53 protein-coding genes and 1 pseudogene (2 of these 54 running past the window's edge) are annotated in these 57,671 nt (G+C 41.6%); 32 read left to right on the top strand and 22 right to left on the bottom strand.

Annotated elements, in window-relative coordinates:
- From GKR61_RS14245 to GKR61_RS14205, 9 genes are all read right to left on the bottom strand, one after another.
- A protein-coding gene (locus GKR61_RS14245; RefSeq protein WP_036954067.1) for a helix-turn-helix domain-containing protein crosses the window boundary here: on the bottom strand, nucleotides 1-288 show its 5' portion. 51 nt of this gene lie to the left of the window's left edge; 288 of the gene's 339 nt are visible here — the first part of the coding sequence; it begins with the start codon at nucleotides 286-288; the stop codon falls past the left edge of the window.
- A gap of 73 nt (nucleotides 289-361) precedes the next feature.
- Nucleotides 362-1,051, bottom strand: a complete 690-nt coding sequence (locus tag GKR61_RS14240; RefSeq protein ID WP_036954065.1) for a fimbria/pilus chaperone family protein — start codon at nucleotides 1,049-1,051, stop codon at nucleotides 362-364.
- A gap of 28 nt (nucleotides 1,052-1,079) precedes the next feature.
- On the bottom strand, nucleotides 1,080-3,494 hold the full coding sequence (locus GKR61_RS14235; protein ID WP_036954063.1) for a fimbria/pilus outer membrane usher protein: 2,415 nt from the start codon (nucleotides 3,492-3,494) through the stop codon (nucleotides 1,080-1,082).
- A 39-nt stretch (nucleotides 3,495-3,533) separates the two neighbouring features.
- Nucleotides 3,534-4,187: a DUF1120 domain-containing protein gene (locus GKR61_RS14230; protein ID WP_036954061.1), complete on the bottom strand. Its 654-nt coding sequence runs from the start codon at nucleotides 4,185-4,187 to the stop codon at nucleotides 3,534-3,536.
- 222 nt (nucleotides 4,188-4,409) lie between these two features.
- Nucleotides 4,410-5,036, bottom strand: coding sequence for a fimbrial protein (locus tag GKR61_RS14225; protein WP_154639852.1), 627 nt, complete (start codon nucleotides 5,034-5,036; stop codon nucleotides 4,410-4,412).
- Nucleotides 5,037-5,857: 821 nt separating this feature from the next.
- Entirely contained in the window at nucleotides 5,858-6,250 is a 393-nt protein-coding gene (locus GKR61_RS17970) for a hypothetical protein (protein ID WP_154600408.1), read from the bottom strand.
- Entirely contained in the window at nucleotides 6,247-6,789 is a 543-nt protein-coding gene (locus GKR61_RS14215; protein WP_036954057.1) for a LemA family protein, read from the bottom strand. Before GKR61_RS14215 ends, GKR61_RS17970 begins: the two co-directional genes overlap by 4 nt.
- 1 nt (nucleotide 6,790) lies before the next feature.
- Nucleotides 6,791-7,834 carry a hypothetical protein gene (locus tag GKR61_RS14210; RefSeq protein WP_036954055.1) on the bottom strand — a complete coding sequence of 348 codons (1,044 nt, stop codon included), beginning with the start codon at nucleotides 7,832-7,834 and terminating at the stop codon, nucleotides 6,791-6,793.
- Between the two features lie 21 nt (nucleotides 7,835-7,855).
- A complete protein-coding gene (locus GKR61_RS14205; RefSeq protein WP_036954053.1) occupies nucleotides 7,856-8,416 on the bottom strand; it encodes a LemA family protein in 561 nt (186 codons plus the stop codon).
- 556 nt (nucleotides 8,417-8,972) lie between these two features.
- Between GKR61_RS14205 and GKR61_RS14200 the strand changes: the two genes are divergently transcribed.
- The 4 genes from GKR61_RS14200 (at nucleotide 8,973) to GKR61_RS14185 (ending at nucleotide 13,718) form a co-directional block, all read left to right on the top strand.
- Nucleotides 8,973-10,046 (top strand): zinc-binding dehydrogenase, encoded by a 1,074-nt coding sequence (locus GKR61_RS14200; protein WP_036954051.1) that lies wholly within the window; start codon nucleotides 8,973-8,975, stop codon nucleotides 10,044-10,046.
- 170 nt (nucleotides 10,047-10,216) lie between these two features.
- Nucleotides 10,217-11,077 (top strand): ABC transporter substrate-binding protein, encoded by an 861-nt coding sequence (locus GKR61_RS14195; protein ID WP_414153954.1) that lies wholly within the window; start codon nucleotides 10,217-10,219, stop codon nucleotides 11,075-11,077.
- 174 nt (nucleotides 11,078-11,251) lie between these two features.
- Nucleotides 11,252-12,736, top strand: coding sequence for a sugar ABC transporter ATP-binding protein (locus GKR61_RS14190; RefSeq protein WP_036954047.1), 1,485 nt, complete (start codon nucleotides 11,252-11,254; stop codon nucleotides 12,734-12,736).
- 10 nt (nucleotides 12,737-12,746) lie between these two features.
- A complete protein-coding gene (locus GKR61_RS14185; RefSeq protein ID WP_036954045.1) occupies nucleotides 12,747-13,718 on the top strand; it encodes an ABC transporter permease in 972 nt (323 codons plus the stop codon).
- Nucleotides 13,719-13,776: 58 nt separating this feature from the next.
- Here GKR61_RS14185 and GKR61_RS14180 read toward each other — a convergent pair whose 3' ends face one another.
- From GKR61_RS14180 to GKR61_RS14155, 6 genes are all read right to left on the bottom strand, one after another.
- On the bottom strand, nucleotides 13,777-14,781 hold the full coding sequence (locus tag GKR61_RS14180; protein ID WP_036954043.1) for a LacI family DNA-binding transcriptional regulator: 1,005 nt from the start codon (nucleotides 14,779-14,781) through the stop codon (nucleotides 13,777-13,779).
- Nucleotides 14,782-15,041: 260 nt separating this feature from the next.
- Nucleotides 15,042-15,857 (bottom strand): sulfite exporter TauE/SafE family protein, encoded by an 816-nt coding sequence (locus GKR61_RS14175; RefSeq protein WP_036954041.1) that lies wholly within the window; start codon nucleotides 15,855-15,857, stop codon nucleotides 15,042-15,044.
- Complete coding sequence (locus GKR61_RS14170) at nucleotides 15,845-16,231, bottom strand: thioredoxin family protein (RefSeq protein ID WP_154639850.1); 387 nt, start codon at nucleotides 16,229-16,231, stop codon at nucleotides 15,845-15,847. The genes GKR61_RS14175 and GKR61_RS14170 overlap by 13 nt, the downstream gene beginning before the upstream one ends.
- Nucleotides 16,232-16,299: 68 nt before the next feature.
- On the bottom strand, nucleotides 16,300-16,965 hold the full coding sequence (ccmB, locus tag GKR61_RS14165) for a heme exporter protein CcmB (protein WP_036954037.1): 666 nt from the start codon (nucleotides 16,963-16,965) through the stop codon (nucleotides 16,300-16,302).
- Nucleotides 16,965-17,582 (bottom strand): cytochrome c biogenesis heme-transporting ATPase CcmA, encoded by a 618-nt coding sequence (gene ccmA, locus GKR61_RS14160; RefSeq protein ID WP_036954035.1) that lies wholly within the window; start codon nucleotides 17,580-17,582, stop codon nucleotides 16,965-16,967. The genes ccmB and ccmA overlap by 1 nt, the downstream gene beginning before the upstream one ends.
- Before the next feature lie 33 nt (nucleotides 17,583-17,615).
- Nucleotides 17,616-18,794, bottom strand: a complete 1,179-nt coding sequence (locus tag GKR61_RS14155) for an ion channel (RefSeq protein ID WP_036954033.1) — start codon at nucleotides 18,792-18,794, stop codon at nucleotides 17,616-17,618.
- A gap of 368 nt (nucleotides 18,795-19,162) precedes the next feature.
- On the opposite strand from GKR61_RS14155, the gene cptA reads away from it, so the two are divergent.
- The 3 genes from cptA to GKR61_RS14140 all read left to right on the top strand — a co-directional run bounded on the left by cptA (nucleotide 19,163) and on the right by GKR61_RS14140 (nucleotide 24,065).
- Nucleotides 19,163-20,872: a phosphoethanolamine transferase CptA gene (cptA, locus tag GKR61_RS14150; RefSeq protein WP_154639849.1), complete on the top strand. Its 1,710-nt coding sequence runs from the start codon at nucleotides 19,163-19,165 to the stop codon at nucleotides 20,870-20,872.
- Nucleotides 20,873-21,077: 205 nt separating this feature from the next.
- A complete protein-coding gene (locus GKR61_RS14145) occupies nucleotides 21,078-21,533 on the top strand; it encodes a hypothetical protein (protein ID WP_036954029.1) in 456 nt (151 codons plus the stop codon).
- A gap of 525 nt (nucleotides 21,534-22,058) precedes the next feature.
- Entirely contained in the window at nucleotides 22,059-24,065 is a 2,007-nt protein-coding gene (locus tag GKR61_RS14140; protein WP_036954027.1) for a BCCT family transporter, read from the top strand.
- Between the two features lie 275 nt (nucleotides 24,066-24,340).
- Here the strand turns inward: GKR61_RS14140 and hpaR are convergent, their stop codons facing one another.
- Complete coding sequence (hpaR, locus tag GKR61_RS14135) at nucleotides 24,341-24,793, bottom strand: homoprotocatechuate degradation operon regulator HpaR (RefSeq protein WP_036954025.1); 453 nt, start codon at nucleotides 24,791-24,793, stop codon at nucleotides 24,341-24,343.
- Nucleotides 24,794-25,254: 461 nt separating this feature from the next.
- Between hpaR and GKR61_RS14130 the strand changes: the two genes are divergently transcribed.
- From GKR61_RS14130 to GKR61_RS14010, 25 genes and pseudogenes are all read left to right on the top strand, one after another.
- Nucleotides 25,255-25,884, top strand: a complete 630-nt coding sequence (locus GKR61_RS14130) for a fumarylacetoacetate hydrolase family protein (RefSeq protein WP_036954023.1) — start codon at nucleotides 25,255-25,257, stop codon at nucleotides 25,882-25,884.
- Nucleotides 25,885-25,886: 2 nt separating this feature from the next.
- Nucleotides 25,887-26,654 (top strand): fumarylacetoacetate hydrolase family protein, encoded by a 768-nt coding sequence (locus GKR61_RS14125; protein WP_108479481.1) that lies wholly within the window; start codon nucleotides 25,887-25,889, stop codon nucleotides 26,652-26,654.
- On the top strand, nucleotides 26,654-28,120 hold the full coding sequence (gene hpaE, locus GKR61_RS14120) for a 5-carboxymethyl-2-hydroxymuconate semialdehyde dehydrogenase (protein WP_006657319.1): 1,467 nt from the start codon (nucleotides 26,654-26,656) through the stop codon (nucleotides 28,118-28,120). Before GKR61_RS14125 ends, hpaE begins: the two co-directional genes overlap by 1 nt.
- Before the next feature lie 234 nt (nucleotides 28,121-28,354).
- Nucleotides 28,355-29,236 (top strand): annotated as a pseudogene (hpaD, locus tag GKR61_RS14115) (3,4-dihydroxyphenylacetate 2,3-dioxygenase).
- A gap of 9 nt (nucleotides 29,237-29,245) precedes the next feature.
- Entirely contained in the window at nucleotides 29,246-29,629 is a 384-nt protein-coding gene (locus GKR61_RS14110; RefSeq protein ID WP_036954018.1) for a 5-carboxymethyl-2-hydroxymuconate Delta-isomerase, read from the top strand.
- Between the two features lie 56 nt (nucleotides 29,630-29,685).
- On the top strand, nucleotides 29,686-30,915 hold the full coding sequence (locus tag GKR61_RS14105) for a Bcr/CflA family multidrug efflux MFS transporter (protein ID WP_187128789.1): 1,230 nt from the start codon (nucleotides 29,686-29,688) through the stop codon (nucleotides 30,913-30,915).
- On the top strand, nucleotides 30,912-32,375 hold the full coding sequence (locus GKR61_RS14100; RefSeq protein ID WP_036954015.1) for an NAD-dependent succinate-semialdehyde dehydrogenase: 1,464 nt from the start codon (nucleotides 30,912-30,914) through the stop codon (nucleotides 32,373-32,375). The genes GKR61_RS14105 and GKR61_RS14100 overlap by 4 nt, the downstream gene beginning before the upstream one ends.
- Before the next feature lie 192 nt (nucleotides 32,376-32,567).
- Complete coding sequence (gene hpaH / locus GKR61_RS14095; protein WP_036954012.1) at nucleotides 32,568-33,371, top strand: 2-oxo-hept-4-ene-1,7-dioate hydratase; 804 nt, start codon at nucleotides 32,568-32,570, stop codon at nucleotides 33,369-33,371.
- 10 nt (nucleotides 33,372-33,381) lie between these two features.
- A complete protein-coding gene (gene hpaI, locus GKR61_RS14090) occupies nucleotides 33,382-34,188 on the top strand; it encodes a 4-hydroxy-2-oxoheptanedioate aldolase (protein WP_272537390.1) in 807 nt (268 codons plus the stop codon).
- A 154-nt stretch (nucleotides 34,189-34,342) separates the two neighbouring features.
- Nucleotides 34,343-35,713 (top strand): 4-hydroxyphenylacetate permease, encoded by a 1,371-nt coding sequence (gene hpaX, locus GKR61_RS14085; RefSeq protein WP_036954007.1) that lies wholly within the window; start codon nucleotides 34,343-34,345, stop codon nucleotides 35,711-35,713.
- 295 nt (nucleotides 35,714-36,008) lie between these two features.
- Nucleotides 36,009-36,896, top strand: a complete 888-nt coding sequence (gene hpaA / locus GKR61_RS14080) for a 4-hydroxyphenylacetate catabolism regulatory protein HpaA (protein ID WP_154600412.1) — start codon at nucleotides 36,009-36,011, stop codon at nucleotides 36,894-36,896.
- Nucleotides 36,897-37,348: 452 nt separating this feature from the next.
- The gene (hpaB, locus tag GKR61_RS14075; RefSeq protein WP_108479482.1) at nucleotides 37,349-38,911 is read left to right on the top strand and encodes a 4-hydroxyphenylacetate 3-monooxygenase, oxygenase component; all 1,563 of its coding nucleotides are present in this window, start codon (nucleotides 37,349-37,351) and stop codon (nucleotides 38,909-38,911) included.
- A 19-nt stretch (nucleotides 38,912-38,930) separates the two neighbouring features.
- On the top strand, nucleotides 38,931-39,449 hold the full coding sequence (gene hpaC / locus GKR61_RS14070; protein WP_036953999.1) for a 4-hydroxyphenylacetate 3-monooxygenase, reductase component: 519 nt from the start codon (nucleotides 38,931-38,933) through the stop codon (nucleotides 39,447-39,449).
- A gap of 198 nt (nucleotides 39,450-39,647) precedes the next feature.
- Nucleotides 39,648-40,466: a winged helix-turn-helix domain-containing protein gene (locus GKR61_RS14065; protein WP_036953996.1), complete on the top strand. Its 819-nt coding sequence runs from the start codon at nucleotides 39,648-39,650 to the stop codon at nucleotides 40,464-40,466.
- Complete coding sequence (locus GKR61_RS14060; protein WP_036953993.1) at nucleotides 40,456-40,938, top strand: FidL-like protein; 483 nt, start codon at nucleotides 40,456-40,458, stop codon at nucleotides 40,936-40,938. The genes GKR61_RS14065 and GKR61_RS14060 overlap by 11 nt, the downstream gene beginning before the upstream one ends.
- A 357-nt stretch (nucleotides 40,939-41,295) precedes the next feature.
- The gene (locus GKR61_RS14055; RefSeq protein ID WP_036953990.1) at nucleotides 41,296-41,847 is read left to right on the top strand and encodes a fimbrial protein; all 552 of its coding nucleotides are present in this window, start codon (nucleotides 41,296-41,298) and stop codon (nucleotides 41,845-41,847) included.
- A gap of 41 nt (nucleotides 41,848-41,888) precedes the next feature.
- Nucleotides 41,889-42,446: a fimbrial protein gene (locus GKR61_RS14050; protein WP_195848390.1), complete on the top strand. Its 558-nt coding sequence runs from the start codon at nucleotides 41,889-41,891 to the stop codon at nucleotides 42,444-42,446.
- Between the two features lie 36 nt (nucleotides 42,447-42,482).
- Entirely contained in the window at nucleotides 42,483-44,972 is a 2,490-nt protein-coding gene (locus GKR61_RS14045; protein WP_036953986.1) for a fimbria/pilus outer membrane usher protein, read from the top strand.
- Nucleotides 44,973-44,984: 12 nt separating this feature from the next.
- The gene (locus GKR61_RS14040; RefSeq protein WP_036953984.1) at nucleotides 44,985-45,713 is read left to right on the top strand and encodes a fimbrial biogenesis chaperone; all 729 of its coding nucleotides are present in this window, start codon (nucleotides 44,985-44,987) and stop codon (nucleotides 45,711-45,713) included.
- Between the two features lie 27 nt (nucleotides 45,714-45,740).
- A complete protein-coding gene (locus GKR61_RS14035) occupies nucleotides 45,741-46,106 on the top strand; it encodes a hypothetical protein (RefSeq protein ID WP_036953982.1) in 366 nt (121 codons plus the stop codon).
- Nucleotides 46,099-46,635 (top strand): fimbrial protein, encoded by a 537-nt coding sequence (locus tag GKR61_RS14030; protein WP_036953980.1) that lies wholly within the window; start codon nucleotides 46,099-46,101, stop codon nucleotides 46,633-46,635. The genes GKR61_RS14035 and GKR61_RS14030 overlap by 8 nt, the downstream gene beginning before the upstream one ends.
- Before the next feature lie 10 nt (nucleotides 46,636-46,645).
- Nucleotides 46,646-47,152 (top strand): fimbrial protein, encoded by a 507-nt coding sequence (locus GKR61_RS14025; RefSeq protein ID WP_036953978.1) that lies wholly within the window; start codon nucleotides 46,646-46,648, stop codon nucleotides 47,150-47,152.
- Nucleotides 47,153-47,167: 15 nt separating this feature from the next.
- Nucleotides 47,168-48,235: a hypothetical protein gene (locus tag GKR61_RS14020; RefSeq protein WP_036953976.1), complete on the top strand. Its 1,068-nt coding sequence runs from the start codon at nucleotides 47,168-47,170 to the stop codon at nucleotides 48,233-48,235.
- A gap of 21 nt (nucleotides 48,236-48,256) precedes the next feature.
- Entirely contained in the window at nucleotides 48,257-49,645 is a 1,389-nt protein-coding gene (locus tag GKR61_RS14015) for an O-antigen ligase domain-containing protein (RefSeq protein WP_154600415.1), read from the top strand.
- Between the two features lie 33 nt (nucleotides 49,646-49,678).
- Entirely contained in the window at nucleotides 49,679-49,936 is a 258-nt protein-coding gene (locus GKR61_RS14010) for a helix-turn-helix domain-containing protein (RefSeq protein ID WP_036953973.1), read from the top strand.
- Nucleotides 49,937-50,137: 201 nt separating this feature from the next.
- On the opposite strand, the gene GKR61_RS14005 is transcribed toward GKR61_RS14010, so the two are convergent.
- The 6 genes from GKR61_RS14005 to GKR61_RS13980 all read right to left on the bottom strand — a co-directional run.
- Nucleotides 50,138-50,416, bottom strand: a complete 279-nt coding sequence (locus GKR61_RS14005; protein WP_036953971.1) for a VF530 family DNA-binding protein — start codon at nucleotides 50,414-50,416, stop codon at nucleotides 50,138-50,140.
- A 172-nt stretch (nucleotides 50,417-50,588) separates the two neighbouring features.
- On the bottom strand, nucleotides 50,589-51,665 hold the full coding sequence (gene fbaA / locus GKR61_RS14000) for a class II fructose-bisphosphate aldolase (RefSeq protein WP_006657248.1): 1,077 nt from the start codon (nucleotides 51,663-51,665) through the stop codon (nucleotides 50,589-50,591).
- 60 nt (nucleotides 51,666-51,725) lie between these two features.
- A complete protein-coding gene (pgk, locus tag GKR61_RS13995) occupies nucleotides 51,726-52,889 on the bottom strand; it encodes a phosphoglycerate kinase (protein ID WP_036953968.1) in 1,164 nt (387 codons plus the stop codon).
- Between the two features lie 103 nt (nucleotides 52,890-52,992).
- Nucleotides 52,993-54,012, bottom strand: coding sequence for an erythrose-4-phosphate dehydrogenase (gene epd / locus GKR61_RS13990; protein WP_036953966.1), 1,020 nt, complete (start codon nucleotides 54,010-54,012; stop codon nucleotides 52,993-52,995).
- A 337-nt stretch (nucleotides 54,013-54,349) separates the two neighbouring features.
- Nucleotides 54,350-56,344 (bottom strand): transketolase, encoded by a 1,995-nt coding sequence (gene tkt / locus GKR61_RS13985; RefSeq protein WP_154600416.1) that lies wholly within the window; start codon nucleotides 56,342-56,344, stop codon nucleotides 54,350-54,352.
- A gap of 481 nt (nucleotides 56,345-56,825) precedes the next feature.
- A protein-coding gene (locus tag GKR61_RS13980; protein WP_154600417.1) for an HlyD family efflux transporter periplasmic adaptor subunit crosses the window boundary here: on the bottom strand, nucleotides 56,826-57,671 show its 3' portion. 390 nt of this gene lie beyond the right edge of the window; 846 of the gene's 1,236 nt are visible here — the last part of the coding sequence; its start codon lies beyond the right edge, outside the window; it ends in the stop codon at nucleotides 56,826-56,828.

The following is a 57,671-nucleotide window of genomic DNA, read 5'->3' as shown; positions in this document are numbered from 1 at the left end:
TTTAACGCCGGAAATTTCATCATGGTAATTTTTTAATTGAAATTTTAACTCATTAAAAAAATCACCGAAGTCAAAATCTAAAACAAAAAGAATATTCAATAATGTGTCTACAGAAATTCGACATTTACCACATTCATATCGAGAGTAATGCTGCTGTGAAATCCCGAGTTGCTTCGCTATATTAGAACCAGACAGCCTTTTATTTTTTCTAATCTCTCTTATTTCTTTACCTATCATGACTGAGTAAATATTGCTTTCCAGTTTACTACCTTCATCTACATTCTTCATATTTCATATATCTCCATATACAGGAACGGTAGAATTAATTATTTAGTTCTCGTTCCTGTTGATAGATAAAAAATCATCCGTTAGGAATCACTTTTATTGTGCTATTATTATCTGAGTTTTTAAATCCGTAACGACTTAATGGTGAAATAACTAACTCTTGAACTTTACCTTTCACATCAATAGTTTTACTTTCTTGTGGTCTTAAATAAAATTGTTCAATTGAGTAACTATCATTACTAGGTAATGCTGTCACTGACTGGGATAAACGAACAACTTGATTACCAGTATTAGTTAACGTCAGCTTGTTATCTTTTTGCTTAACGGTAATATTTTTCCATGGCGTTTGGCTTAATGGCTCATTAGCTGGTGTAATTAACATCGCCACATCCTGGCGAATCGGCATTTTTGCAGAGTTTTGTTTAACAGCTCCCACACCTTGGAAAGAAACACGTAAAATTTCTTCTTGTTTTAAATCCAAACCTTTCTTTAGAACAAAGTTAATTTGCTGGCTTTCATTCGGCTCAATACGCACAATTGGTGGGGATACCATCACCTCTTTAGCCATTGGTTTCGAGCCATCAAGATCAGAAACTTTCGTTGATAACAAGATAGGCTCTTTTGATATATTTTTTACGCTAAATACTTTACGCCCTTCACTTGCATCTAAAATAACGGTCATTGTTTCCAATTGAAAACTTGCTTTTGCAGATATACTCATTAAGCTGACTAAACCTAAAACCATTGTATAAAATAACTTTTTCATTCAAACCTCAAATATGTATTTAATAATATTACTGGCAGATCGCATCTGCCTCTTCATAAAGTAATTCTGTGGAAAATTCTTCCGGTACACTATATTTAATTGTGCAATCATCTGAATTGGGTGAGCGTAAAATAATGTCATCGCCAATTTGTTCATTACTGAGTAATAAATTACCTTCCCCCATGACGACACCCATATAATCCCCTTTTTTATTTAGTACGCTGGCACCAAAAGGAACCATCGAACCATTCTCCATTTTAATATTCAGTAATAATTGCCTCATCGTCGTTGCATTAATACGTTTAGTCACAACAGATCCCCTTGCCGCAGCAACATCAAAGGAAGTGGTATCTAAACGCACATTTACCGGCAATTTATCAGTATTTAATTGCACGGTTGATTTTTGGTTTCTTGGCAACGATGAAATAGCCGCAGTACCAAAATGATTCGTTATCGTGGTGCCACTGCCCATCGTGTTGACTCTAACCCCTGGCGCATCCGGTACATACACGATGCCAAAGGTGTCTCCTAAAGGTACGGATGACGTTGCAAATAGCCCATCGGAATACGCTAGACCACCATATGCTGCAACGGTGATAGAGCGTGTATTATTCTGAGACATGGAACCACTCAACGAAATATTACTATACGCATTAGCATTATTAATACTGCCATTGAAGGTATTAACATCATCATTACGACCAGCGCCGATCGAATATCTTAAATTATCACTAACTTGCTGATTGTAATTCACCATTACCCTGTTTTTATCCTGGTAATGCTGGCTTTGCATGCTGATATTTTTTTTCTTACCTAACGGCATTGATGCATTCATAAAAATTCGGCTATCTTGATCATCGCCTGTTTGGTAATTCACATTTAAAGATACATCAGCTATTTTTCTGCTATAACCGATAGAATAAAAAACCTTATCGGATTTATCACCATAAAAATGGTTATGATTAATGCTCGCGTTAAAGCGCCCCCACAACATATCCCCCCAGCTAACAAATAACGAAGCGGAGGTCTGTAATTCACCACTAAACCACCCATTTGTTTCTTCCCGCAAGTCCTGAACAGAATGGTTTTTTAATAGCGAGTCATCCAATGTCGGGAACTGATTTGTTCGATATAAAATCGAAGCGCCTAATGTCATTTTTTCAAACGCAACACTACTATTAAAATCGATTTGCTCCCCACGCTTTTCTTTATTGCGCGCACTTTGCAAACCAATACCAATCGAAATAGGGGTAACAATATCTAAATATGTGCTAACCCGACCACTAACCGATTGAAATGTATCTGAGTAAAGAATTCCTACCGCATAATTTGATACACCATATTGTTGGCTGACTTCTACACCACTCACAATTGGCGTCTGCGTTTTCTGATCACCCCGACTACGATATCGTCCGGTAAAAAACTGATAACTCATTGGCAAAACTGCACTTTGCTTGGTTGCAGTCACTACCTGAAACTGATGTCGCTCCCCATTATCTTGTATCACGGTGACATCTAAAGGCGAGCTAATCACTACATTATTAATTCGATTTAACTCGAAAGGTCCCGCAGGCACCATCGTGCGATATAACAACCGTCCATTTTGATGTACTTCAACCGTTGATGGTGAACTTGCAACACCAGTCACTGGCACGACTAAAACATTTGAAGATTGCAAAGAGCTATCAGAATAAATTTGCATTCCATTAATAGGGGTACCACCAAAAAATATACCTTGAGTATTAAGCTGTCCAATATCGAATATGGACTTTAAAAACTCAATACCCTTTGATAGCACTGTTTCATTAAATTGATAATATGAGTTTGATTCCCCTACGGAGACACTACTGTTATTTCTCAACACCCAATTCTGCCAATTTATTCCTGTTTTAAACTCTCCTTGGTAAAAACGCTGGCTGTAATTACCGTTAATATGCATGCCATATAATTGATAATTACTTACCACCCCAAATCCACCGTACGTTAACTCACGACCTTGTAACTTTGGGTCAATATTCTCTTCAGCAACCACCATATCTATTCGATACGTGTTAGGATGTAATACAATTTTCGCATCTGGATACACTCGCTCAAAGGTATTACAACCATCTGTTAAATCAATTTTTTTTAACCTTAGTTTGCTCATCAATCCATCAGTAAGGCATAACCTGCCACTTTCATTGATTTCGACATTCGCAGTATATTCATTACTGCCATTTAATTTTATGGTGACATCATGGTGTCCAGGTAAAAATTGGTTACCCTTCATAAAAAATTCTGCAACTTCTGGTCCATACCCTAGTGATTTTAAAGAGTTGATATCAAAATTAATTGATGAGGGTGTTTCGCTCTTTATGATTTCAGATGCAACGGAATTATTTACCTTCAGTACAATAAAAATTAAAAATAGTTGGCAATAAGAAAAATGATTTTTCTTATACATTATTATTTTTATTTCCAATGTAAATTATTAAAATTAAAGCTATATACCAAATGAAAATATAATATTTGCACTACCATCTAATTCCACAGCCTCAACAATTGGACCATTTGTCTCTTTAAGGCTGTTCAGAATAGGTTTCACCGCGATATTTACAGCAAAATGGCTTCCATTGGATATTACGTTTTCATTTGTAACCCATGCATATTGTTTACTTTTTAATACAATACTCTCTTGGGTTGATGGCAGTAGCTCCGTACCATTCACAACTCCCACACCAACAGCCTGACCATCAACTTTGAGTTGACTAAGTATTAATTGATAGTTACCTAATCGCCCTTGGTTATTCACTTTACCTAATCCAAAATAACTATCATTTCCCATCTGCGATGTTTCACTTCGGTTATCCGAAAATTGCACAAGTAGCAACGTAGGTGTATTACATGAAATTTGCCATATTTTCGATAATTCTGGGATTTCCGTCGTTTTATTTAAATCAAACTGGCGAGCATGTAATTGATTAAATCGATACTCCCCACCATTAGGGATAATAACTTCACATGTAGGAGGTGATTTAATCTGCCCAATAAAGTTTTCATTTTGAATAGTCTGCGAATAGGCTATTTTATTGCAAAACAAACACCCTAAGACTAATAACACTATAGCCTTAGTTACTGGGACTATAAGTAAACGCATACATTCCTCTGGTAATGATTTTTATCAGACTTAATTAATCATTAATATTAAATAGCAATATTTAAACTTTTTGATTATAACTCTTAAAGGTTAAATAAATACCTTCTAAAATTAATAGATTAATCAAATAGAACATTAACATTCTCTCCAATATTAATGCTCTAATATTGATAAAAATAATGAATAGATATAGTTTTATATCTATTCATTTTAATCGTGGAATTACAGTGCAAAAGCAAAAGCTAATGTTGCATCACCATCTAAATTAGCATCACCCGTACTGGTTTTTAATTCAGCACTCAACGTCGGTTTTACATCAAGATCAGCTGCAAAAACTTTTCCTGATCTTAATACAGCCGCTGATGTTCCCCAACCTATTTTTTTGGTTTTATCAACCAATATTGATGCCGCAACACCTGATCCATTTATACCACTCACTGTCTGAGGTGTACCATCCGTTTCTTGCTTCACCGCTAGATTCTTCACAAGGATAGTATAAAATCCAACTTTTTTATCGGTATTAAACAGGCCTAAACCAAAGTTATTTACGTGTGCAATTAATACAGAATCAGCTCGGTTATCTGTGGAGGTAAACGTTAAATAGGTTGTCGCATCACAAACTACTTCAATATGATTAGTTTTCTCATCCAAAGTTAAATTTCCTGAAACAGGAAACATAGTCGGAGAAACATCAAATACATATTCTAAATCAATTTTTTCTACACCATTAAAAGTACACGTTGGTGGCGTAATTGAACCTGACACAGCTATATTTGCAACTGGAGGAGCTGCTAATGTAGCACTAGAAACAGCAATTAAAGATAATGCAATTATGGTTCTCTTAAACATGAAATAAATCCTATTGAATAAATAATAATATTATTAAAATAAAAGCCTTTTCCCTTAAGATTTTAAAAATCTCTGCAAGGGAACTTTATATATTTAGTTGGTTTTATTTATTTTTAATATCGATTAATGCTAACAAACCCCATTAGCTTAATTAATTCGATGGACTCATTATAAGCATATATTTTTAGGATTTGAATTACTCCTAATAAGGTAATTTATTTAAATTCACTTTATTACAAAGTATTTCAGTATGTTTCATCATAGAAAACAAATAGCTAAATCGATACAGTCTTTTTTAGACTATCATCAACAAACATATAAACCTAAACCAGTCAAATAAAGAATAAAAATACAGATTTTTATTCTAAAAAAACTTTTTATTCGTTCTTATTAGTGAAAAGTTACAATTTAACACACTTGTGGCGTAAGGATAACTTACAATAAATTGACAAAAAAATAGAAAAATATTTTTATTTTCATAAAAATCAGAGCATTAAGAGCACAATACATAAAGACCAAATTTACACACATATAGTGTAAATTGTGAAAACTATACAATTTGTTTAGATTTGAACAAAATTATATCTAACATATTACTCTTTGTTAGTGTTTTTTTAGTTTTTTTATCTTTATAGTTTATCTCACCCATCATATTAAGAGCATCAAGATACGAAAAAATTAAATGATTGGTATTAATTTATCCCGCAAGCTCTTTTCAATATAGTGAATTATAGTCATGTTTATCCATAGTTTGATAAATCCTTTTTAAACGTAATCCATAAACAGTCATATATAATGTAAGCAATAGTAAAAAACGCCTTTTATTTTTTCCGTTTTTTTCTCGCCGTCACACTCTTTTTCTTTTTATCTTCTCGGCTTGATGACCAAATCTCAATGTAATCCATATTCGTTAAGAAAAAGACAATACAGCTTCCTAGAACCACCATCCAAACTAACATCGCTTTTGGAATATTATCGAAGCGGAAGATTAATAACAGCGGAATAAGCACCATCATGCTGATAAACATCGAGCTCATCATGCCCAATACCACAGGAGCGATAAATTTCTTCATCCCGATCATTCTCATCACTAGCGTGAAAACAATACAGGCAGGGATCATTCCAAACGTAGCAAACATCACGATCAACCCCGGCTCCCCTTTATTCACCAACCAATCGGTGAAACCAAACCATGAAAAAGGAATTGTGATCATGATGCAGACTCCTGTTGAACATACAGCAAGGGAATATCTTTAAAACGGAATAAGAGTGTAAAAATGAGATTCGGGAAAAGACGAATGTTGGTGTTGTATAACGTGACTGTTTGATTAAAAAATTCTCGGCGATCCGCAATTTGGTCTTCTAACCCTTTTGCTGACGTTTGTAATGCTAATAACGCCTGCTGGCTAATCAGCTTGGGGTATTTTTCTGCCAGTAAAAAAATCGGCTTTAAATGTGAGCGAAATTGGTTTGCGGAATCCACTTTAACGTCGAGCTGTTCCGTGGATAAATAGTGCTGACGACTTTGCAGTAATTCGCTAATTAAACGCTTTTCATGAGTCATTGCCCCTTCCGCTACGATTGTTAATTGTGGCATTAAATCTGCCTGTTTTTTTAGGAGCACATCAATATTGGCAAATGCTTTGTCGCAATTATTTTTCAAGAAAATAATATTGTTGTAGATCCCCACAATATAGCGAACCAAAATGGTGCCTATCACCGCGACAAAAATCCAAAAGATAATCTGATTCATATCATTCACTGTCAGATAACGAAATTTGGTTAAAATGAAGCGTTAAGTATCCATCTTGATAACTCACTGGCGTCATTAATATTAGCGCAATCAGAATAGCTGCAATCATTGCTGTCACTCCAATATTCCGACGCATTGGCGCGGATTTATTCCAGCGAGTCACATAATCTGATGGCGAAACACCTAATAACATGTGTGGCGCTTTACGGGTGATCACCACTTTGCCATTCTCACTGTCCGCTGACCCAATCAATAAATAACTCTTCCCACTTTCAAGTAAATACTCTTTATAACGACGATTGCCACTCTCATAATCCATATGGGGGGATAATCCGGTATGGACAAAATAATCTGGGTCACAAATCACATTCACAGAGCCAGTATCATCCGTCATGGTGAAATTATGTAGCTGAACACTGCTGTCTCTGAGGGTATAACTTTTTTTACCTTCTTTATCCGTAGAGATAGAGTACTCGTAATAAAAAGCACCATAACAGCTACGATTACCTAACTTACTTTTGACTTCCTTTCCTGAGGTTATTTTCCCTTCTACTTCTACGAGCCCCATCGCAATTGAGCGAATTTTTGAAGTTGCGAGGTTCTTTTGAAACTTTAGAAAGCGTTTTTCGGGGGTATTTTGAATAAAACTGAAAACAAACAATAAGACGAAAGCCACAAAAAAGAGGCGAATATCAATAAAAAAGCCCATGGTTAAACACCCAGCCAATGCAGTGCCAACAAGGGTTTTTAATAATGCAATAAATTTGGAGGAGCCTTCCTTTTGCAAACGTTGATAGCGATCATACGCACTTTCCGTTATTCCAACGACAATACGACTAGCCGCAAAAGCCATCCCTACTGCCACAGCATAGAAAAAGTAGCGTTCATATTCACCAGGTCTCGGCGAGATAGTTTCCCATGCCCCAAATAGCACCGCAGTAAAAAGAATAATGCCCCAGTTTAATTTACGCTTTTTTGAATACTTTCTGTCTAAATAAAAAAGAATGCCGCCTAATACGGCACCTAAAAAATAGTAGATATTCACAGATGATACCTTTAACGGTGATTATGATTTGAATTGAATACCATCATATTTTTTCTCAGCTTCAGTGATTTCCAATAAAGGCAACGCAGTAAAACCAAAAATATTGGCAAAAATACTGTCTGGGAACATTTGGATCGCCGTATTGTATTCCGTTGTTGCATCATTGAAGCCTTCGCGGCGCTGAGCAATTTTATCTTCCACTTCGCTTAGTGCGATTTGTAATTGGGTAAATTGCTCACCCGATATTAGCGTTGGGTAGTTTTCAGCAACCGCGACGAGGCTTTTTAATGCTTTATCCATTTCATTTGATGCAGCAATTTTTTCATTCACATTTTTAGCACTGAAATAATTTTGGCGAGCATCACTCAATGAAGTAAATAGCGCTTTTTCATGCTCCATGGCTTTTTCAACTATCGTGACTAGCTGGGGAATTTGGTCAGCACGCTGTTTTAAAATCACATCAATATTGGCAAATTGATTGCTAACTTGGTTCCGGGTACTCACCAAGCGGTTATAAATAGAAATACCCCATCCCGCTAAAATAAGCAGTAAAACCAGAAGAACAATCATTGTCGTTGCCATTTTTATGCCTTTTAATTAAAAAAATCATTAATGCTAAGATATTTAATTTAAGTTATCGATATAACACTTTTTATTCAATCGGAAAAATAGCAAAGAAAAGGATTAATAGAGATTTATACGCTACACCAAATCGATCATGATCACATTAATGACGCAAACTAATTCAAATTTCACCTTAAAGTGTTAGCTGAAATGTTTTTTCAAAGATTCTTCACTTCTGAAAATAACGAAACTAATTATACTCTTTCGAAAATCATCGCATCCACTATAGTTTGCATTTTTGTCTGGCAAACAAACCTCATAAACAAAAGAGTTCTTAAATAAAAAATAGGATTTGAATCACAATTATCACTTTTTTATTTAGCATCTCTCAAAAATGACGACGTCGTCACATTAAAAACTAAACAATTTATTTATAACAATAGAGCATCACTTTTCTCACACCATTATTATTTTTAGCCGTCAAGCATTACAAAGAGAACGGTTTACTTACAAAAACGACGTTTAATGTTGACGTCAACATTATAGCCAACATCCAGAATGAGGTTATTAGAATATGAGTACCCTACCTGAAAAAATGAAAGCTGTTGTATGTCATGGCCCCCATGATTACCGCTTTGAAGCGATAAAAAGACCAACACCAGGATTTCGTGAAGTGGTCATCAAAGTAGATGGATGCGGTATCTGTGCAGGTGACTGTAAAGCGAATGATGGCGCTCAAATGTTCTGGGGTGAAAACCCATGGATCAAAGCCCCTGTCGTACCAGGACACGAATTTTACGGACGCGTCGCTGAGCTGGGCGAAGGTTCTGGTGAAAAATATGGTCTGAAAGTAGGCGATCGTATTTTAGCGGAACAAATCGTGCCTTGCTGGGAGTGTCGTTTCTGTAAGTCAGGCAAATATTGGATGTGCGAAACCCATGATATTTACGGCTTCCAAAAAGAAGTTGCCGATGGTGGGATGGCGGAATATATGCGTTTTTCTGAGCGTGCCATTATTCACAAAATTCCAGATGAGCTTTCAGAAAAAGATGCGGCGTTAATCGAGCCAATGGCCTGCGCTATCCATACCGTTCGTCGTGGTGATATCGATTTAAATGACGTTGTCGTTATCGCAGGTGCAGGTCCACTGGGTCTGTGCATGATCCAAGTCGCGAAACTCAAAACCCCGAAAAAATTAGTCGTTATCGATGCTATCGATGAACGCCTTGAATTAGCTAAGAAATTTGGTGCTGACGTGGTGATCAACCCACTGAAAGAAGATGCCATCAAACTGGTTAAAGAGATGACCGAAGGTTACGGTTGCGATGTGTACATCGAAGCGACTGGTGCTCCAATCGGCGTGACTCAAGGGTTAGAAATGATCCGTAAACTGGGTCGCTTCGTCGAGTTCAGCGTTTTCGGTAAAGAAACCACCGTAGACTGGTCAATTATCGGTGACCGTAAAGAGTTAGATATCCGAGGTGCTCACTTAGGCCCATACAGCTACGAGGTCGCCATTGACCTATTTAGCCGCGGGTTAGTATGTGCTGACGATATCGTTACCCACTTCTACTCAATCGATGATTGGGAAGAGGCATTTGTTATGGCGAAATCGGCAGACTCTATCAAAGTCGTTATCAAGCCATAATGCTGTTGTAGTGCAATATAGTGAAATGCAATATCAGCATAATTAAAGTAAGTCATTAATAATCATAAATATTAGCAGTACCCTATAACACTAAAGACTCTTTAGGAGAACATCTTATGTTGAGTAAATTTAAAAAGTTAGCTGTTGCAGCAAGCGTTTTAACACTGGGCATGGCTTTTAACGCGACAGCAAAACCTGTTTCTGTCGGAATGTCGTTTCAAGAACTGAATAACGAATATTTCGTGACCATGAAAGAGGCTTTAGAAAGCGCAACAGGTGAAATGGGCGCTCAACTTTATATCGCTGATGCGGCACACGATGTCTCAAAACAAACCAGCGATATCGAAGATATGCTTCAGAAAAAAATCGATATTCTGCTGATTAACCCAGCAGATAGCGTGGGTGCAGAAACAGCTGTATTAGCTGCGAAAAAAGCGGGTGTCGTGGTGATTGCAATCGATGCACAAGCTAACGGTCCAATCGACTCATTCGTGGGTTCTAAAAACTACGAAGCAGGTCTAATGGCGGGTAAACGTTTAGGTGAATCATTAGGTGGTAAAGGCGAAGTGGCTATCCTTGATGGTATCCCTGTCGTGCCAATCCTTGAGCGTGTTCGTGGTTTTGAAGCCGCCATGAAAGAGTATCCAAACATCAAGATTGTGACCAAATTAAACGGTAAACAAGAGCGTGATACTGCGATGAACGTCACTGAAAACATGCTGCAAGCTAACCCTGGCTTGAATGGTATCTTTAGTGTGAACGATGTGGGTTCTTTAGGCGCATTAGCGGCAATCGAATCTGCAGGTCGTGATGTGAAACTGGTGAGTGTTGATGGTTCTCCTGAAGCCGTCGCTGAAATTGCCAAAGGTAATTCACCGTTTATCGCTACTTCCGCACAATTCCCACGTGACCAAGTACGTATTGGTTTAGCCATGGGCTTAGCAAAACACTGGGGAGCTAACGTACCTAAAGAAGTTCCTCTGGATGTTAAGTTAATCGATAAAACCAATGCTAAAGATTTCCATTGGTAATCAGCAATTAACAAAGTAAATAAATAAGTCGAACTCGGTATTGCGCCTACAGATTATTCCCCGGCGCAATACTCTTAATAAAAATGAATGACACTCTGTTTATTGGAAAGCATTTCACTTTCCAACTCGCTTTGTTACCCATTTTTAAGCGGTAAAGAAAATAAGGGAAGCAACATGATGCAATTGTTAGCATTAAAAGATGTCAGTAAAACTTTCCCTGGGGTTAAGGCGCTAGATAATATTAATCTCTCTTTAGAAAAAGGAGAGGTACACGCACTGCTGGGTGAAAATGGTGCGGGTAAATCAACGCTAATGAAAGTGCTGTGTGGAATTCATAAACCAGATAGCGGGAAAATACTTATCGAAGGCGAAGAGTACACCTTCCATAATTATCGTGATGCCATTAAAGCGGGCGTCGGTATTATTTTCCAAGAGTTTTCGTTAATCCCTTATTTAAATGCTTTTGAAAATATCTTTTTAAACCGGGAAATTAAAAATAAATTTGGCTTATTAGATAGAAAGCTGATGCGTGAAAAAGCGCAGATAATCCTATCTGAGTTGGGCGTTAATATTGATATTGATGAACCCATTAGCCATTTAAGTATTGCTGAACAACAATTTGTGGAAATTGCCAAAGCGCTTTCTCTGGATGCCAAAATATTGGTACTAGATGAGCCAACGGCAACATTAACCCCCAAAGAAGCCAATCACCTATTTGATGTGATGCGTGACCTGAAAGCAAAAGGCGTCGGCATGTTCTTTATCTCTCACCACTTGGAAGAGATTTATGAAATTTGCGACACCATTAGCGTATTGCGAGATGGTCAATATATTGGCTCCCGCAAGGTGGATGATACCGACCTTGATGTGATCATCGAAATGATGGTGGGTCGTGAAGTCGAAAATATCTACCCGCCAAAACGTCATTTTGATGGACAAGAGGTCATTCTCGACGCTCAAATTCAGCGGTTTGCTTCTAGCCCAACCAATCGCATTCAATTGAAAAAAGGCGAGATCCTCGGTCTTGCAGGCTTAGTCGGCTCTGGCCGCACTGAAAATATTCTCGCCATGATGGGCGCGGATAAAGCCTACAAGAAAAAAGTGGTTCTAGAGGGGCAAGAAGTCAAAATGAAATCTGCGGCGCAAGCGCTCCAGTTAGGCATTGGACTTTTACCTGAAAGCCGTAAAACCCAAGGTTTGGTTTTGCCATTCTCAGTTAAAGAAAATATTTGGCTAAATAACCACGCTCAAAAACTGTTCTTAATTCAAAATAAAAAAGAACATTTGTTATCTCTTGATTTAATTTCGCAAGTCAAAGTTAAAACACCAGAAGCAGATACAGCGGTTTCAACGCTTAGCGGTGGAAACCAACAAAAAGTGGTGATTGCACGTTGGCTAAATAAACAAGCCAAAATTCTTATTTTCGATGAGCCTACACGGGGTATCGACGTCGGAGCAAAATCAGAAATCTATCAATTAATGCGTTCACTTACCGAAAAAGGGATCTCAATTATTATGATTTCCTCAGAGCTGCCTGAAGTTATTGGCGTGAGCGATCGAGTTTTGGTGTTTCGAGATGGTGAAGTTGCTGCTGAATTAAGTGGGGACGAGATTAACTCAACCCAGATTATGTTACATGCGGCCGGCAATATTATATAGGATCATGACTATGTCTAACCAAAGTACAATTCCACTGGCGAAGAATAAATTTAATTTTGCCAAATTAACCAAGATACCGGCATTTTTACCTCTCGTTGGGTTAATTATTTTATTTGCTTGTATGTCCATTTTTAATGAGCATTTTTTAACGGTAAATAACTTATCTACTATTGCCCGCCAAGTTTCTATTAATGCAATCATTGCTATCGGGATGACATTTGCCATCTTAACCGGAGGGATCGACCTTTCCGTTGGGGCGGTGATGGCGCTATCCGGTACATTGATGGCTGGATTAATGAAATATTATGGTATGGATCCTTCCATTGCCATTGCTCTGGGTCTGTTATCTGGTATCGCGTTTGGATTTATTAATGGGATTTTAACTGCTTACGGTAAAATGCCGCCAATTATCGTGACCTTAGGCGCCATGATTATTGCGAAAGGCTTAGCGCTAATTTACACCGGTGGCTACCCTATTTCTGGCTTACCTCAAGAGTTTGCTTTTTGGGGACGTGAAGAGTTGATGGGAATTCAGGTACCTATCCTATTAATGCTAGGTCTGTATCTGATTTTTTATGTGGTGCTTAATCATATTCCATTCGGCCGCTATATTTATGCCATTGGCGGTAACGAAGAGGCGGCGCGTTTAAGTGGTATCCGCGTTGAGCGCTATAAAATGTTGGTGTACGTCATCAGTGGTTTCACTGCCGCATTTGCCGGACTGATTTTTACCTCTCGCGTTATGAGCGGTCAGCCTAATGCCGGTGTCGGTTTTGAACTTGATGCTATTGCAGCAGTCGTTTTGGGTGGTGCATCTATCGCAGGCGGTCGCGGGATGATCATCGGCACATTGATCGGTGCAATGATTTTAGGTGTACTAAACAATGGCTTGAACCTTCTGGGTATCTCACCGTACGTTCAATATATTGTAAAAGGTCTAATTATCTGGGGCGCAACCTTAATTAGCTCAATGAAGCGTTGATTTTCACGCTGTTACGAAAAACAACAAATAAGGATTTCATGATGAAATCCTTATTTTTTTAATCGTAAGTCACAAGTTTTCCATTGACGAAAATTTGCTTGGAACCCGTTTCTTTAGTGGTACCACCTTCTATCTCTGCAAACAGTAATTCCGCTGTTCGTTTACCTAAATAAACTGAGTCATGGTGAACGCCTGAAATCGATAAATGATAAGTATCAGCATAAGGCGGTAAGTCCACCGAGAAATAACGGCAAGATAATCCGAGTTCAGAAATAATTTTGTACATCCCCGCGGTAATAATTCCGTTTAAGCCCACGATATACATATTGGGTGTATAGAGTTCTTTTATTTTTTCTCTTAAATACTCTTCATCTTTCTTACTAAAAATATAACTACTGTACAGGACATGAATATTTTTACGGTTAGTAAATTGATCATAAATACCCGCTAAGCGTGAAAGACTAATTTCAGAATGCTCAGGCCCTGAGACAATTAAGGTATTTTCGCTGCGTTGCTGATTGAGATATTTACCGGTTAATGCCCCGATTTCAAAGTTCTTCAAAAATAGCCCAGGGTAATCTTTGCCATAAATAGAACGGTCAACAAAAACCAGAGGGACTTTATGCTGATCAATCAGTGATAAATAACTCGGTTGATAGGCTTTATCGTCACGCACAGGCGAAAGTAAAATACCGCTAGCCTTATAGCTGACTAAGGTTTCAATAGCCGTTTGCTCGGCTTTTTCATCGCTATCGGTATCAAAGATCATCACCTGATACCCTTTCTCTTTCGCTAAGCGGGAAACCGTCTGGATTAATACAACATAGAACGGGTTAAAGGTACTGTCCGTAACAACCCCAATAATGCGGCTATTTTTATTCTTTAAATTCCGAGCAAATACATTGGGGACATAATTTAATTCTTGCGCGATAGCGAGTATTTTTTCTCGCGTCTCTTTTTTTACCAATTCTGGGTGATTAAAAGCTCGAGATACCGTAATATCGGTCACATTCGCGCGTTTGGCGATATCAATGATGGTTGTTGAACTATCTTGTTTAGTCATATTTATGCTAGTCAACCTGTAATGATTATTGTATTTGGTAGGGTATAGCGTGTCCTGTTGATGTCGCTGCTGAATAAGAATTGCGATTAATCCATTATACCTGTTTATCATTGAAGATAAATCAGTTTTCTTTCTTATACATCAAACCAATAGCATCTTATGCCTAATATTCTCAATTTGAATCAAGCCAAATATAAAAAATATTTTAAAAGTAAAATAACTGAAAAACCACTAATAAATGAGTAGTGGAAATGAAGTTATTATATTAAAAAACTGGGGATTCCATTATTTTTTATAAAAATAAAAATTGAATATAACAAATAAAATGAAACAAAAACAACCAATAATGCAAATATAGTTTGAACAATATTAACAGGGATATAGCCAATCAAAAAACGCCCAACAACCAGCCCTAAAACGCAGGCTAAAATAAAAGTTGCGCTCACCTCTAATGGATATTCAAAACCATTCAATATATTAATTGAAATACTAATGCTGCCAATGAGGAATATCACCATCAGCGAGGTGGCAATAATGCTTTTAAGGTTTAAATTGGTGAACTTTTTCATTGCAGGCACAATAATAAACCCGCCGCCTACACCTAATAGCCCCGTCAGTAATCCAGCAACTAATCCAATTCCCCCTAATATAGATGCCGTTTTGATATTCCAAATAAATTTTCCTGTTTGCTGGTTTATTTTGCACGGAGCATCATCATCTTTAATTACTTTCTTAAAAACAATACGATATGCAACCACCAGCATCACGAGACTAAATGCTAAAGTCAGCCATTGGGGTGAAACAATTTGTGCTAAATAAACGCCATATTTCGCGGTAGGAATGCTAATTAACGCAATCCAAATAGCCGCTTTATAACGAATATTCTGCTGAATAAGCCCTTGAATAGCACCAACTAATGCCGCCAATGTAATGGCCAATAACCCCACTGGTGCGGCGAGTGCAACGCCCCATCCTTGAGATGTCATCAAGGCAGGAACCGCTAAAATACCACCACCAGCGCCCGTTAATCCTAATAGGCAGCCAATCACCAAACCTTCTAATATCAATGTGAACATAGCAACCTATTTTCTATTTGAGTAATCAGCTGTGAAAGTCGATATCCCCCTGCCATTAAATCCACAAGACGAGAATCATGGAAAAGCGCAATGGAAGGCACGGATTTAATTCCATACTGAGGGGCTATTGTCGGAGATTGAGCGATATCTACTATTCCAAAATGTATACTGCCACCAAAATTTATACGACCGCCAAAGTGCGTACCATTATCAGAAAAGTAATCCGTGAGTTGTAAATAGATAGGCTGCATGCTCTTACATGGCTGGCACCATGATGCACAAAAATAGATTAACGCCCATTGCCCGCTCGGCTGCATCGGGTCAGATAACAGCCGGCTAAAATTATCGCTACTGATGAAGGGAACAGCGGGCATGACGTTTTTTCCTTTTACACTGAGCATCACATCACCGACTGTATCAGCTCAGTTGGAAAAAATCTCCCCTAGCTGTTACTCACGTTGATCTTCAATGCGGCAGCAATTGCCAACGGAGAAAAGGTGATGCTTGCGGCAAATAGTGCGCCGAGGATCGCAAAATATCCGCCAAGAGGCATATTAAAACTGTATGCTTCCATCGTGCCCGTCGCATAAATTAACACCGGAATATACAGCGGTAGCACCAGTAAACTGACCAGTACGCCCCCCTTTTTTAATGATACGGTGAGCGCAGCACCAATCGCACCAATAAAGCTCAATACTGGCGTTCCTAGCAGTAACGTCCCCGCTAGCACCAATAATGTGTCGCCATTAATTGATAACATTACCGCTGCAACAGGAGACAGTAGCACCAGAGGCAGTCCCGTCACTAGCCAGTGGGAAATCACTTTGGCTAAAACTGTGATAAACAGAGGGTGTGGTGCCAGTAATAATTGCTCTAACGAGCCATCCAGATAGTCATCTTTAAATAAACGTTCTAACGAAAGCAACGACGATAAAATGGCGGCAACCCAAAAAATCCCCACAGAGATCCGTGCCAATAATTGCGGTTCAGGGCCAATGCTCAATGGAAAAAGCGTGATGACGATTAAGAAAAACCACAGTGGGTTAACCAATTCGGAGAAGCTACGAAAGGCAATTTTAAGCTCTCTTTTTATTAATAGCCAAAACATCACTCGTACCCACCTGTCAGTTTTAATGTCCCAAAGTGCCCTGTCATCGCTTGGTGCGACGTAAATAAAATCATGCCACCTTGCTCTGCATGTTGATGAAAACACTCAGTTAAACGATTTACCCCCGCCACATCAATAGCCGTGAATGGCTCATCCAAAATCCACAGTGGCGCATCGCTTAACCATAAGCGGGCAAGGTTGACTCGGCGCTGTTGCCCTGCTGAAAGCTGCCCGACAGGAATATCCTCATACCCCATCAAAGAGACTTCTTCTAGCGCAGACCAAATTTTGTCGCCTTCAGGTTCTTGGTGGTGCATTTGGTAATAAAACTTCAGGTTTTCATAGGGGGTTAACAGTGATTTTACAGCCGGTTTATGCCCCAGATACAGCAAGTGGCGAGTAAACTCTTCCTTAAGTTTTTCAATGGAGTGCTGCTGCCATAAAATTTCACCTTCATCCGGCTTTAATAACCCAGCCATCATGCGTAACAGTGTGGTTTTACCTGCCCCGTTAGGTCCTTCTACCTGCAAAATTTGGTTCGGCATAACCGAAAAATCCAGCTGCCGAAATAGCGTTCTATTTTGTCGATGGCAGGTAATTTTATCCGCACTTAACATGGGGCTGAGTTCCTTTTAACATCCGTGAGGTCGCTAGCTTTTTGTAATTTTGTTCAGCAGCATATCACTAATGCTGTCATTAGAAATTGTTTCACCGCAAAGCACTTGCATCAAAACTTCCGAGCCAAGGGACGAGAGTGAAAACAGCATATCCGGGTTCAGCAAACGGATTTTATCCATGTTTGATTCTTGGTTAACCAATACCACGGTTTTTGCTTCGCTTTTACTGCCCGATTGCGCTTTTACACCGAGCAAGGCAAAGGTACTTAACGAGTCACTATCGGTCATGATCAGCACACATTTCGCCTGTTTCACATTGGCTTCTGCCAATAAAGCGGAGTCCGTTGGGTCTCCTGTCACGATATTATCTTTTTCGGGATAGTGGCTGCGGTGACTTTCTTGGCAAATCACGGCGACAGGCAGTTCCCGTTTTTTCAGTGCTTGATAGACGTTAACCGCCATCGGTGTACTACCAATCACCACATAATGATTTTTCATATATGAAAACCTCTTGCGAACAATCTCTTTGGTACCTTTGGCTAATACGCCTACCACATACACTACGGAGGTAGTAAAAATGGTGATCCCTAAGATAATTACAGTCACCGTAAAGACCCTAGCATCCAGGGTGACAGGAACAATATCGCCAAACCCTACAGTCGTCATACACACCAGCGCAAAATAAAATGCCGTGGTGCCATCCTTCACAACGGGTAAGAATTCATCGCCGATATACAGCGTACCGAAAATGGAATAGAGCAATAATGAAATAATACAGGTGAGCGCCACAAACCCCGCGCTACTGATACTGTGTCGAGGGTACAGTTTCCAAAAGAGTGTTAATGCGACAAACAAGCCAAAAGAGAAATAACCTTGTCGCACATGTTCCGTCGCCACTTTTAAGTCAACAAAAGCAATGATTGCCAATAATAAGAGTGCGAAAACCCATGCAATGCGCGCGCCATTGATCATAAATAGCGAAAGAAAGATAAGCGAGATACCCAACAAGAAGCGGGGAATATCCAGCAATTTCATAAACCCTAAGGATTTTAACCACTCGGTAAATCCACTTTGGCGCCAATCGATATAGTCCGTGTAAGCACTTAAGATGGGCTTTAAGATGAGCCCGCCATCAACAATAATCAAAATGGAGAGCAGAATTCTCACGGCTAAAGCGGATTTCAAAAAAGCCACAAAGGCGTTATCTAGCATCGTTTATGCCTCGCATTAAGCATCCCCTATCAATTAAATGCCATCAGTATTTCTAGCTAATAGATTAACAAAGAATAATATCAATTCCATTGCTTATGCAATAAATGAAAAATGTGAAGGAAAGCCTCATTTCTTAATAGGTTAATCATTAAATGAGCGCCAAAAAGAAAAATTTATAAATGATTTAAAAATCATTGATAAACAATGTAATAAATTAGTTCTTATCTGCATCTACAATAAACAATAAAACAATAAACACATTCTTAATATAATTTGAACTTACTCGATAACTATCTATCTAAAAAACGATTTTTCGACTATGTTTTGATTGTTACTTAACGAAACTAATAATTAAGAGCTAAAAATTTATGGTTAATTCGATAAAAGCAGGAAAGTTTAGCTGGATGTCCTTGTTCTGGCTGCTAATATTTTTCTGGTATTTTTCATCTTTATTACAGCTGTATGTGGTTATCACCGGGCAAAGTAATACCATCGGGTTAAGAGATTCTCTACTCTATAGCTCACTCTGGCTCGTTCCCGCACTATTTTTCCCTAGAAAAATCAAACTAGTAGCAGGCTTAATCGGGATTGTTTTATGGCTATCCTCGGTCGTCGCTCTTGCTTATTTCGTGGTGTATGGGCATCAATTATCCCAAAGCGTGATGTTTGTGATGTTCGAAACCAACACCAACGAAGCGGGTGAATTCTTACGCCAATATCTGAGCTTTAAAGTGATTGCGGTGATTTTGGCTTACACCCTCGGCGCTATTTTCCTATGGACACGTTTAAAACCTGTCACGTTGCCAGTACCTGGACGTGTGATTGTGTCCGCGCTCGTTCTGATCGTGCTATTTGGTGTGCCTTACTACAACAAAGCCATCAAACAGCAACGTCCTTTTGAGAACGTCGTTTCCTACGTTAACAGTAAATTAGCGTATGCCGCACCATGGCAGTTTGTAAGTGGTTACTTCCTGTATAAGAACCAGCTGGCAAACATGGAAGAATTAATCCGCGACAACAGCAAAATTCCACCGTTAGAAAACTTTGTTGATGCCAATGGCAATACCCCAAGAACGTTTGTGTTAGTGATTGATGAATCCACCAGCCGCGACAGAATGAGCTTGTATGGCTATTCTCGTCAAACAACGCCAGAGCTTGATCAACTGGAAAAACAGTATCCAAACAATTTGACGGTCTTTAATGATGTGGTCACGCCACGCCCTTATACCATCGAAGCGTTGCAACAGATTTTAACTTTTGCTTCAGAAACTGAGCCTGATCTGTTTAATTCCCGCCCATCGATTATGAATATGATGAAGCAAGCGGGCTTTAAAACATTCTGGATCACCAATCAGCAAACCATGACCGAGCGAAATACGCTGCTAACGGCGTTCTCTCGTCAAACCGATAAGCAATATTATTTGAACAACGATATGGCGCAAAGCTCCCGTATTTATGATGACGTGGTGCTTGACCCATTCAAAGAAGCCTTAGCTGATCCTGCTGAGAAGAAATTTATTGTGGTGCACCTGTTGGGTACCCATATGCGCTATGAGTTCCGTTATCCTGAAGATAAAGCCATCTTCACCGATAGCAATAGCCCAGTGCCAACCAACTTAAAAGGCGACCAAATCAAAGATTACAATGCCTATGATAATGCTCAGCATTACAATGACTATGTGGTTTCTACGCTGATTAAAGATTTCGATTCTTCAAAAGAAAATGGTTTCTTAGTCTTCTTCTCCGATCATGGTGAAGATGTTTACGACACGCCGCCACATGAAATGTTAGGTCGTAGTGAAGGCAAACCAAGCAAAGTGATGTACAACGTTCCATTCTTAGTATGGCAGTCGCCAGAATGGTTACAGACTCATCAATTTGACTTGAAAGATAAAACTGCTCGCCCATACAGCAATATGGATTTTATCTATACATGGTCTGATTTGGCAGGTTTCAAGTACACCGGATTTGAGCCACAAAAAAGTCTGATTAACAATGAGTACCAACCACAACCTCGTTGGATTGGTGACCCAGAAAATAAAGCATCCATGATGCTGTATGACGACTTAAAGAAATAACCCTCAATCAGCGCAAGTGGGTGTTTACTCACTTGCGCTCTCTCCTTCCCACACAAGTACCTTTCCACACATCTTTACAGACGCCACATGGATCTTTTTCCATTTCGTGTGCTACATTTTGATGTGTTTATGTCGGTATTTTAGCCCCAAATGAATTTACCGTTTAATTAGTATTTTTCTAACATGACCTGTTAAGGAATTAATAATGAAACATAAAATCATTTCTTCTCTTGTTGTTGCTGGCGTTTTAACCCTTGTCGCTGGCTGCGATGACTCATCAAAAAAAGACGATGCGGTTCAACAAGTCGAAGAAAAAGCTACCCAGTTAAAAGATGCGACTGAGCAAAAAGCGACTGAGTTATCTGATAGCGCAAAAGCCACCGCGCAAGATGTGAAAAACGATGCTTCAGACAAAGCATCTGAACTCTCAGACAAAGCCAAAGAGTTAGCAGACCAAGGTGAGAAAAAAGCGGATGAGCTGAAACAAGACGCATCTGACTCGGCCGATAAACTCAAAGAACAGTATGACAAAGCATCTAGTGAGTTTTCAGAAAAAGCGCAAGACATGAAAACGGATGCCATTAACAAGGCTGACGAACTCGCCACTGACGCTAAAGACAAAACCGAAGCGTTAAAATCAGAGAATGATGCGAAGAAATAAATCATCGCATTTTCCCCTTTTTTCATTCCAAAGCAGACTGATATTGTCTGCTTTTTTTATGCGCATAAGCGTTAATTCATTTTGCTATTTAGCCCGCTTTAAGGCTATTTTTAGCCACATAATTATCTCTTTTGCTCACTTGGCTACATTTCCATAAATAACACCAAAATACAGTAAGATAAATAAACAATGAATTGATAAATAAAATGAAATTTACACCCTTTGTTTATTTTCATTTTACCGCTTAGGTTGATCATTGATGCCTGCCATGGCAGTATACCCTTTCGTTTTTTGTTCATCACAGGCTTCAAAGGGGGTTACCACTTACCAATTTTTGTTGATAATTCAGCCATAAATCACCGTTATCAACGCTCACAATTTAACCATTTTATTGTTCTTTCTATTTCGTTTCCTATAGGGAAACCCTTTCGCAATAACCTATTGTTTCATTCAGAAGGACAGCTCGCCGCATGCCCCCTTAAGATTGGTATGCAAAAAATAAAATAAAAATCAAAGAAGGTCGTTATGAGTCAAAACGTGACTGAAAACAAAAAAGTACGCACCAAAATCAGCCCCCCTGTGTTTTACAGTTCGGCTATCATTATTCTGCTTATCGTCGGTTTTGCCGCCTTAATGCCTGAAATGGCAGAATCTCATCTAAGTCATCTTCAAAAGAACCTATTTAACAACGCCAGTTGGTTCTACATTCTCGCTGTAGCCATCATTTTGTTGAGTGTGACTTATCTGGGACTCTCGCGTTATGGACAGATAAAATTAGGTCCTGATCATGCACAGCCCAACTTCAGCTATGTCTCGTGGTTTGCCATGTTGTTCTCCGCTGGAATGGGGATCGGCTTGATGTTCTTCGGCGTTGCCGAGCCCGTCATGCACTATCTCAATCCACCAGTAGGGGATCCGCAAACCGTAGAAGCCGCCAAAGAAGCCATGCGCCTGACGTTCTTCCATTGGGGATTACACGCTTGGGCTATCTACGCCATTGTCGCCTTGATTCTGGCCTTTTTCAGCTATCGCCACGGATTGCCACTTACCCTGCGCTCAGCCCTATATCCGATTATTGGTGACCGAATTTATGGTCCTTTAGGTCACGCTGTCGATGTGTTTGCGGTAGTCGGTACCGTATTTGGTGTCGCGACCTCTCTTGGCTTTGGGGTACTGCAAGTTAACGCGGGAATGAACCATCTGTTCGGTTTACCGGTGAATGAAACCGTGCAAGTTGGCTTGATTATCGCCTTCACCGCTCTCGCGACTTTATCCGTCGTCTCTGGATTAGATAAAGGGATCCGTATTTTATCTGAGCTGAACCTCGGTCTCGCCTTCCTGTTGTTACTGTTGATTGTGATCTTAGGTCCGACGGTCTTATTGCTAAAATCCTTTGTTGAAAATACGGGGGGATATCTCTCAGAGATCGTCAGCAAAACGTTTAACTTGTATGCCTACGAACCTAAATCCAGTGATTGGCTAGGGGGTTGGACGCTGCTGTATTGGGGCTGGTGGTTATCATGGTCACCATTTGTTGGGATGTTTATCGCAAGAATTTCTCGCGGTCGTACCATTCGTGAGTTTGTCACTGGCGTTCTGTTTGTTCCTGCGGGCTTTACCCTGATGTGGATGACGTTCTTTGGTAATACCGCCATTGATTTAATCAAAAACCAAGGGGCAACCCGACTGGCAGAAACGGTGCAATCGGATGTGTCACTCGCCCTATTTGAATTTCTAACTTACTTCCCGTTCTCAACAGTATTATCTTTCTTCGCCATGTTGATGGTGGTGGTATTCTTTGTCACCTCCGCAGACTCCGGTGCCATGGTGGTCGATACCCTCGCCTCGGGTGGCGATTCCGATACGCCAGTCTGGCAACGTATTTTCTGGGCTGGATTAATGGGTGTTGTGGCAATCACCATGCTGTTGGCGGGAGGATTGCAGGCGCTGCAAACCTTAACCATCGCTAGTGCCTTGCCATTCGCCGCTGTTCTGCTTGTCTCCATTTATGGATTATTCAAAGCGTTACGAGTGGATGCCTATAAGCGTGATAGCCAACAATTAGCCACTATCGCCCCAACCGCAAGCCGTAACCCGATTCCGTGGCAGCGCCGCTTACGTAATATTGTCTATTTCCCGAAACGCGCTCATGTAAAACGCTTTATGGAAGAGTCCGTGAAGCCATCCATGGAGATGGTTTCTGAGGAGCTCGCCAAGCAAGGCACGGTTTGCCATATCCATACCGATAAAGACGATAGGATCGGATTTGAGGTGGATTTAGGCGAAGATATGAACTTTTTATACGAAGTTCGCCTACGTTACTATATTCAGCCGGCCTTTGCCCTGGCAGGTATGGGAACAGACAGTGATGAAGAGCGCAGTGAAGAGCAAAAATACTATCGCGCAGAAATTCACTTAAAAGAAGGTGGGCAGGATTACGACGTGATGGGCTGGGCGAAAGAGCAGATCATTCATGACATCCTCGACCAGTATGAAAAACATATTCACTTCTTGCACTTGCTCGGCAAGTGATCACTAAAATATGCCAGAAAAACAATACTCTAAATAATTTGAATTGCAGCTAGGCGGTAAGAAAAGCTATCTCGGGGAGCATACACAAGTATGTGACCCGAGTAGCTGAGCGCAACCAACAACGCTGCGGTTCAAAGTATGAAAAAAGTTATACTCTAAATAATTTGAATTGCGGCTAGGCGGTAAGAGAAGCTATCTCGGGGAGCATACACAAGTATGTGACCCGAGTAGCTGAGCGCAACCAACAACGCTGCGGTTCAAAGTATGACGAGTATTTAGGCTGTCTTGCTTCTATCCATAATACTACTATAATCCGGGCTCTCCAGCGCAATCAACTCATCCAGCAGAGCCGTCAGTTGCTGCATTTTCTCTTGAGAGAAAGCCTGTTCAATCTTTTGATAACCCTCTTCAACTTCCTGACGTGCCTTGTCATACAACTCTTGCCCTGTAGGGGTCAGTGAGACATACAGTTTACGTTGGTCATTCAATGGCTTTAAACGGAAAATAAGCCCTTCGCGTTCCATACGAGTCAAAATCCCCGTTAAGCTTGGACGCAAAATACAGGTTTGCACTGATAATTCATGAAAATCAATAGAGCGATTATCCGCTAACACGCGAATGATACGCCATTGCTGTTCGGTCAAATTATAGGACTTTAATATCGGTCGAAAGAAGCCCATTGCGGTCTCTCGCGCCTGTAATAATGCAATTGTCAATGATTCATGCATAAGCTTAAAACTCACCACGCTATTTAAAGTTATGAAACACCCACTACCGGGGGTTAGTCAGCCTCCGTGCTGGTTACCATTTTTAACGCTGCCATTTTTAACGCGACGGTTTTTAACGTCGCTTTAGGGTTAGCAATAAATCATAGGGTAACTGCAACACACTCAATTATCTTAAATGCAAGAGTAGCATGCAGTACTAACAATCACAAAGAAAAACACCAAAATATTAATGAGTAAATAAATTTTATCAAAAAATCAAAGTTAATATATTGTAAATTTTTAAAAGTTAAAAAAATAATAAACTCATTATATACAGTCAGTTACATGAAGACCCCTTTATTATGTTAATAAGATCACAATTAAAATTAACATTTCCATAAAGCTATTGCTTATTACAAAATAATACTTTATTAATATATTAATAATTACTCAGAATCGATCTCTTTAATAAGGAGTTGTCAATGAAAGGCACTGTTTTTGCCGTTGCCCTCAACCATCAAAGCCAACTTGATCATTGGCTCGAGGCGTTCCAGCAAGCCCCTTATAAAACCCCACCGAAAACACCTGTGTGGTTTATTAAGCCGCGTAATACACGCATTAATTCCGGGGATAACATCCTGCATCCTGCTGGTGAAGAAGTACAAAGCGGTGCAACGCTGGCGCTGGTGATTGGTAAAGATGCACGCAAAGTGACTGCACAAAATGCGTTGGAGTTCATTGCTGGCTTTGCACTGGCGAATGAAGTTAGCCTGCCAGAAGACACCTTCTACCGCCCTGCGATTAAAGCAAAATGCCGTGATACTTTCTGCCCAATCGGCGAGTTAGTGAAAACGTCGTTATCTTCACCTGTTGAGATAGTGACACTGATTAACGGCAAAGAAGCTGACAGATGGTCAACCAAGGATCTCGTTCGTAGCGCAAGCGAATTAGTGGCTGCATTGAGCGACTTCGCAACCCTAAAACAAGGGGACGTGATTTTACTGGGCACTCCTCATCAGCGCGTCACCATCAAACCGGGTGATCAGGTTGAGATCCAAGCAGCTGGCTTCCCAAGCCTCAAGAACAGCGTTGTTGCGGCAGGAGGACAATAATCATGAAACACGCAAAAATTCGTTATCAAGGCACTGAGTATTCCGTCACTGTCGGTGACAACGAAGCTATCAAACTGCCAAATGGCAACGTGATCTCTGGCGATAGCGCAGATGTTGAATGGCTACCACCTGCACAAGGTACTTTATTCGCGTTGGGTCTGAACTATGCCGACCACGCCACTGAATTAGAATTTAAGCCACCAGAAGAGCCTCTGATTTTTATCAAAGCTGAAAACAGCTTAACAGGTCACCGCCAAGTATCCGTTCGCCCAGACAATGTTGAATATATGCACTATGAGTCTGAGCTGGTGGTGATTATTGGCAAAGCGGCTCACAAAGTGTCCCAAGAAGATGCCATGGATTACGTCGCGGGTTACACCGTGTGTAATGACTACGCTATCCGTGACTATTTAGAGAACTACTACCGTCCAAACCTACGCGTAAAAAGCCGCGATACATTGACGCCAATCGGCCCATGGATGGTAGACAAATCAGATATTAAAGATCCACACAACCTCGCACTGTACACCTACGTTAATGGTGAATTGCGTCAAAAAGGCACCACCGCGGATCTGATTTTTAATATCCCATTTTTAATTGCCTACCTGAGTGACTTTATGACACTGCAACCAGGGGACATGATCGCAACGGGCACGCCAAAAGGGCTGTCCGATGTGGTTCCAGGTGATGAAGTGATCGTTGAAGTTGAAGGTGTGGGCAGGCTGATCAATACCATTATCAGCGAAAAAGAGTATGAGGAGCGAGTGTGATGACTAAGATTAACCATTGGATCAACGGCAAAAACGTTGAAAGCAAAGAGTATTTCGAAACCACTAACCCAGCAACGGGTGAAGTATTAGCGGAAGTGGCATCCGGCGGTCAAGACGAAATAAACCAAGCGGTTGCCGCTGCAAAAGAAGCCTTCCCTAAGTGGGCAAACACGCCAATGAAAGAACGCGCACGCTTAATGCGCCGCTTAGGTGAGCTGATCGACGAAAACGTTCCGCAAATTGCTGAGATGGAAACCAACGATACCGGTTTACCTATCCACCAAACTAAAAACGTTCTGATCCCTCGCGCGTCACACAACTTTGAATTCTTTGCTGAAATTTGCCAGCAAATGAATGGTCGCACCTATCCGGTTGACGACAAAATGATGAACTACACCCTGATCCAGCCAGTGGGTGTGTGCGGGTTAATCTCGCCATGGAACGTGCCATTTATGACCGCAACATGGAAAACAGCACCGTGTTTAGCGCTGGGTAATACCGCGGTTCTGAAAATGTCTGAACTGTCTCCGCTATCTGCAAACCGTTTAGGTGAATTAGCCCTTGAAGCGGGTATCCCTGCGGGCGTACTGAACGTGGTGCAAGGTTATGGTGCTACTGCGGGTGACGCTCTGGTAAAACACCATGACGTTCGTGCAGTCTCCTTCACAGGAGGCACCGCAACTGGTCGCGCCATTATGCAAAACGCGGGTCTGAAAAAATACTCAATGGAATTAGGCGGTAAATCTCCGGTTCTGATTTTTGAAGATGCCGACATTGAACGTGCAATGGATGCCGCGCTGTTCACTATTTTCTCTATCAATGGAGAGCGCTGTACCGCGGGTTCACGTATTTTCATCCAAGAAAGCATTTACCCAGAATTTGTGAAACGCTTTGCTGAGCGTGCAAATCGCCTGATCGTCGGCGACCCTACCGATCCAAAAACCCAAGTGGGCGCCCTGATCAGCCAACAGCACTGGAACAAAGTATCTGGTTATATCCGTATTGGTATGGAAGAAGGTGCAACTCTGTTAGCGGGTGGTCCAGACAAACCAACGGATCTGCCAGCTCATCTGAAAAATGGTCATTTCCTACGCCCAACGGTTCTGGCGGATGTGGACAACCGCATGCGTGTGGCTCAAGAAGAGATCTTCGGACCCGTCGCTTGTTTAATTCCATTCAAGACCGAAGAAGATGGTCTGCGTATGGCGAACGATGTTGAGTATGGTCTGGCGTCTTATATTTGGACTCAAGATGTCAGCAAGATCCTGCGTCTTTCTCGCAATATCGAAGCGGGCATGGTGTTTGTTAACACCCAAAACGTCCGTGATTTACGTCAACCATTCGGCGGCGTAAAAGCCTCTGGCGTGGGTCGTGAAGGCGGCGAGTATAGCTTCGAAGTCTTCGCCGAAATGAAGAACGTTTGTATCTCCTACGGCGACCACAACATCCCACGCTGGGGTGTGTAATTTATTGAAATACCATTATTCTTCAATCAATTAAGTAATCTATACGATTTGAATTATATGTAATTTTGAATCAATGATAATTAATTTAGCTACTTATCCTAAATAATTCGTGTTGTAGCTAGGCGGCAAGTGAAGTTATCCCTAGGAGCATACTGAAGTATGTGACTAGGGTGACTTTATGAAGCCAACAACGCTACAGCGCGAAGTATGACGGATAAGCGAAGGGGAAAAGACATGGGTAAGTTGGCACTAACGGCAAAAATAACACACGTCCCATCAATGTACCTATCTGAACTGCCGGGCAAAAACCACGGTTGTCGCCAAGCCGCCATCGATGGGCACAAAGAAATCAGTCGTCGCTGCCGTGAACTCGGCGTCGACACCATTATCGTTTTTGACACTCACTGGCTGGTTAACAGCGCTTATCACATTAACTGCGCCGATCACTTCAAAGGCATCTATACCAGTAATGAATTGCCACACTTTATCCGCGATATGGAATATGAGTATGACGGCAACTCTGTATTGGGTCAGATGATCGGTGAAGAAGCTCGCAAGCTAGGCGTTCGTGCTCAAGCTCATGAAATTCCAAGCCTAACTCTAGAGTACGCGACGCTGGTTCCAATGCGTTATATGAACAGCGATCGCCACTTTAAAGTGATCTCTATCTCCGCATTCTGTACCTCACACAGCTTTGAAACTAGCCGTAAATTAGGCGAAGCCGTACTGACTGCGATTGAAAAATATGACGGTACCGTGGCGGTACTCGCGAGCGGCTCACTGTCTCACCGCTTTATCGATGACCATCGTGCAGAAGACGGCATGAACAGCTATACCCGCGAATTCGATGAGCAAATGGACAAACGCGTCGTCAAACTGTGGCGTGAAGGTCGCTTTGCTGAGTTCTGCAAAATGCTGCCGGAGTACGCGGATTACTGCTATGGCGAAGGTCACATGCATGACACCGTGATGTTACTGGGTCTGCTGGGCTAGGATAAATATGATGAGAAAGTGGAAGTGTTAACTGACCTGTTCGCCAGCTCTGGAACTGGGCAAATCAACGCGATTTTCCCACTACCAAAATTTATCACTGACAAACAAACAGCCAACGCATAAGGAGCAGATATGCCTCATTTTTATGCTGAATGCACCGACAACATTCGTGAAGAAGCAGCCCTACCCGAGCTGTTCGCTAAAGTAAACAGCGCGCTAGCTGGCACTGGAATTTTCCCATTAGGGGGCATTCGTAGCCGCGCAATCTGGTTGGATACTTGGCAAATGGCGGATGGCAAACACGATTACGCGTTTGTGCATATGACCTTAAAAATTGGTGCGGGTCGCTCCCTCGAAGATCGCCAAAAAACTGGGGAAATGCTGTTTGATCTGATCAAAACCCATTTTGCCTCTCTGATGGCAAAACGTTACTTGGCACTCTCTTTCACTATGGAAGAGCTTGACCCTGTTCTGAACTATAAGCAGAACAATGTGCATGCACTGTTTAAATCATAAAAAGCTTAAGTCATAAAAATTTAAATCGTGATTGATGAATATCGATAGGGGGCAATATGCCAATTTCATTTACCAATAGACCGATACCGCGCTGGTTGATCCCGTTACTGGGTTCACTGGTGGCGTTCGGTCCCCTATCGATTGATATGTACTTGCCAGCCTTGCCACAAATGGCGCAAGCACTGAATGCCACCCAAGGACAAATGCAGTACACCCTCGGGGCATTCTTTGCGGGCTTCTGTGTCGGCATGCTGTTTTATGGTCCCCTGAGCGACCTGCTGGGGCGCCGTAAAATGTTGCTCAGTGGGCTGGCGATTTTCACCCTCGCCAGCCTGTTATGCGCGCAAGCCACCAGCTCAGAAGCCTTAATTACCTTTAGAGCATTGCAAGCATTTGGAAGTGGTGCAGCGATAGTGATGGCGCGCGCCATTGCCCGTGATGTGTATCCTTCTAGCGAGCTGCCTAAAGTGTTATCACTGATGACATTAGTCACCATGATAGCCCCATTATTAGCACCATTAGTGGGCGGTTTTTTATTAATTCATTTTGAGTGGCAGGTGATTTTCTATGTTCTCGCGGCCGTGGGGCTGTGCTCTGTTTCAGCGATTTTCTTACTGCTACCTGAAACCTTGCCTCATCAGCGTGAATCCCGCAATTTAGTCGGTGTCGCCTTTCATAATTATCGGTTGGTGCTCACAGACCGAGAAGCACTAAGCATTATTGGCACTATGGCATTCTCTTTTGCCGGTATGTTCGCCTTTATCAGTGGTTCACCGTTTGTGTATATCAACTACTTTGGTGTTTCTGAACAGTATTATGGGCTGCTGTTTGGCTGCAATATTTTGGGCATGATTGCCATGTTGCTGCTGAATGTCCGATTGCTCAAGGTGTATAGCCTGCCACGAATTTTGGGCATGCAAAGCGGTATCCAATTGATTTTTGGTGTTCTGTTGTTAATTTTCTATCAACAAAGCCTACCAATTATTGTTATCCTAGTGGTTCTGTTCCTATCGATGGTTAATGCTATCGGCACCAACAGTTTGTCACTGTTACTGCAACACCGAGGGAAAATCGCAGGCAGCGCCAGTGCGCTCGCCATCTCAATTCAGTTTGCCTTGGCAGCCCTTGCCAGTGTTGCAGTGTCCATACTACAAGATGAATCCCCATTTGCTATGGCACTCGTAATGGCGATTTGTGCCGGACTGAGTTTTTCAAGCCAACGCTTGTCCGCTAAAAATGTCCACGCGCACGTTCATTCAGTGTCTTCGGAGAACAACGAAAAATGAGCTTAAACACCAATTCTAAATTATTCCGCCAGCAGGCTTACATTAATGGTCAATGGGTAAATGCCCAAGACAGTAGCCAGTTTGATGTGACTAACCCGGCAAATGGAGAAGTGATTGCTCGCGTCAGTAATGTGGGTGCAACTGAAACTCAACAAGCCATTGAAGCCGCAGAAAAAGCATTGCCAGCATGGCGTGCCAAAAGCGCGAAAGAACGTAGCCAAATTCTGAACAAATGGTTCCGTTTAATGATGGAAAACCAACAAGAACTTGCGCAGATCCTGAGTACTGAGCAAGGTAAATCCATCAATGAATCCATGGGCGAAATTGCCTACGGAGCCAGCTTTATTGAGTGGTTTGCCGAAGAAGGTAAACGTACTTACGGTGAAACTATCCCATCCCCACTGCCGGGTCGCCGCTTAGTGACCATCAAGCAGCCTGTGGGTGTGGTCGCTGCTATCACCCCTTGGAACTTCCCGAATGCGATGATCACCCGCAAAGTCGGTCCTGCCCTCGCAGCGGGTTGCACCATGGTATTAAAACCTGCGGCTGAAACCCCATTATCGGCGCTGGCATTAGCAGCATTAGGTGAAGAAGCCGGTATTCCTGCTGGCGTATTCAATATCGTTCCAGGTACCGATGCCAAAGCGATTGGTGCGGTCATGACATCTAGCCCGATTGTTCGCAAGCTGACCTTCACCGGTTCTACCCGCGTGGGTAAATTGCTGATGGAACAGTGCGCAGATACCGTGAAAAAAATGTCACTGGAATTAGGCGGTAACGCACCATTTATCGTATTTGACGATGCGGATTTAGACGCTGCGGTTCAAGGGGCTTTAGCCGCTAAATTCCGTAATAGCGGACAAACTTGCGTGTGTGCAAACCGTATTTTAGTGCAAGAAGGTGTTTACGATGAGTTTGCGGCTCGCCTAGCGAAAGCTGTGAGCGCATTAAAAATTGGTCCAGCAACCCAAGCTGATTCTGAGCAAGGCCCGCTTATCAACCAAGCTGCCGTGGATAAAGTGTCTGAGCACATTGCGGATGCCGTTGCTAAAGGTGCGAGCATCGCTGCGGGCGGTAAATCATCCAGCCTTGGTGGTCTGTTCTTCGAACCGACGGTATTAGTCAATGTGACTGAATCCATGAAAGTGGCGAAAGAAGAGACATTTGGTCCATTAGCGCCATTATTTAAATTCCGTGATGAACAAGAAGCTATCGACCTTGCCAACGACACTGAGTTTGGTCTGGCCTCCTATTTTTATTCACGTGATATCGGACGTATCTACCGTGTGGCTGAAGCATTAGAAAGCGGCATGGTGGGTATTAACGAAGGCATTATTTCAAATGAAGTGGCTCCGTTTGGTGGTATTAAGCAGTCAGGACTTGGTCGTGAAGGCTCCCGTTACGGAATCGAAGATTATCTGGAAGTGAAATATCTCTGCTTTGGTGGTCTTTCTAATTAGAAAGAAACATTAGCTGGCGGTCTTCGCTTTTAAAATCTTAGCTCTAAATAATTCAAGTTAGAACAAAACAGTAAATGAGACTAATCCCCTAGGAGCATACCGTGTGACTAGGGGATAGGCGCAAGCCTATCGTGAAGCTAACGTAGTTATAGCTCGAAGTATGACGAGCTGAGGTGCAAAAGGAAAAATAAGATGTTGCAACAAGATACCATTTCAACAATCGCTCAACGCCTAAACCAAGCGGAAAAAAGCCGCCAGCAAATCCGTCAAATCTCACTGGATCATCCCGAAATGACCATTGAAGATGCCTATGCCATTCAAAAAGAGTGGGTTGGCTTAAAACTGGCGGAAGGGCGCGTATTAAAAGGGCATAAAATCGGTCTGACATCCAAAGCGATGCAAGCCAGTTCCCAGATTGATGAGCCTGATTATGGCGCACTGCTCGATGATATGTTCTTTGATGATGGCTGTGATATTCCAACGGATCGCTTTATCGTTCCGCGTATCGAAGTTGAACTGGCATTCGTGTTAGCAAAACCGCTGCGCGGCCCTAACTGCACCTTATTTGATGTGTATAACGCCACGGACTATGTGATCCCCGCTTTAGAGCTGATCGACGCCCGTTGCCACAATATCGATCCTGACACTAACCGCCCACGTAAAGTGTTCGACACCATTTCAGATAACGCGGCAAACGGCGCGGTGATCTTAGGTGGACGTCCGATTAAACCTCGTGATTTAGACATGCGTTGGATCAGCGCCCTGCTTTATCGTAATGGCGTGATCGAAGAATCTGGCGTTGCAGCGGCGGTTCTCAACCACCCTGCCAATGGCGTGGCATGGTTAGCCAATAAATTAGCCCCACACAATGTGGAGTTACAGCCGGGACAAATTATCCTTGGCGGTTCATTCACTCGCCCAGTTCCTGCTCGTAAAGGGGATGTTTTCCACGTTGACTACGGCGTGATGGGCTCAATTAGCTGCCGCTTTGCATAAGGAGTTCACTGTGGATCTGTTAGAAAATAAATTCAAAAAAGCCCTGAAAACAGGCAAACCACAAATTGGTTTATGGCTAGGATTGTGCAGCCCATACAGTGCTGAGCTGGTTGCTGGTGCTGGATTTGATTGGCTGTTGATCGATGGTGAACATGCACCAAACAATGTGCAAACGACCTTAGCGCAATTACAAGCAATCGCCCCTTATCCATCACAACCGGTAGTTCGTCCGGCGTGGAATGAGCCAGTGATTATCAAGCAATTGCTGGATATCGGTGCACAAACGCTGTTACTGCCGATGGTGCAAAATGCAGAACAAGCAGAGCAAGCGGTACGCTCAACTCGTTATCCACCCGCGGGAATTCGTGGGGTGGGCAGCGCCTTAGCGCGCGCCTCTCGCTGGAACCGTATTCCCGATTATTTAAAACGCGCTAACGATGAAATGTGCGTGATTGTCCAAGTGGAAACCCGCGAAGCTATCAAAAATCTGCCTGAGATCCTCAACGTTGAAGGGGTTGATGGTGTCTTTATCGGTCCTGCGGATCTGAGTGCGGATATGGGCTTTTCTGGCAATCCAAACCATCCTGAAGTGAAAGCGGTGATTGAAGATGCCATTAAGCAAATTCGTGCGGCAGGTTTAGCGCCAGGAATTTTGATGGCGGCACCGGATATCGCAGAACACTATATTAAGCTCGGCGCCTTGTTTGTCGCCGTTGGCGTGGATACCACATTACTAGCGCGCACCGCTGAAGCCCTTGCCGCAAAATTCGGTAAAACGGTTTCCGATATGGATAACAGCGCATCTAGCGTGTACTAAAGCAATCTGAACTCCTCTAGGTCGCTCAATTTTACCCTACGCTCATGAGCGACCTAGATAGTAAGCAATAAAATCGCAACCACAACAAGGCAGCCCAAATGACTGCCTAGTAGACCCTTGTACCTATAATAAATTGTAATTAGAGGGCATTATAATGAGTCATTCACAGAATGTTGCTAGCACCAACCCTGCAGAGCAACATAAGAACCTTACCGAACCGCAACAGCGGGTGATTAATAAGCTTTTTAAACGACTGATCGTATTTCTGTTTGTTCTGTTTGTTTTCTCGTTCTTAGACCGAATTAATATCGGCTTTGCGGGGCTAACAATGGGGAAAGACATTGGTCTAACGTCCACCATGTTTGGTCTGGCAGCGACGCTGTTTTACGCCACCTACATTATTTTTGGTATTCCAAGTAACATCATGCTTGGCATTGTCGGCGCACGTCGCTGGATTGCCACTATCATGGTGCTATGGGGTATTGCCTCCACTGCCACTATGTTCGCGACTGGGCCAACCAGCTTATATATTTTACGCATGCTGGTGGGTATTGCTGAAGCAGGCTTCTTACCGGGAATGTTAGTTTACTTAACTTACTGGTTCCCCGCTTATTTCCGCGCACGTGCTAACGCTCTGTTTATGATTGCCATGCCAGTTACTATGGCATTTGGTTCACTAGCTTCTGGTTATATTTTAGGGCTAGATGGTGTGTTAAATCTGAAAGGCTGGCAATGGTTGTTCTTACTGGAAGGTTTCCCATCCGTTCTGCTGGGTATTTTAGTGTGGTTCTATCTGGATGATTCTCCGAAGAAAGCGAAATGGCTGACTCAGGAAGATAAAGACACCCTGCAAGAGATGATGGATAAAGACCAGTTAGAGCTTGTGCAGCCACACGGCTCAAAAAGCCAGACTGCGCTGCAAAATAGCAGCTTGTGGAAAGAGATTTTCACCCCGGTGATCTTAATGTATACCGTGGCTTATTTCTGTCTAACTAACACGTTGAGCGCCATTAATATTTGGACGCCACAAATTATGCAGAGTTTTAATCAGGGCAGTAGTAATGCCATGATTGGGCTATTAACTGCGATCCCTCAATTCTGTACGATTTTGGGGATGATTTATTGGAGTCGCCGCTCAGATCGCTTGCAAGAGCGTAAGATGCACACTGCGTTACCGTATTTGTTTGCGGCGGCAGGTTGGATCATCGCAGCGATGACTCATCAGCCGATACTCCAATTATTGGGGATCATTATGGCGTCCACCGGTTCGTTTACTGCTATGGCCGTTTTCTGGACCACGCCAGATCAGTCGATCAGTTTACGCGCTCGCGCAATCGGTATTGCCGTAATCAACGCAACAGGTAATATAGGTTCCGCGGTCAGCCCACTATTAATCGGTTGGCTAAAAGATCAAACGGGTAGCTTCAATTCTGGTCTCTATTTTGTTGCCGGTTTGCTGGTGGTCGGCGCCCTTCTGGTCATCGCCATCCCAATGAAAAACTCAAGACCAAGAGCCACACCGTAAGCGGTAGAATTATATAGTTTTGTTAGCTAAAAATGAGTGCTGCAACAGATCGGAAAAATTGAATTTATTTAATCCCCCTTAAATATTGTTCAAAATAATTCGAGTTGCAGTTAACTATGCTACAGGCAGAATTCTCAGTGGCTGCCTAATGTTCACAAATCTGTAGGTTAAAGGGGAGTAATTCCCCAAAATAATTCGAGTTGCAGCTAGGCGGCGAATGAGTTAATCCCTGGGAGCATACTTGAGTATGTGACTAGGGTTGACTCATGAAGCCAACAACGCTGCGGCTTGAAGAATGAAGGGGAAAGAATTGATCAATAACATAGATATTGGGAAGGACTACGATGACGTCCTGGGTAATGACGACGTCCACTACCAAACCTTCGGCAAACTCGCCGCCTTCTTCGGTCGCGACATGCCCGCGCATCGTCACGATGGCTATTTCCAATTACACTATTTAGTCACTGGGCATATTACTCTCCAGCTGGATGAGTCTCGTTATTCTGTGCAGGCACCGCTATTTATTTTGACGCCCCCTTCTGTCGCCCATGCGTTTTTTACTCAAGAAGACACTGACGGGCATGTATTAACCGTGCGGCAAGATTTAATTTCGCCGCTGTTGGAGTCTCTTTATTCAGCCAATCTGGATAGAGTCGATATTCCCGCGATTTGTTTATCTGTCGCGGATAAACCCCAAGACATTGAAACTTTTAATCATTATTGGGATTTAATGGCGCGGGAATCTGCGAATAACTATATTGGTCGAGACCAAGTGCTATCTTCGCTTGCCCAAGCCTTATTTACCTTTTTACTGCGCTCTGTCCCCCTTGACGAGCATCATGTTAGTGGCGTTCGTGGTGAACATCGATTATTCCAACGTTTTAATCAGCTTATCGATATGCATTATCGTGAGCATCTCTCTGTCCCTGACTATGCGGATAAGCTCGGCGTCACCGAATCTCGCTTAAAAGATATGTGCCGGCGATTTGCCAACCGCCCACCTAAAAAGCTTATTTTCGACAGGATTTTGCGGGAAGCCAAACGCATGCTGCTATTTTGCGATAGCCCCGTTTCTGAAATTGCTTATCAACTTGGATTTAAAGATCCAGCCTATTTTGCCCGCTTTTTTAATCGCTCTGAAGGTACCTCTCCGAGCCAATGGCGTGAACAAAATATCCACTAGATCGCGGATATCAAAATTTTAGCATCCCCCTTTAAATTATTTTACATAATGCAAACATTTTTGATGTCTTGCATTTTTATTTTTAAAGTTACAACTGGTACTATTAGAAGCAAACAAAAAGTGAATACACAGCTCAAAAAACAATCAAACAAAATGATATCAAATAAAATCCATTAAGTTTTTAACAAAGTATAATTCAATGATAAATAAGGACTTATATATTGAAATTGAAATAGCATTAATATTAAAATATCGATAAGATCACATTTCTTTCATAAAACCATCTTACCAACGAAAAGTACCAGCATTCCTTTGGAAAATCTCTTTTAAAACCCCACAGAAAACGATTCAATTAGTAAACACAAAACAAACATAAAATTAACATTATTCAAGCTTGCAACCTTTGTACGCCGACAACCCGCAAGCCCTCTTTGTTCTAAAACGAGGTAGACATGAAACCAGAAGATTTTCGTTCCGATGCTAAGCGCCCATTTAATAGCCAAGAATATCTAAAAAGTTTACAAGATGGTCGCGAGATTTATATCTATGGTGAGCGTGTTAAAGATGTCACCACGCACCCTGCTTTTCGTAACTCAGCAGCTTCTATAGGACAGTTATATGATGCGCTTCATGATAAATCGACTCATGACCAGCTTTGCTGGGGCACAGATACAGGCAACGGCGGGTATACACACAAATTCTTCCGCTTCGCAAAAAGTGCAGATGACCTACGCCAACAACGCGACGCCATCGCAGATTGGTCACGCCAAAGCTACGGATGGATGGGACGCACTCCAGACTATAAGGCGGCATTCGCCAGCTGTTTAGGCGCTAACCCAGAATATTACGGCCAGTTTGCCGATAACGCACGCAACTGGTACAAACGTATTCAAGAGAGCGGTTTATACTTTAACCATGCAATTGTTAACCCACCTATTGATCGCCATAAGCCCGCTGATGAAGTTAAAGATGTTTATATAAAGCTAGAAAAAGAAACTGATGCAGGTATTATCGTCAGCGGTGCAAAAGTTGTTGCAACCAACTCTGCGTTAACACACTACAACTTTATCGGTTTTGGTTCTGCACAAGTCATGGGTGATAACCCTGATTTTGCGCTGATGTTTGTTGCGCCAATGGATGCGGACGGTGTGAAATTAATTTCCCGTGCATCTTACGAGTTAGTTGCTGGTGCAACAGGAGCTCCGTTTGATTATCCGTTATCAAGCCGTTTTGATGAGAATGATGCCATTCTGGTCATGGATCATGTGTTAATTCCATGGGAAAACGTGCTGATTTATCGTGATTTCGACCGTGCTCGTAACTGGGCGGTACAAGGTGGCTTTGCTCGCCTGTTCCCATTACAAGCTTGTGTACGTTTAGCCGTCAAACTGGACTTCATCACAGGTCTTCTGCAAAAGAGCCTTGAATGTACGGGTGTTATTGATTTCCGTGGTGTTCAAGCGGATCTCGGTGAAGTGGTCGCTTGGCGTAACCTGTTCTGGTCACTGACTGATGCTATGTGTTCAGAAGCAAAAGCTTGGGAAGGCGGTGCGTTCCTGCCAGATACTCAAGCCATCCAAACGTATCGTGTTATGGCACCAATGGCCTACACCAAAATCAAAAATATCATCGAAAGTAACGTAACAAGTGGTTTGATCTATCTGCCATCAAGCGTTCGTGATATGAATAACCCAGAGATTGACAAATATCTGGCAAAATATGTTCGCGGTTCAAATGGGATGGATCACGTTGAACGTATTAAAATTTTAAAATTAATGTGGGATGCTATCGGCAGTGAATTCGGTGGTCGTCACGAGCTGTATGAAATTAACTACGCGGGAAGCCAAGACGAAATTCGTCTGCAATGTCTGCGTCATGCATACGGTTCTGGCAATATGAAAGCCATGACTGACATGGTTGACCGCTGCCTGTCTGACTATGATCAGCACGGCTGGAAGCGCCCTCACCTGCACAACAACAACGATATTAATCTGTTAGATTCGCTGCTGAAGTAATCGGCAGCAGGAGGTCAAAATGTCTTTAGAAAATGAACATCGCTTACGTTTCAGAGATGCGATGGCAAGTCTCGGTGCCGCTGTTAACATCGTCACCACGGATGGTCCAGAAGGCCGTTGCGGTATTACTGCCACTGCGGTTTGTTCTGTGACTGATACGCCACCGACTTTGATGGTATGTGTTAACCGCAACAGCTCTATGAATGCGGTTTTTCAAAAGAATGGCCGCCTATGCGTTAACGTTCTCAACCATGATCAAGAAGATTTAGCTTGTCACTTTGCGGGCATGAAAGGCTCGACAATGGATGAGCGCTTTGGATGGGATATGTGGGATAAAGGTATTTTAGAACAACCATTGTTAAGAAATGCCCTTGCTAATCTTGAAGGTGAAATTACCCAAGTACAAGATATTGGCACTCACTCTGTCTATATGGTTGAGATGAAAAAGATTGTTGTTAGCGATGATGGACATGGCTTGGTCTATTTTAAACGTAAATTCCATCCCGTTTTGCATAAAATCTTAGAGCATACAGCCTAATTTAACCTCCATTTTATTACGCTATTCTAAGCCCCTAAATACATCATTTAGGGGCTTTTTTATTATATCTATCGAATGTAACTTTCTTAAATCAAATCCATTATCAGGCAATTTCTGTCTAATTGACACCGACCAAATTAGAGGTATACACTGGAAAAATACTTATTTGACATCCTAATAAATAAAATAAAACAAAATATGAAATATCTTATAAATAATATTATTTATGACAGCCATCAGGGGTTGTTATATCGCGATAATATCGGCGATGCAATTAAACTAACTACCACACTAAACCGCTTATTATTGGTGTTAGTGCAAAATAATGGTGAGATTTTAGATCGTGAAACATTATTAAGCCGAGTGTGGGATGAACATAACCAAGTTGCATCCGATAATAACCTTAACAGTAGCATTTCTGTTTTACGCCGTCATTTGTCCTCATTTTGTGAGGATGAAATAATTACGACTATACCTAAAGTGGGTATCAAGCTTAATGCGCAATTGCAGTTACTATCATCAGAATTAAATCATGATGTCCAGCAAAAAGAACCTCAAGAAATATTACTTAATGAACCACATAAAGCAGCCGTTATAGAAGAAACACCAAAAGAAAAAGCGCAAACAGTAAAGAAAAAAAGTTACATTCTCAATAACCGTTTTATTGAGCTAGCCTTAGTTGTGATTATTATTTTTTGCTTACTTTATCTTTTTAAAAGCTATTTTTTTGCTACGCGAACAGAATATCCTGAGGTGGGTCGCATTGATCAGTGCAGCATACGCTATATTAATAGTTACCATAAACCCGATACGACGACGATTAGTTTTACTGATTTACAAAATCAGTTAACACGGTTAAACATTGATTGCAAAAAACCGGCTACATTATTTTATTACAATGTTGGAATCGTCACGAATGATAAAAACCTCTATGATAACTTTTTATTTTTATCTTATTGTCCTAACACCCCCAAAGATAGTACAACAGTGAGTTGTGAGAATTTTTATGTCAAATAAGAAATCTATCAGGGCTTTTTGGCTACTGATTATTTCAACCATCTTAGTCTTCATTAGTAGCTATGTTTATTATAAAAACAACACGGCCATTGTTCCGAGTTGCAGAGCAACACTGAAAATTGATATTTCAGATAGCCGTTCAGACTTAAAAGGCTATTACCTACTTAGTATTATTCCAAATGAGCATGACCCTGAGCATCATACCTTTGTGATGAATGGAACCATTAGCAACGATGGTAAAAGTTATGTTATCGCTCGCAAATTTTATATGAAATATGTCTACCAAGGCGGGCATTTTTTCTCACAAGTCGAACGAGTTGTTATTGATCCTAATGACCAAGCTCAAAATAAAATAAAAATACGGGGTATTCCGCAAGAAGGGCAAATTTATTTTGTAAACATAAAGCGTTTGAGTGAAAAAAACTATATTTTTGAAGAGAACTTCTCCCCTCTTTTTATTTGCACAATTTAATTTAAATCAGCAAACATTTCATCATGACAAATATAGAGCATCGAATTATGACATTTGATGCTCTATTTTTTTAATTTTTAAAAATTACTTATTAATTTACCTTAAAGCAAAAGTGATTAAAAATCCCATACATTACCACAGTGAAATAAAAACATTAAAACTCACGTTAAAAATATTAATACCAGAATTAAATATTTTACTTCATTAAAATACCAATACTTTATTTCAAAAAACTCTCCTGATGGATAAACTTGTTTTCGTCGAAATGACTTACACAAAAAGCCAATGCATGGATGCACTAGGCAATTTGCATTCACTTTAGGGACTAAAAATTACTTATCTTTAAGGATCTATCACATGAAATTAAATAAATTATCTGTTGCTGTTTTATTTGCAGCTTCTACTCTGTCTGCATCTGTTTTAGCTAGCGGCAACACGGGTGAATTACATTTTAGCGGTCAAGTTGTTAACTCCCCATGTAATATCGAATCTGAAAGCACTAAACAAGAAGTTCCATTTGGTCAACTGTCACGTGCTTCTTTAGAAGCAGGTAATGCAGCAGAGAAAGATATCTCTATTAAATTAAAAGAATGTAACTTCGACGAATTCAGTAAGGATACTGAAGGTAAATGGGTTGCAGTTAAAGATATCAAAATCACTTTCGGTGGTAAAAACTACGTTGGTACTAATAAAGAGTTCTTAGGCGTGACTGGTACCGCTAATAACGTTGGTATTCAAATTAAAGATTTTAAATTTGATGAAGCTAAATCTGTACTGAACCAAATTCGTAACAGACAAGGTGAAAACGTTCTGGAATTTACTGCATTAGCAAAACGTGTTGATGCTTCTACTCCAGTAACTGAAGGTGAATTCAACTCTATCGCTGACTTCAAAATCACTTACGAATAATTTTTATGGGAGGGGAAACCCTCCCAATAAAAAGGTTCATTATGCGAAATTTATCTTTCTTATGGCCAACACTATTATTAGCTCCTTTTATTTCTAATGCAGAATATACAGTTGACGGCGGAATTCGTGGTGAAACTGTTATGCGCGGATATATTGTTGCTGCGCCCTGCTCAATAGAAACAGACAGCCAATATCAATATATTAATTATGACCTTGTTTCTAAAAGTGACATCAATACAGAAGAAGCAAAAAATAATAATAGAAAAACATTTAACATTAAATTAAACAACTGCATTAGTGAATATGACAAAGATAATAGCAAAGGCATAAAAATTAAATTCTTTGCCAATAGTGACATCTACAACAATGCAATCAAACTGTCAGGTCCTACGGATGGTGTCGTTGTCTATATTTATGACACCAATAACAATTTAGTCACTCCGAATAAATCGTATTCTATTTCAAATAGCGCTATTTACTTTGATAGAAAAACAAAAGTCAGTTTTTTGAAATATGAAACAGAAATTGACACCATTAATAATGAGATTGAACCCGGAAATTACTTTGCCACGATTAAATTCAATGTAAGTTACGACTAATAAATATTTTAAATTAATTTATATGATAAGAACACTATGGCTAAATTTAATATTTTTCACCAGTTAATTATTATATCTTGCTTATCCAGTATTCCTACTGTTGCTTTTTCTGTTGAATTTAATACAGATATGCTTGATACCAAAGATACTCAGAATATTGACTTTAGCCAGTTTTCTCAGGCCGGATTTGTTATGCCTGGAAATTATCATCTAACGATTAAAGTCAATAATGAACGTTTGGGTAATGCCCGCGATATTACTGTAGGTGCGCCAACGTCTGCTGAAGATTCATTATTTAGCGTTGTTTGTGTTCCGGCAGCTATTACGGATCAACTCGGCTTAAAACCAGAAGCTATTCGCTTAATTAAATATCGCGATAACGATCAGTGTATCGATTTGTCTGCGCTTGAAGGCAGTACCATGAGCGTGGATTTATCCACGTTAACACTGACGATCTTGATCCCGCAAAGTTATTTGGAATATACCGACCCTAGCTGGGTGCCACCTTCTCGCTGGGAAGACGGTATTAACGGCTTTTTACTCGACTACACCTTGACGGGCTCCTTTACCCGCCGAGATAGCGGAACAAAAGAATCCTATTTATCTGCGAACGGAACTACAGGGTTAAATCTCGGTGCGTGGCGTTTACGTGGGGATTACCAAGCAAACTACCGTAAATCATCGGGTAACTATAACAATGAATATAGCGATGCCATATTCAGCCGTTTATATGCTTATCGCTCATTAGCGAATATCGCCTCGGTTCTAACGTTGGGGGAAAACTATTTCTACTCGGCTATTTTTGATTCCTGGCAGTTCACGGGTCTATCACTAGAGACCGATGAAAACATGCTGCCACCGAAACTAACGGGATACGCCCCTGAGATCATCGGGATAGCTCAGACTAACGCCACGGTCATCGTCAAAAGCCATGACCGAATTGTTTTGGAAACTACGGTTCCCGCTGGTCCATTCCAGATCCAAACATTGGATAGCTCAATCCGTGGAACCTTAGATGTCACGGTGCGTGAAGAAAATGGCGAAGAACAAAAGTTCAGCATTACTACAGCGGCGCTGCCTTATTTAACACGTCCTGGACAAGTTCGCTATAAGTTTGCCGTCGGTAAACCTCGTTACGATGGGCGTCACCTTGAAGGGGATATGACCGCATCGGGCGAGCTTTCTTATGGACTTAATAATATTTGGTCTATTTATGGTGGGTCGATTTTATCCAAAAACTACCAAGCATTTTCAGCTGGTTTTGGGCGTGACTTATTTACCTTCGGGAGCTTGTCATTTGATATAACGCAGTCCCATGCAAAGTTACTCAGCAATACCTTAACAGGACGCAGTTACCGTTTAAGTTACTCAAAATCGTTTGATGAGGCGAGAACCGACATTACCTTCGCAGGCTATCGATTCTCGGATGAAACCTATCGTTCATTGCAACAAACGTTGGACGAACGCCGTACAGGGATTGAAACTCAAGCACACAAAGAGAGCTATCAGGTCAATATTAATAAATATTTTGATGCGTTCTCACTGGGTGGAAACTACCAATACAACACGTATTGGAATAGCCAAACGGAAGAGCAATTTGGGGCCTATATCAACACCGCCTTCAATATTGCCTATTTAGGGTTAAAAAATATCAGCTTAACTGCTTCTGCGACACGCTCCAAAAGAGCGGGATATCAGGATGATGCCATTACGTTGTATGTCACTGTTCCCCTCACAATGGGCAGCAGCATGAGTTTCTCTGAGGGTTATACACGTGACCAAAATGGGCGCCGTTCTTCAACCCATAACGTGGGCTATAGCGGCTACAACGATCAGCGTAGTTATAACCTGAACGTAGGTTACCAAACGGGACAGTATCAAGACTCACAAACCAGTTTCAGTGGTTATTTGAGCCAGAACTTCCCAACGGCATCACTATCGGCCAATGCCAGTTATGTTCCCAACGAGTACCACACCGTTGGTGGTTCAATTAACGGAGGGATCACATTGGTCAAAGAGGGAATTGCGCTGCATCAGGCAGCTTATGGTGGAACGCGCTTAGTCGTTGAAACACCGGGAGCGAGCAACGTGCCATTAAACGGCGGTGTTTATAAAACTAACCGCTTTGGCTTAACCGTGCTCCCTAACGTGAGTAGCTATCGCAAAACAACAGCATCAATTAATACCAGTAAATTACCGAACAATATCGAAGCGTTAGAGAGTGTTACCGAAGCCACATTAACTCGTGGAGCCATCGGTTATCGCAGCCTTAATGTTATTCAAGGGGAAAAAACCTTTGCCCGTTTAAAACTGGCAGACGGTACTTACCCACCTTTTGGCGCCAGTGTGCGTAATAAAAATAACATTGAGCTCGGCATTGTGGGTGAGCAAGGGATCACATGGATTGTCGGCGTGATGCCAAATGATCTGCTTAACCTTTACTGGGGAAATAAATTGCAATGCAGCACGCAAGTCACTGAGTTTAAAAACAGTGCAGAAAGCTACCCTGTATTAATTTGTCATTAGGAAACAATTTAAATGAAATCAAATCTTTTTAATTTACTTCGCACCAGTGTCTTATTGACCTCTATCGGTGCAATGGGCGCCACTTACGCCGCAGTTACATTGGATCGTACTCGTATTATTTTTGATGGTGATCAGCAGTCTATTAACATCACTATTCGCAATGATAACCCCGAGCTGCCTTACCTAGCACAATCATGGTTAGAAGATGCGTCAGAGAAAAAATTGGAAGCTGGTCCGATTATCGCGACGCCACCGATTCAGCGTATGGAGCCAAAATCCACTAGCTTAGTTCGTTTAAGCACTGCGCCAGATATCAGTAAGTTACCTCAGGATAGAGAGTCTCTGTTTTACTATAACTTGCGTGAGATCCCACCAAAATCAACGGAAGCAGGTGTTCTACAAATCGCCCTACAAAGCCGTGTAAAACTGTTTTATCGCCCAGAAGCAATTGTGGCGGATAGCAAAAAAGAGTGGGCAAAACAGGTAACACTAACCCCAACAGCCAATGGTTATCAGCTAAATAACCCAACAAGTTTTTATCTGACCGTTATCGGCATTGGTAACAGCCAGAAGCAGTCTGAGCAGAGTGATTTTGATGCTGTTATGGTGCCACCGAAATCAACCCATAACCTAAAATCAGCGAAATTTGCGACGCCATATCTCACCTATATCAATGATTATGGTGGAAAGCCATCACTGGCGTTTAAGTGCCAAGCATCGCAGTGCACAGTCACACCATAGACGTAACGGATAAACAGGAATATCAACATGAAACTGTATCACTTTGGGTTATCGCTCATGTTCGCCATGCCTGTATTGGCAGAAACGCCATCGCAACCCTCATTATTGGAAACAACAGGCACTGTTTATGTTCATGCGCGTTTTCTCATAACACCTTGCCAGCCTAATGTAACGATGACAAGAGCGGTCAATCATGTCAATGAACCTGTTTATCAATTTACTGTGAGTTATGCCCATTGTGTCACCCGCACTTATAACCAAACGTGGGCACCATTCACGTTGAAATTTGCGGGTCAGCAATATGTTTTTTCAAAGCCGCAGACAAATAAAAGTATGACTTTTTTACTTCCAGCCGAAAGCTCAGCACGCCGTTTGGAGATGATTTATGACTAAAACATTCGCACTTATGGTTGGCATGAGTAGCTTGTTATTTACCAGCTACGGCAGCTTGGCAAATAGTCTATCCGTCTATTTTGAAGGGACACTGGTGCCTATCGGTTGTCGCTTATCCGACGATGACACGAAGAAAACGGTTTACTTATCAGGTCTGCGCTTTTCTGAACTTGAAAATCTGGGGCGTTCTGATGTTCAACCTTTTCAGCTGGATATCGTCGATTGCTCAACCGCGGCATTAAATAAGACCATCAAAATTACGCTAAATACTCAAGATACTGAAACTCACAATGGCGTCACCTATTTGAAAACAACCGGCGAGTCCAATGTGTTACTGGCGTTAACTGATGGCAAGAATGCTCAACCTTTGAAATTTAATACCCCGATTGATATCAGTACCGTCACGGAATCGGGAAAAGGCTCCATTAACCCACTGCAATTTGGGGTATATGCACAAAAGCCCTTTAACGGACGGCTCAAAACAGGGAGTTTCTCATCCTTAGTCACTTTCAATCTGGACTACCAGTAGGAGAATGCAGATGAAAATATCCGGTTTTTTAGGGGCGATTTGCCTGCTAATGAGCAGCTTTTCACTGGCTGATATTTTAATTACGTTGGAAACCACATTAGTGCGTCCATCCTGTGTGATCACCAATGAAAATGGTGATAAAGAGCTGTATGTGAATTTTCAAAATGTCGCATTAGATCGCATAACAGAAGAAAAGCAAAACTTTGGGATCCTAATTAAACAGTGCGATCTGCGTAAAAATTTACGAATTTATTTATCCCCTAAAGAGGGTTCGACCCTCACGATTAATAACGAAACGGTATTAAGCACCACGATCCAAGGATTAGGGATCCGCTTTTCCCAAGCCAATAGAAATACCGCTATCAATCTACTGAAATGGGAGCCCATCTTCCCGTCAGTGAGTGGTGACACCGCCACATTGACCTTACAGTCACAATTAGTTACGAATCAAGTGCCTGAAACACTTGAAGTCGGCCCGTTTAGTGCGGCACTGTCAGTGATGATTGATTATCTCTAAAGTTAGGTAACGACAATGAAAAAAACATCTAAAACTTCGCTAATTTCATTAATGACCATGCTGATGTCACTGTTTCTCTATAGCCAAGTGTCTCATGGGTTAACTCGCTACTCGTCCAGTGGTGGGGGTTATAGAATGAATCTTGTCTCCAATAACTCGGTCATCGCGAGCACTCCGACAATTGGAAGCAATGGCGAGAAATACTACTCCGTCGCTCCGCCAAATAAAGAGGGTATTGTGATTAATGAAAGTTCATCACAGCCCTACGGTACCGTCTATTGCACTGTGAATTTTTTAGCGGGTAACTACCAAAACGGACTGGCATGGAACTATGCCTTTCATCGTGTTTTTGCTTATATGCCAGAGGCTGGCTTTAGCATTAAGGGGCTAACCGCTTATAAAATTAATGCGAATACTTATTTCACACTGTATTCAGACAATGGAATTACTCAGGGTTGGAAAAACATTTCTGGACGTGGGTGTTCTTCCGAAGAAATGGGGCCATTAGACGCAGGATTCTTCACCGTTCAATTCCCATTTGAAGTACGTATTTATGTGAAAGATATTCCCATTGATGGCAAAGTTGTTATTCCACCAGCAATGATTGCGGGCTATACCCGAATGTTCCAATATCCGGGTACACCTGATGTGTTTGTTCCAGCGGATAAAGCGAGTGTAAAACTGGATTTAACTCAGTCGGTGATTAACTACCCATCAAACTGTAAATCCAATATTGATAACTTAAATATCAATCACAATACACTGGATGCCATTGAATTTGATAGTAAACAAACCCGTACTGCAACCTATCAATGTGATAGAAGTCAGGGGGTTAGAGTGAAATTCGCCTTAGATTACGTTATGGATAACGATCCACAAAAGCGTGTGCCGCTGAAATCAGGTAATAACACGATTTACTCTGAGTTATCACTGTACGATGCAGAGAATAACCTACGCGGTAAAACTATCGAAACCACCATTGATAAAGTGAAAAATATTGAAATCGAAAGCCACCTTTATGGATTAGATGCTGAGCCAGGAAAATACACTGGTAATGCGTGGTTAATTGCAACTTATTTATAATTAACATGCAGTATAAATTTTATGATTATGCTTTCTCGTGCTGTATTTATTAGTATTTTTATTATTTGGAATCTCGCCAGCATAATTTACATTGATAATTTAGGTAGCTTAAGGCAATCGCTGCCACAAAATATTATTAGCTGGTTAGCGATTGCATTAATTATTTCCATCATTGCATTTACCGTATTTTATAGAAAAAATCGGATTTTCATTACGATTCCTGCAATGTGTTTTTGTTTAGCGCTAGCCATATTAAGCATCAATCTTTTTTATCTAAAAGAAAGTAATAATGTTATATTTTGGTATTGGTCTGGTATTAGCGCAGGAGTCATACTGTATATTGTTGGACTGCAAATACGAGAGAAGTGGCTAATTCAATCTTTCTGTATTTATTGTTTTATCGCTATTAATGTTATTCAGTGTTTATTTACTATTTATCAGTACTTTTTTGAAACCAGTATTTTTTATTTTGCAACAGATATGCGGTCATATGGTTTGACACAACAAATTACCATTTTATCGGTTAACATGGCGATGAGCTGTATGTTTTCGTTGATGACCCTTGTGTTATCGCAATTTAAACTCGCATCACTCATCCAAGAAAAATGCCGCATAACACTATTAAGTTTCTGTATTTTCTTGTTTACGGTGACGCTGATTGTTCTGCAATCCATCACCACAACATTGAGTTTTGCAGTTTGCGCATTTATCTTTATCTGTTTGTTTTATCAAAAGAATAAAGTAAGGGTCAGTGTCAGCTATTTCATTATTGCCGTCGCTGTATTTATTGGAGTTTACCTTATTCAGCTATGCCCAAAGTATATCGACAGTGAGATAATCAACCGCTTTCACCTTAAGCAGATGTTACGGTTTTCCATTTCACTGTTTATCTACCCACCAGCTGAAGTTTGGGAACAACCTTTAATTATTAATGCGAGCATGGAGAAAAATCAGCTCCCATTTTTAAGTTCTGAAAATTATATTGTTCCTCATATTTATAATGAGATATTGCGTTGGATTATGACTGGTGGGTTTATCAACCTTATTTTTATGTCATTAATAATAACGGGGGGTATATATGTTATTTATCAGTCAATTATTAAATATAAAAAAAACGGGAACGGTTATTCAATATCCTTGGTATTAGCATTAACACCTGTGGTTATTAATAGCAATTTAGAACACCCATTTTTACAATCAGTATTACATTGGGGAATGATTATATTGTTTTTATCATTTTCAGATGCTTCATTCCCACTGAGAGAACAATCCAGTTTCTATATTAATAAACATCTTTCTTTATTGTTTAGTTTTAGCACTTTTATTATTGGCCTCATCGTTTTTATTATTGGATTAAATTTATTTAATGGTCAATCTTTCTTTCACACCAATATTTTTTCATTTGCATAATGAGAAAATTAAAAGATAAACGAGGACAGCATAATGACTCTCTATGACAATCAAATCTCCAATACAGATATTGGTGCAAAAGTCCGTAAACGCCGACTATTATTGGGCTGGAGTGCCAGTATTCTTGGTAAAAAAACGGGCTTAAGCCAACAGCAGATCTCTCGCTATGAACGTGGAACTCAAAATTTTACAATCCACCGATTATGTATTTTTGCCAATGTGCTTCAATGTGATTTAAATTACTTTTTAGAACGTAGAAATTCTTCGGTAACAGTACCGATTAATCTGTAATGCTGTTGTATTTATATCGCCGAAAACCTTATTTGATCGCGACATAATCATGCCCTCTAAGTCTATTTTTAGGGGGCATTTTCATTCCTAAAAGCAACCTAGACGGATATTTCTACATTGCTAGAACCTGTTAATTCAATAATTAGAAAAATAAATACTAATATATTATCCCGCAATTAGAGGCGCATTGTGATCGAGATATTAAATACGGTGATTTCCCCACGGATCATCAGAAGATGAGTTGGCATTATCCATTGAATCGTCTTCTAGCATATCAAGATAGAGCGCTTCAACTTCAGCCCGCGCCCATGGCGTTCTTCGTAGGAATTTTAAGCTTGATTTTATACTGGGATCTTTGTTGAAGCAGTTGATTTTGATAATGTTGCCTAATTTTGCCCAGCCATAATGGTTAACTAATTCTGTTACCTGCATTTCAAGTGTAACCCCATGTAATGGGTCTTTAGATTTATGTTCAGTCATTTGTATTACCTTATAGGGCATTTCGGAGTATTTAAAGCACGCGAAGATTACAAGAAATGCAAGGCGCTCGCAATCAATACGGTAAGTTACAGACTCCTTAGTGAAAACATAAAAAATCCCCCAGCAAGTTACCCTGCTGGGGGATGATTTATTCACAAGTTAAACTCGTAAATTACAGAACATCTACGCAGTTCAGTTCTTTGAATGCTTGCTCTAAACGAACAACCATTGAGTCTTGTGCTTTACGCAACCACACACGTGGATCGTAGTATTTTTTGTTTGGCTTATCATCGCCTTCTGGGTTACCTAACTGAGATTGCAGGTAGCCTTCTTTCGCTTTGTAATACTGTAAAATACCATCCCATGTTGCCCACTGAGTATCGGTATCGATGTTCATTTTGATAACACCGTAGCTTACTGCTTCTTTGATTTCAGCAGCGCTTGAGCCGGAACCACCGTGGAAAACGAAATCTAAGCTGTTGTGTGGCAGGTTAAATTTCTCAGACACGTAGTCTTGGGAATTACGCAGAATTTTTGGCGTTAATTGTACGTTACCTGGCTTATAAACACCGTGTACGTTACCAAAAGAAGCCGCGATAGTGAAACGTGGGCTGATAGCGTTCAGTTTTTCGTAAGCGTAAGCCACGTCTTCTGGTTGGGTGTACAGCGCTGAGCTGTCCATGCCAGTGTTATCAACACCATCTTCTTCACCACCAGTACAACCTAATTCGATTTCCAGAGTCATGTCGATTTTCGCCATGCGCTCTAAATATTTAGAACAGATTGCAATGTTTTCTTCCAGAGATTCTTCTGACAGGTCAATCATGTGAGAAGAGAACAGTGGTTTACCCGTTTTCGCGTAGTGTTTTTCACCCGCATCTAACAGACCGTCAATCCATGGCAGTAATTTCTTCGCACAGTGGTCAGTGTGCAGAATCACTGGCACACCGTAGTGCTCTGCCATTTGGTGTACGTGGTGTGCACCTGAAATTGCACCTAAGATAGCTGCTTGTTGCCCTTCCGCTTTCAGGCCTTTACCTGCGATAAATGCAGCACCACCGTTAGAGAACTGAACAATAACCGGAGCGCGTACTTTAGCTGCCGCTTCAAGTACGGCGTTAATTGAATCAGTACCAACACAGTTCACAGCTGGCAATGCAAAGTTATTTTCTTTGGCAACCGCGAAAACTTTCTGTACATCATCACCAGTGATAACACCTGGTTTAACAAAATCAAAAATTTTAGACATGTGAAAAGGTCCTGTGGTGAACAGGCAGCCTACGCTGCCTGTTGTGTATGAACAAATTAATTACGCTTTAGCACGTTCTTCTAGCATCACAACGGCTGGGAGCTTTTTACCTTCAACGAATTCAAGGAAAGCACCGCCACCGGTAGAAATGTATGAAATCTTATCAGCGATACCGAATAAATCGATCGCCGCTAGGGTGTCACCACCACCAGCGATTGAGAAAGCGTCACTGTCTGCGATAGCACGAGCAACGATTTCTGTTCCCTTACGGAAGTTAGGGAATTCGAATACGCCCACAGGGCCGTTCCAAAGAATGGTTTTCGCATTTTTCAGAATTTCAGCCAGACGTTCTGCGGATTCATCACCTAAGTCCAGAATTTGCTCATCATCTTTGATAGCGTTACTTGCTTTCAGTGTTGCTTCAGCAGTTTCTGAGAACTCGGTAGCCACGCGAACATCAGTTGGCACTGGGATTTGGCAGTTAGCCAGTAATTTTTTCGCTTCTGGGATCAGGTCCGCTTCATACAGTGAACGCCCCACATTGTTGCCTTCTGCTGCGATGAAAGTATTCGCGATACCACCACCCACAATCAGTTGGTCAGCGATTTTAGACAGGGAATCTAATACCGTCAGTTTAGTGGAAACTTTAGAACCGCCTACGATAGCAACCATTGGACGCGCTGGGTTACCTAACGCTTTGCCTAATGCTTCTAATTCGTTGCTTAACAGCGGGCCTGCACACGCAACTGGTGAGAATTTAGCCACGCCGTGCGTTGACGCTTGAGCACGGTGAGCCGTACCGAATGCATCCATAACGTAGACATCACACAGTGCTGCATACTGTTTAGACAGCGTTTCGTCGTCTTTCTTCTCGCCTTTGTTAAAGCGCACGTTTTCTAAAACAACTAATTCGCCAGCAGCGATATCAACACCGTTCAGGTAGTCTTTAACTAAACGAACTGGGTTGTCTAATTTTTCTGCCAGATAGTCAACAACAGGTTGCAGTGAAAACTCTTCATTGTACTCACCTTCCGTCGGACGACCGAGGTGGGAAGTAACCATGACTTTAGCACCTTGTTTCAGCGCTAATTCAATTGTTGGTAATGAAGCACGGATACGTGCATCTGAAGTAACTTTACCGTCTTTAACAGGAACGTTTAGGTCCGAACGAATGAAAACGCGTTTACCCGCTAAGTCCAAATCGGTCATCTTAATTACAGACATGGTGAATCCTCTTGTTGATTCTCTATAAAGTTTTCATTAGCGACTGTGCGAGGAGGTCAATAGTGTATTTACCTATTGTGCCCCGCTGTCTGTCAGGCGCCAATTAGTTTAAACCTGTTGCTGCCATCGCTAGGGTTGTATCTAGCATCCGGTTAGCAAACCCCCATTCGTTATCACACCAAACCAGGGTTTTGATTAAGTTCTTGCCGCTAACTCGTGTTTGCGTGCCATCAATAATCGCGCTGTGCGGATCATGATTAAAATCCATCGAGACTAACGGTAGTTCAGTATAGTCTACTATACCACGAAAATGCCCGTGCGCGGCGCTCTGTAATAGCTTGTTAACTTTATCAACACAAACATCCGCATCTACAGTGACACTTAAGTCAATGGCGGTGACATTAGTGGTTGGAACACGTACAGAAATCGCTTCAAAGCTGCCTTGGAATTTTGGAAAAATTCGAGTGATCCCCGCTGCTAATTTGGTATCAACAGGAATAATCGATTGGCTCGCTGCGCGCGTTCTGCGTAAATCTTTATGGTAAGCGTCAATCACGGGTTGATCATTCATGGATGCATGAATGGTGGTGACTGTGCCTGACTCGATACCAAATGCATCATCCAACACTTTGATGACTGGAATAATACAGTTGGTGGTACAAGATGCATTGGAAACGATGTTATCGCTTCTTTGTAGGCTGTCATGGTTAACACCATACACAATGGTCGCATCGAGATCATCGGTTCCTGGATGGGAAAAAAGCACTTTTTTCGCGCCGGCTTGCAGATGCTTTAACCCATCTTCGCGAGAGCCGTAAACACCCGTGCAATCTAATACCACATCCACACCGAGCTCTTTCCAAGGTAGCTTGCTGATATCCGCTTGATGGAAAAGACGCATACTGTCATCTCCAACTTGTAGCTGGTCGCCATTAAGGCGAACATCCCACGCAAAGCGTCCGTGACTTGAATCATATTTCAGCAAATGAGCGATACCTTCAGGTTCCGCTAATTCATTGACCGCAACAACGACAATTTCTGCCCGGCGACCTGATTCATATAACGCTCTGAGAACACTTCGACCAATTCGACCGAAGCCGTTTATTGCTACCCTGATTGCCATTCTACACCTTGTATCTGAGCAAAATCACACGGTTGCTAAGGATAACTGACTACCACCAACTCTACTGCTCATTTTAACTGTCAAACATCAAAAGTGTGCTTCACTCGACATTTTTAAAATTTATTTACATTATTTCAAATGCAACTGAAACGGTTCAGCTTATCAAGTTTTAGATTAAGGGATATATTTAGAGAACGCAATAGAAAAACAAGAAACGGTGCACAAAAAAACAACGCCTCAATACCAAACTTGATATTGAGGCGTAAATTAGGTTAATTCACTTTATTTTCAGAGGCGCGACCGTTTATTCGGAACACACCTCAAGCAATTAAATGAATTATTTCAGCAGAGATTTTGCAGCTTTAACGGCGTTTTCAACCGTAATGCCAAACTCTTTGTAGAGCTGATCAGCTGGTGCTGATTCACCGAATGAGTGCATACCGATGATAGCGCCATTCAGACCAGTGTATTTGAACCAGTAATCTGCAATACCCGCTTCGATAGCCACACGAGCACTGACGTTTGCAGGCAGAACGGCTTCACGATAAGCCGCGTCTTGTTTGTCGAATGCATCAGTAGAAGGCATAGAAACCACGCGAACTTTACGACCTTCCGTAGTCAGTTGGTCAGCCGCTTTCACCGCTAATTCAACTTCAGAACCGGTCGCAATAAAGATCAGCTCAGGCGTGCCTGCGCAATCTTTCAGGATATAAGCGCCTTTCTCGATATTTGCTAATTGCTCAGCGGTACGAGGTTGCTGTTCTAGGTTTTGACGAGAGAAAATCAGTGCGCTTGGACCATCTTTACGCTCAATGGCATATTTCCATGCAACCGCAGATTCTACTTGGTCACATGGACGCCATGTGCTCATGTTTGGTGTCACACGCAGGCTCGCCAGCTGTTCTACTGGTTGGTGCGTTGGACCATCTTCACCCAGACCGATAGAGTCATGAGTGTAAACGAAGATGCTGCGAATTTTCATCAGCGCTGCCATACGTACTGCGTTACGTGCGTATTCAACGAACATTAAGAATGTTGCGCCGTAAGGGATGAAACCGCCGTGCAGAGCGATACCGTTCATGATAGCGGACATACCGAATTCACGAACACCGTAATGGATGTAGTTACCCGCTTTGTCTTCGTTCAGAGGTTTAGAACCTGACCACATGGTTAAGTTACTTGGCGCTAAGTCCGCAGAACCGCCCATGAATTCTGGTAATACTTTACCAAATGCTTCTAATGCGTTTTGAGATGCTTTACGGCTTGCGATGTTCGCAGGGTTTTGTTGCAGGTTTTCAACGAATTTTTTCGCTTCTGCATCAAAGTTCGCTGGCAGTTCACCCGCCATACGACGTTCGAATTCTTTCGCTAATTCTGGGTATGCTTTTGCGTATGCCGCAAATTTTTCATTCCAAGAATGCTGTTTTTCTTTACCGGCTTCACGCGCATCCCAAGCTTGGTAGATATCTGCTGGGATTTCGAATGGACCGAATTTCCAGCCCAGTGCTTCACGAGTTGCTGCGATTTCTGCATCACCTAAAGGTGCGCCGTGAACCGCTTCGGTACCTGCTTTGTTTGGTGAACCAAAACCGATAACGGTTTTGCACATAATCAGCGTTGGTTTGTCTGATTGTTTGTGAGCTTCGTTCACTGCAGCGTTGATTTGATCTGCATCGTGACCATCGATGTCACGGATAACGTGCCAGCCGTATGCTTCGAAACGTGCTGCGGTATCATCAGTAAACCAACCTTCAACTTCACCATCGATAGAGATGCCGTTGTCATCGTAGAATGCGACCAGTTTATTTAATTTCAGGGTACCCGCTAATGAACAGACTTCGTGGGAGATACCTTCCATCATACAACCATCACCCATGAACACATAAGTGTGGTGGTCGACAACGTCATGACCTGGGCGGTTAAATTGTGCCGCTAAAGTACGTTCTGCAATCGCAAAACCCACTGCGTTTGCAATACCTTGACCTAAAGGACCGGTAGTGGTTTCAACACCTGGCGTATAACCATATTCTGGGTGACCCGGGGTTTTAGAATGTAATTGACGGAAGTTCTTTAACTCATCAATAGATAAGTCATAACCGGTCAGGTGCAGCAAGCTGTAAATCAGCATTGAACCGTGACCGTTAGACAGTACGAAGCGGTCGCGGTTAGCCCAATGTGGATCTGCTGGGTTATGATTCATATGGTTGCGCCAAAGAACTTCAGCAATATCAGCCATGCCCATTGGTGCGCCAGGGTGCCCTGATTTTGCTTTTTGAACCGCATCCATACTTAGAAAGCGGATAGCATTAGCAAGGGTTTTACGAGTCGTCATTAGTATACTCCAAGTAGGATAGAACGTACTTAAACCAATATTCACAACGCAATAGGGAATCATTGCGGTTTATAGAGTTAGCCTCAATAATTCGAGCCGCAGGTGCATAAAAGCTTATTAGACCTACCCACAACTTGAAGTTTGGCGATGAGACCCTACGAAACTAGCGCAATTTCATCCATACAGCAATTATTTGAAACAATATGACAGCAGACTGCGGATCTTTATCGCAACCGTCAAGCTGAATCCTTTCCATTGCGCAAAATATCCCTTTGAGTTCTTCGTTTTGCGCAATTGCCTGACCTTATTAAACCTGAGTTCACCACTTAGGATCAAGGTGATTTATGCATCTTGCGTAATTAGCCGCAATATTAGTGATATTTGGCAAATTTTTCACTGGTAAACCCGCACAAAACAACAAGGGCGCTCATTTTTGCGCCCTTGTTTTCACATTGCTTTCTTTTTGATTTTTTTATCGCGATTAACGCTCTGTCATCGCCTGTTTCATCCGCGTGATAGGCTTAATCAGGTAATCAAAGACACTTTTCTCACCCGTTTTGATATCCACTGATGCCACCATACCCGGAATGATTTCCATTTTATGGTTATTTTTGTCTAACAAGTAATTGGTATCTGTTTCGACAAGAATTCGGTAGAACGTCTCATCGGGATTAAGCTTTAACTCACTACGACGCGTATCATTACTTAAGGTATCAGGGCTGATTAATTTCACCACTCCATTTAAGCCCCCATAAATCGCGTAATCATAAGCAGTGACTTTAACGACCACCGGCATTCCCGGTCTTAAGAAAGCCACGTCTTGCGGGCGAATATAAGCTTCCACCATCAATTTGTCATCGAGGGGAATAATTTCAAGGATGTCTTGCCCTGTATTCACGACGCCACCGATGGTATTGATCTTAATATTTTTTACGATGCCGTGAACGGGCGCGCGGATCTCTGAGCGAGTGACAGGATCTTCACGCATACTCATGGTCTCTTCCGCTTGATCCAGCTCCGATTCCACTTTCACCAACTCAGCGTTTGCTTCCGCAAGGTAGTTATTCATGCGTTCATTAATTTGCGTCGCTAACTCAACGGACTGTCTTTCCATACGCAGAATTTCCACATTGGAAACTAACCCTTCTTTCGCCAGCGGTTTGGTAATAGCGATTTCTCGGTCTAATAATCCTTTGCTTTGACGTAAGCCTGCAATAGCTTGATCACGCTGCGTTTTTTTCGCGTTATAAGCATTGGTTTCACGCTCTACTAAGTCTTGATCCGTTATCTTTGAAAAATCAGGAACTTCGTTGCGAGATTCTCCCTG

The organism is Providencia sp. wls1916 (assembly GCF_009706585.1).
In the GTDB taxonomy this organism is placed as follows: domain Bacteria; phylum Pseudomonadota; class Gammaproteobacteria; order Enterobacterales; family Enterobacteriaceae; genus Providencia; species Providencia lanzhouensis.
Note: the sequence above shows the minus strand (reverse complement) of the source record. Positions and strands in the feature narration are given on the sequence as shown.

Coding starts and splice junctions, on each gene's coding strand:
- ccmB (WP_036954037.1), bottom strand. CDS start 16,965: ATGTTTTGGCTATTAATAAAAAGAGAGCTTAAAATTGCCTTTCGTAGC.
- hpaX (WP_036954007.1), top strand. CDS start 34,343: ATGAGTCATTCACAGAATGTTGCTAGCACCAACCCTGCAGAGCAACAT.
- GKR61_RS17970 (WP_154600408.1), bottom strand. CDS start 6,250: ATGATCACAATTCCTTTTTCATGGTTTGGTTTCACCGATTGGTTGGTG.
- GKR61_RS14005 (WP_036953971.1), bottom strand. CDS start 50,416: ATGACTGAACATAAATCTAAAGACCCATTACATGGGGTTACACTTGAA.
- GKR61_RS14030 (WP_036953980.1), top strand. CDS start 46,099: ATGACTAAAACATTCGCACTTATGGTTGGCATGAGTAGCTTGTTATTT.
- GKR61_RS14175 (WP_036954041.1), bottom strand. CDS start 15,857: ATGTTCACATTGATATTAGAAGGTTTGGTGATTGGCTGCCTATTAGGA.
- GKR61_RS14155 (WP_036954033.1), bottom strand. CDS start 18,794: ATGCTAGATAACGCCTTTGTGGCTTTTTTGAAATCCGCTTTAGCCGTG.
- GKR61_RS14185 (WP_036954045.1), top strand. CDS start 12,747: ATGTCTAACCAAAGTACAATTCCACTGGCGAAGAATAAATTTAATTTT.
- cptA (WP_154639849.1), top strand. CDS start 19,163: ATGGTTAATTCGATAAAAGCAGGAAAGTTTAGCTGGATGTCCTTGTTC.
- GKR61_RS14010 (WP_036953973.1), top strand. CDS start 49,679: ATGACTCTCTATGACAATCAAATCTCCAATACAGATATTGGTGCAAAA.
- GKR61_RS14045 (WP_036953986.1), top strand. CDS start 42,483: ATGGCTAAATTTAATATTTTTCACCAGTTAATTATTATATCTTGCTTA.
- hpaA (WP_154600412.1), top strand. CDS start 36,009: ATGAAGGGGAAAGAATTGATCAATAACATAGATATTGGGAAGGACTAC.
- GKR61_RS14225 (WP_154639852.1), bottom strand. CDS start 5,036: ATGTTTAAGAGAACCATAATTGCATTATCTTTAATTGCTGTTTCTAGT.
- GKR61_RS14100 (WP_036954015.1), top strand. CDS start 30,912: ATGAGCTTAAACACCAATTCTAAATTATTCCGCCAGCAGGCTTACATT.
- GKR61_RS14205 (WP_036954053.1), bottom strand. CDS start 8,416: ATGGCAACGACAATGATTGTTCTTCTGGTTTTACTGCTTATTTTAGCG.
- GKR61_RS14200 (WP_036954051.1), top strand. CDS start 8,973: ATGAGTACCCTACCTGAAAAAATGAAAGCTGTTGTATGTCATGGCCCC.
- GKR61_RS14035 (WP_036953982.1), top strand. CDS start 45,741: ATGAAACTGTATCACTTTGGGTTATCGCTCATGTTCGCCATGCCTGTA.
- epd (WP_036953966.1), bottom strand. CDS start 54,012: ATGGCAATCAGGGTAGCAATAAACGGCTTCGGTCGAATTGGTCGAAGT.
- GKR61_RS14235 (WP_036954063.1), bottom strand. CDS start 3,494: ATGTATAAGAAAAATCATTTTTCTTATTGCCAACTATTTTTAATTTTT.
- GKR61_RS14140 (WP_036954027.1), top strand. CDS start 22,059: ATGAGTCAAAACGTGACTGAAAACAAAAAAGTACGCACCAAAATCAGC.
- fbaA (WP_006657248.1), bottom strand. CDS start 51,665: ATGTCTAAAATTTTTGATTTTGTTAAACCAGGTGTTATCACTGGTGAT.
- pgk (WP_036953968.1), bottom strand. CDS start 52,889: ATGTCTGTAATTAAGATGACCGATTTGGACTTAGCGGGTAAACGCGTT.
- GKR61_RS14180 (WP_036954043.1), bottom strand. CDS start 14,781: ATGACTAAACAAGATAGTTCAACAACCATCATTGATATCGCCAAACGC.
- GKR61_RS14025 (WP_036953978.1), top strand. CDS start 46,646: ATGAAAATATCCGGTTTTTTAGGGGCGATTTGCCTGCTAATGAGCAGC.
- GKR61_RS14230 (WP_036954061.1), bottom strand. CDS start 4,187: ATGCGTTTACTTATAGTCCCAGTAACTAAGGCTATAGTGTTATTAGTC.
- GKR61_RS14195 (WP_414153954.1), top strand. CDS start 10,217: ATGGCTTTTAACGCGACAGCAAAACCTGTTTCTGTCGGAATGTCGTTT.
- GKR61_RS14020 (WP_036953976.1), top strand. CDS start 47,168: ATGAAAAAAACATCTAAAACTTCGCTAATTTCATTAATGACCATGCTG.
- GKR61_RS14240 (WP_036954065.1), bottom strand. CDS start 1,051: ATGAAAAAGTTATTTTATACAATGGTTTTAGGTTTAGTCAGCTTAATG.
- GKR61_RS14190 (WP_036954047.1), top strand. CDS start 11,252: ATGATGCAATTGTTAGCATTAAAAGATGTCAGTAAAACTTTCCCTGGG.
- hpaB (WP_108479482.1), top strand. CDS start 37,349: ATGAAACCAGAAGATTTTCGTTCCGATGCTAAGCGCCCATTTAATAGC.
- GKR61_RS14055 (WP_036953990.1), top strand. CDS start 41,296: ATGAAATTAAATAAATTATCTGTTGCTGTTTTATTTGCAGCTTCTACT.
- GKR61_RS14040 (WP_036953984.1), top strand. CDS start 44,985: ATGAAATCAAATCTTTTTAATTTACTTCGCACCAGTGTCTTATTGACC.
- ccmA (WP_036954035.1), bottom strand. CDS start 17,582: ATGTTAAGTGCGGATAAAATTACCTGCCATCGACAAAATAGAACGCTA.
- GKR61_RS14145 (WP_036954029.1), top strand. CDS start 21,078: ATGAAACATAAAATCATTTCTTCTCTTGTTGTTGCTGGCGTTTTAACC.
- GKR61_RS14050 (WP_195848390.1), top strand. CDS start 41,889: ATGCGAAATTTATCTTTCTTATGGCCAACACTATTATTAGCTCCTTTT.
- hpaH (WP_036954012.1), top strand. CDS start 32,568: ATGTTGCAACAAGATACCATTTCAACAATCGCTCAACGCCTAAACCAA.
- GKR61_RS14110 (WP_036954018.1), top strand. CDS start 29,246: ATGCCTCATTTTTATGCTGAATGCACCGACAACATTCGTGAAGAAGCA.
- hpaE (WP_006657319.1), top strand. CDS start 26,654: ATGACTAAGATTAACCATTGGATCAACGGCAAAAACGTTGAAAGCAAA.
- hpaR (WP_036954025.1), bottom strand. CDS start 24,793: ATGCATGAATCATTGACAATTGCATTATTACAGGCGCGAGAGACCGCA.
- GKR61_RS14170 (WP_154639850.1), bottom strand. CDS start 16,231: ATGCCCGCTGTTCCCTTCATCAGTAGCGATAATTTTAGCCGGCTGTTA.
- GKR61_RS14105 (WP_187128789.1), top strand. CDS start 29,686: ATGCCAATTTCATTTACCAATAGACCGATACCGCGCTGGTTGATCCCG.
- GKR61_RS14060 (WP_036953993.1), top strand. CDS start 40,456: ATGTCAAATAAGAAATCTATCAGGGCTTTTTGGCTACTGATTATTTCA.
- tkt (WP_154600416.1), bottom strand. CDS start 56,344: ATGACGACTCGTAAAACCCTTGCTAATGCTATCCGCTTTCTAAGTATG.
- hpaC (WP_036953999.1), top strand. CDS start 38,931: ATGTCTTTAGAAAATGAACATCGCTTACGTTTCAGAGATGCGATGGCA.
- GKR61_RS14125 (WP_108479481.1), top strand. CDS start 25,887: ATGAAACACGCAAAAATTCGTTATCAAGGCACTGAGTATTCCGTCACT.
- GKR61_RS14215 (WP_036954057.1), bottom strand. CDS start 6,789: ATGAATCAGATTATCTTTTGGATTTTTGTCGCGGTGATAGGCACCATT.
- GKR61_RS14130 (WP_036954023.1), top strand. CDS start 25,255: ATGAAAGGCACTGTTTTTGCCGTTGCCCTCAACCATCAAAGCCAACTT.
- GKR61_RS14015 (WP_154600415.1), top strand. CDS start 48,257: ATGATTATGCTTTCTCGTGCTGTATTTATTAGTATTTTTATTATTTGG.
- GKR61_RS14065 (WP_036953996.1), top strand. CDS start 39,648: ATGAAATATCTTATAAATAATATTATTTATGACAGCCATCAGGGGTTG.